The organism is Lactobacillus sp. B4007, assembly GCF_026535895.1.
In the GTDB taxonomy this organism is placed as follows: domain Bacteria; phylum Bacillota; class Bacilli; order Lactobacillales; family Lactobacillaceae; genus Lactobacillus; species Lactobacillus panisapium.
The window spans coordinates 1-57,671 of the sequence record NZ_JAFNPA010000005.1 but is presented as its reverse complement, the minus strand read 5'-3'; the positions used below and the strand labels follow the sequence as shown (position 1 = coordinate 57,671).

The window sequence follows — 57,671 nt, the reverse complement described above, 5'->3', positions numbered from 1 at the left end:
AAATCAAGGATGCGGTCGAAGAAGAAATGAGGAAAAGGGGCTACAACGTTAAAGTTGATGCCTACATGGTAAAGGATGTCAACGAAGACTTACTTTCAAATTATGATGGCTATTTGACAATTGCCAAAACCGATCTTTCATTTAAGCCAAAAGTGCCGCTTATTGAAGCTGGTGCAATCCTATATCGAATTCCTGCGATGGCTAAGCCTGTTTATGACGAAGTCGAAAAAGTTGTAAAGGAAGTTAACGCTAAGTAACTCTATTTTTGAAAGGAGAAAAAAATGAATGGGATAATTAATTTCGCTAACTCACTTTTCAAACCTTTGATTGATATGGGCGCTGCAACCATCATGTTAATTGTTTTAACACTGATTGCCGTTCTGTTTCGGGTCAAGTTTTCAAAAGCGCTTGAAGGCGGTATGAAATTAGCGATTGCGATTACGGCTATTGGTAATATTATGAATATGCTTACTACGGCATTTCAAAAACCGATGCTGCAATTTGTCAAGCATACTGGAATTCATATGGATATGCAGGATATGGGTTGGGCACCGTTAGCCACGATTACCTGGGGCTCTCCATATACACTGTTTTACCTATTAGTCTTGATAATTTTGAATGTAGTTTTGTTAGTAATGAATAAAACTAACACTCTAGATGTAGATATTTTTGATGTCTGGCACCTAGCATTTGTCGGCCTATTCTGTGTATATGTGGGTGCACCGCTTTGGCTTTCAACCTTATTGGTGCTCTTTATCGGCACTATGAAAATAATTAACTCCGATTTGATGAAACCAACCTTCAACGACTTGCTTGATGCTCCTGAAGGCAACCCAATGACCACTACGCACATGAATTATATGATGAATCCAATTATCATGGTCTTTAACAAATTCTTTGATAAGTGCTTGCCGTGGCTTGATAAGTTTGACTTTGACTCAACTAAGTTAAATGAAAAAATTGGTTTCTGGGGGAGCAGGTTTGCTATCGGCGTTTACCTAGGTGTATTTGTTTCTCTTCTGGCTGGTAATAATTTTGCTACCGAACAGGGTTGGAAAGATATGTTCACACTTTCATTTATTGGTGGTTCATGTATTGAATTATTCTCTGTAATCGGATCATGGTTTATTGCTTCTGTTGAGCCACTTTCACAGGGTATTGCTGATTTTGCTACTAAGAGATTCTCAGGACGTACCTTCAACATTGGACTTGACTGGCCATTCTTAGCTGGCCGTTCTGAAATTTGGGCAGCAGCAAACGTTTTGGCACCAATAATGATGCTGGAAGCAATGGTTTTACCAGGTAACAGATTGATGCCTCTAGGTGGTATCATTGCCATGGGTGTCACTCCTGCTTTGCTAGTAGTTACTAGAGGGAAAATTATTCGGATGATTGTTATCGGAACGATTGAATTACCAATCTTTCTTTGGGCAGGTACAATGGTAGGACCATTTGTTACCAATATGGCTCACTCAGTTGGTGCTGCTATTCCGGCGCATACCCTTGTTTCTGATACTACAATGGAAGGTCCTGTTGAAAAATTCCTGGCTTACCTTGTTGGTAATGCATGGAAGCAGCAAGGAATGTTTATCGTATATGCATTGATTGCCTTAGCAGTTTACCTACTTTTATTCATCTGGTATGCAAAGCAAATGCAGAAGAGAAATGCAGAATATGCGGCTGCAGCAAAAAAGGCCTAGTCAATTAAGTTAGTAGTTTTGATAAGGGTGATTAGATTGAAAAAGGCAAAAATTACTGAAAAAGAAAAAGCTAGAAGAAATAACATTTTTATTTGGACAGTATTTGTAATTGCAATTAATCTTTTACAGATATTATTTAAAAATTGGACCACCAGCTTAATTGCTATGGTTGGAACAATCTATGCTTTGTATCGAATAGTTGTTTATGAAAATCCCAAGAATCGCCTTAGTCAAAAATACTATGATTGGAAGGGTAATAAACTAAATAAATAAAAATATTTCATTATGCCATTAGATTATAAAAATCTAATGGCATAATTAGTTTATTTAAAAAGCTATTACTCGTTGGAAAGGATAACTAATGAAAAAACAAAATAAGATTTTAAACTTATTGGCTATACTTTTTATTCTCTGCTTTTTTAACTTGATGCCAACACATAGTTTGATAGCAGCAGAGTCTGATTTGCCACCAATAGGCCAAAAGGCTCAAGTAACCTTTGATCGCTATTCTTTAATGATAAATGGCGTGAGAACGCCGATTTATTCCGGTGAATTCGAATATTGGCGTTTACCAAATCCGTCACTTTGGCGCGATGTTTTGCAAAAAATGAAAGCCGAAGGCTTTAACGCTGTTACAATTTATTTTAATTGGGGTTATCACTCACCTAAAGAGGGAGTTTATGATTTTTCTGGAGTTAAAGATGTAGACAAGCTTTTAAAAATTGCCGAAGATGTTGGTATATATGTAATTGCCAGACCGGGTCCTTATATTAATGCAGAAACTGATGCTGGAGGTTTTCCGGATTGGCTCTTAACGCAAAAAGGACGCGCACGATCATCTGACGCAGATTACACCAAAAGCTATAATGAATGGTTAGACCATATCGATCCAATTATTGCCAAGCACCAAATTACTAATGGTGGCAGTGTGATTTTGTACCAAATCGAAAATGAATACACTGGATGGCGACGCGATTCGCAATACATGGAGGACCTGAAAAATAAGGTAAAAGCTGACGGTATAAATGTTCCGACATTTCATAATGATAAAAGTGGACCACAAGGAACTTGGGCAAATGGTAAGGGAGCACCAGATATGTATGCTTTTGATCGCTATCCCGGCATTGGCAACATTGGGGCATTGCCCAACACGTTTGAGGATCCCCACACGAAAGGTTGGGGCGCAAAATCACCAATATTTTTAGCCGAACTAGGTAATGGTTGGTTCGATCCTTGGGCCGGTCAAGGTTATGATTACTGGCGAAAGCAACGTGGCACCTCTGCTGAAAACATCATTAATAAACATATTATAGGAGAAGGAGGTACAATAATAAGTTCGTATATGACTTATGGTGGCACCTCATGGGGCTATTTACCTTTTCCTGGAGGATACACCTCGTATGATTATGGAGCTGCAATCAATGAAGAAAGACAGCTTGATGATAAAACCGCTCAACAAAAAAAGATTGGTTTGATGCTGCAAAGTGTCAAACCGATAGCAAAGACAGATAGAATAGTAGAAAATACTTCAAGTGATAATGTTTTCTATATCATAGAAAGAGAGAATCCGGATAGTAAGACCAAGTTCTATTTTGTTCGCCATAATAAAACAAATTCGACGGGTGATGATACTTATAGTTTACCGATCAAAACTGCAGAAACCGATATTACGGTACCAGTTCGTGTAAATGGTCAAACTTCAAAAGTGGTAACTGCAAATTATGATTTTGGCAGGCAACATCTTGTATATTCAACTAACGAGATTTTTACGCAGTTTTCGAATAATAATGAAGACACTTTAGTTGTTTATTCAGATAAAAATGATCCTAATCAAACGGTTTTGAAGTATGATAAAGAACCAGAAGTTAGTGTTGAAACTGGTAAAGTAGATAAAAAATGGGATGCCACTAAAAAAACCCTAACTTTGTCTAATCAATTTGATGGCTTGGCCAATGTTCAAATAAAGTCAGGAAATAGTACCCTAAGGTTAATCATGGGCTTGTATGAGCAAATGGATAAATTATGGGAACAAAAAACTTCTGCGGGAACAATTTTAGTGAATGGTCCATATTTGCTTCGTAAAGCTGAAGCTCAAGGGAAAACTTTAAGCTTAAATGGTGATACAGATTCTGAGACAAATCTAGCTGTTTATTGTCCAGCGGATATTAAAGAAGTTCAATGGAATGAACAAAAGTTAAATACTAAGAAAGATGCAGAATGGCTCAATGCGGCTATTCCTGGCGTGGATAAGGAGAAAATTAAGTTACCAGAACTAAAAAATTGGCAATATCACGATGGAAATCCTGAATCTGACCTTAAATTTGATGATTCTGCTTGGCAAGCCGCTAATAAAGAAACTTCAAACAGTATAACTAAACATACTGGCAAAATAGTCTTATTCGCTGATGATTACGGCTTCCATCATGGAAATGTTTGGTATCGTGGTCACTTTACAGCTAATGGTAATGAAAACAACATAAAATTAGACGGTATTACAGGCAATTATGGTGCATATTCAGCTTGGTTGAATGGTCACTTTTTGGGAAGCTGCGAGTTAGGAAAAGATGAAAGTAAAGAACAAACTTTTGAAATAAACTCATCCTGGTTAAGAAAAAAACAAGATAATGTAGTTTCTGTCTTGGTTGCTAATATGGGACATGATGAAGACGGAAATAATAAAGACTCTCATAAAGCTGCGCGTGGACTTATTAGTGCTGATGTGCAAAGAAAAGACGGAACAGAGGCTGAAATCACCTGGAAATTGCAGGGCAATAAAGGTGGAGAACAGATCCCAGATTCATCACGTGGTTCCTATAATCTAGGTGGATTATATGGCGAAAGACATGGCTGGTACTTACCCGGTTTTGATGATTCAAAGTGGGAAAAAGTAACTTTGCCTGATAGCCGGACAACAGCTGGTATCGGCTGGTACAATACTTCTTTTGATTTAAACATACCGGAAAATTACGATGTTCCAATTTCGCTGCAGATTTCGGATGATACCTTTGGGACTGAAGGAGCCAAATACCGAGCATATATTTATATTAATGGTTGGCTATATGGCCAATATATAAATAATGCTGGGCCACAAAAAGAATTTTACCTTCCAGCTGGTTTGTTAAACGAACACGGACATAATCTGCTTTCAATAGCTGTTTGGAGTTTAGATAATCAGAGTGCAAAATTAGGGAAAGTAAGTTTGATTACCAACGGAATTTATAATTCTGGTAATCATGTTGAAAATGTTAAAGCTGCCACATACCAAGATATTTTTGGTAAAGCTCAAGACAGCAGTTCAGATATTGATAAAGCAACTGATAACATTTCAAACGAACAACTTCCAGAAAATGAAGAGAGTAATAGTGCAACTAAGCCTAAAAAGAGGCAAAGTAAATTTAAAACAGTTATGCATAATTCATACTTATATAACCAAAAAGGCAAGAAAATTAAATCCAGTTATGTTAAAGCTGGAACTAAAGTTTTGACTCAAGGAGCTGTCTTTCTACATAAACGCAAATTTTATAAGTTAGGTAAAAGCAAATATCTTGTTGCTAGCAATATTGATGGCTCGTGCAAGCAACTAAAACATAATGCGTATACTTATAACTGGCAAGGCAATAGAGTAAGTAAAAAAATTTTGATGAGGAAAGAAAAAATTAGAATTTATGGCGGTCAAGTCTCAATTAAGCATAAGATCTATTTTGTCATTGGCATAAATAAATTGATCAAAGCGAAAAATGTAGCCTAAATAAAAATACAACATACTGAAAAAGCGTTAGCAATTTTATGCTAATGCTTTTTTGTTATAAAAAATAAACTTTATTCATGCAAAAATAAATTGTATTTAACCGCTTTCTTTGCTAAACTCAAAGTGGTATCAACCAGTTAAAAAGGAGGGGGATGTCAATGCAAAAGCCACTTTATCAGCAGGTTATTCTCGACTTAGAAGGGCTAATCAAAAAGATGAAACCTAATGAGAAGTTGCCAAGCGAACGGCAATTATTGGTTAAATATGGTGTCAGTCGTAACACTATTAGGTTAGCGTTACAAAACTTAGAAGAGCGAGGGCTAATTTACCGACTTCATGGTAAAGGGACATTTGTTTCGAGCATTTATTTAGATCGACCAAATATTGGTGGAATTTACTCATTTTCTGAAGAACTTACACGGGAAGGACAAAAAGCAACTACGCAGAATCAAAGTTTGGAATTAGTAATGCCGACAACAAAGATTGCTGAGCAGCTTAACCTAGCTGAAAATGAGCAGGCATATAAATTGGTCCGCCTGCGTCTTGCCAATGGTCAGCCACGAATGTTTAGTACGACTTATTTACCAGAAAAACTGTTTCCCAAATTAGAAATTACTGATCTAAGGAGCAAGACGTTATATGGGGTACTTAAAGAAAAATATAATCAATTATCCGTGATTGCGTTTGAGGATGTTCAGGCGGTTAGCCTAGGTAAGCCTGAAAGCGAATATTTAGACGTAAAAGAAGGCTCACCTAGTTTGAAAATTTACCGCAAAACAATTAATGATAAAAATATTCCGATTGAGTTTACCATCTCTTTAGCACGTGGTGATAAGTTTATTTATCGGTCAAGACAATATAACGATTTAATAAAATAAGGAGAAAAAATGTTTACAAAAACAGATGCAGAACTTGAAAAAATAGGTGCCAAGATTACTACCCGTGAAATTCAGCAACAGCCTGAATTATGGCAACAAACCTGGTCGATTTACCAAGATAATAAAGCCAAAATTAAGGATTTTCTTGCCAAGGTTAGCGCTGAATGTGGCAAGGTAAAGGTAATTTTTACCGGTGCAGGAACTAGTGCATACGTTGGCAACACAATTATGCCGTATTTACAAAAACATGGTGATCGTAGCAAATATGATTTTGCAGCAATCGATACTACTAAAATCGTGTCCACTCCAGAAGATTACCTTGAGCCGGGAACTCCAACCATTTTAGTTTCCTTTGCACGTAGTGGCAATTCACCAGAGTCCGTTGCGACAGTTGAATTAGCCAAAAAGTTGGTAAAAAATTTATATCAAATTGCTATTACCTGTGCCCCTGAAGGGCATTTGGCCCAGGATTTACAAGGTGATGAAACGGGATTAGTTTTATTAATGCCGGAAAAATCGCTTGATCAGGGCTTTGCGATGACAGGATCATTTTCATGTATGACTTTAGCGGCTTTATTAGTCTTTGATACCCTTGATGATCAAGAAAAAGAACAGATTATTAAGCAAATTGCCGCAATGGGTAAGAGCGTGATTGCTAGAGAAGATGAGATTGCGGCTCTTGTTAAAACAGATTTTGACAGAATTACCTATATCGGCAGTGGCTGCTTAGGAGGACTTGCTGAAGAAACCAGGTTAAAGATTTTAGAATTGACTGCAGGCGAAGTTGCGGCATTATTTGACACATCAATGGGCTTACGTCATGGGCCTAAGTCATTTTTGGATAAAAAGACGATTGTTTTCGATTTTGTTTCCAATAATTCGTATACCAGACAATATGATTTGGACATTCTCAATGAAATTAGGGATGATCAAATCGTGCCACTGGTGATGGCAGTTGGCCAAGAAAAAGATGGTCAAGACTTTGCTGGTCAAACATTTACTTTTGCGGAAAAGAAACTCTTGCCAGATGCATATTTAGCTCTACCAGATGTCATGTTTGGTCAGACCATTGCATTATTAACTTCAATTAAAGTAAATAACAAACCAGATACACCATCGCCTACCGGAACCGTTAACCGGGTCGTTAAAGGCGTCACTATTCATAAGTTTTAGCGCCATTACTTTGTTTATATAATAAAATCTTGTATAACATAACAATAAAGTTATTATCATTAATTTAAAAGTACAGGTTGACAAAAATTGGTTGGTACCTTACCATGTAATTGTGAAAGCGTTTTAAAAATGTTTTGATTTCCTTGAAGATATGGAGGAAGATATATGAATATTGTGGGTGCAAGAGTTGATGAACGCTTGGTTCATGGTCAAGTTGCTAATCTTTGGACACCGAAGCTGCAAGTGGAACGAATTATTGTTTTAGATGAAAAAGCGTCTAAGGATGATATCCAGAAAAGTGGTCTTAGAATGGCAACGCCAATGACGACGAGACTAAGTGTTCTACCAACAAAAATTGCTGCTGATCATTTATTAAAAAATCGTTATGGCAAGCAGAGACTATTTTTAGTTTCAAAAGAGCCAGAAAACTTTTTACAACTGCTTAATGCTGGTGTTAAATTTAACTCGCTCAATCTAGGGAATATGTCACGCAAAGAAAATACGACAGAACTGACTAAGCAGGTAAATGTCACGCCAGATGATGTTAAGATTTTTAACCAAATTGCCAATCAGGGTGTTGAGATAATCGCACAGGTGAATCCAAGTGTTGATGCAACCAATGTTATGAAACTGATTGACGAGAAGATAAAGTAGGAGGAAAAAAATGATAGCTTGGTGGCAAATATTACTGCTTACTTTGTATGCAGGCTTAGAAATTCTTGACGAATTGCAAATCTATTCATCTTTAAATACTCCTGTTGGTGCCGGCTTAATTGCTGGTCTGATTATGGGTGATTTACCTACTGGATTATTTATCGGTGCTTCAATGCAGTTAATGGTTTTAGGTGTTGGTACCTTTGGTGGTGCTTCAAGAATTGATGCAACTACTGGTACGGTCCTAGCAACTGCCTTTTCAACAACTGTTAAGGGCATGACTCCCCAAACAGCTATTTCTTCAATTGCTGTTCCTGTAGCAGCAATCATGGTAGAGCTGGACGTATTAGCAAGATTTGCTAATACTTACTTCTCTCACAGAATCGATCACTTAATTGATCAAGATAAGATTAACTATAAAGCCGTTGAAAGAAATGTCCTTTATGGTGCAATTCCGTGGTCATTATCTCGTGCGATTCCCGTTTTTATTGCCTTAGCCTTTGGTCAAGGATTAGTTCAAAGCATTGCCAATGCTTTAAATGGCGAGTTCTTATGGCTAGGTCAAGGTTTAACTGTTGCAGGTGCTACGCTTCCAGCAGTCGGTTTTGCGATTTTGCTTCGCTACTTACCAGTTAAGAAACATGTGGCTTACTTAATTCTTGGTTTTACTATTACTACCTTATTCTCAGTCCTATTTACTGGTCTGCAGACTTTAGGTACTGGTCTTGCTGCTGTTAATAAAGGCTTTACTTCCATCTTCAATGGGTTACCAATGTTAGCAATTGCAATGTTGGGCTTAGCTTTTGCAATCTTACATTACAAGAACATCTCGATTAGCAGACCTGCACCAGCAAAGAGCGCTGAAAGTGCAGGCAATGAAGAAGTAAGTTCAAGTGTTAATAATGATGAAGGAGAGATCACTGATGACGAACTCTAAACCTAAATATAAATTAACTGATGCGGACTTTAATCAGATTAACCGGAGATCATTATTCGGTTACCAATTAGGCTGGAACTATGAACGAATGCAGAACAGTGGTTATCTGTACACGATTTTGCCGCAATTAAGAAAAATCTATGGTGACGATACCCCAGAATTAAGAGAAATGATGAAGACTCATATGCAATTCTTCAACACTTCAAACTTCTTCAATACTATTATTACTGGTATCGACCTTGCGGTTGAGGAAAATGAGGGAATTGCCGGTAAAGATACTGTTGAGAGTATGAAAGTCGGCTTGATGGGTTCATTTGCCGCTATTGGTGACTCAATCTTTGCTTCACTAATTCCAACTATTTTTGGTGCTTTGGCCGCTTCGATGGCTCATGAAGGAAACCCAATTGGTGTTATTATATGGGTTGCAGCCTGCTTGTTAATCTGTGTTTTCCGTTGGAAACAATTACATTTTGCTTATGATAAAGGCGTTTCATTGGTAACTGATATGCGGGATCGGTTAAACGCATTAACTGATTCAGCTACGGTTATGGGTGTCTTCATGGTTGGTGCATTAGTAGCAACTATGGTTAACATTAAATTTGCTTGGACACCACAAATCGGTAAGGTTTCAATGAATATTCAAAATAATCTTGATATGATTATTCCAAAACTGCTCCCAGCTGCAGTGGTTGGCTTTGTCTACTGGTTATTAGGTAAGAAAGGTATGACTTCGACTAAGGCAATTTTAATTGTTTTAGTTCTGTGCATTATCTTAGGCGGTGCTGGAATTATTGCTAAAGTCTAGCAAGCTGCTTTAACACAGTAATGTCATAAAACGATAGTAAGAGAAAGAATTCATATGGCTGAAAAAGAATTAATACTAATTAGTCACGGAAAAATGGCAGAGGGCGTAAAAGCCAGTGCCGAATTAATAATGGGCGAACAAGAACATGTCCATACAGTTTGCCTACTTCCATCCGAAGGACCAGAGGATTTCAAGCAGAAATTTGAGAATGAAATAGCAGGAATGGATATTGCTGATATTACTGTTTTCGCTGATTTGATGGGTGGAACTCCTGCAAATGTTGTTAGTAGAATGATTATGGGTGGACAAAAAATTCATTTAATTTCAGGAATGAATCTTCCACTTGTAATTGAATGGCTAAATAGTCAAATGAACGGGGTAGAATCTGACTATATTACTGCCGGGAAGGCAGGAATGGTCGATGTTACCGAAATGTTGGCTAAAATGAATAAATAAAATTACCAAAGTAAAAAAGCCTAATTCGGTGGATCATCGGAGTTAGGCTTTTTACTATTCGATTATTAAACTATGCGTGATTAACTAAATAAAATAGGATTAGCCTAGGGGGGGCCAATCCTATTTTTATTTCGAAAAAATAAGTTGAATTAACTCAAACGGTTTAAGTTCTTCGTTAATGGTTACGGAACTTCCCGTTTGCTGAAGATTGATTTGCTTGCGCGTTACTGTCGAACCATTTTTTCTAATTAAGGTGGCCTGATTATGAAGTAGCTTTTTACCAATGTGCCAGTTAATTTCCCGGTATGAATCAGACGAAAAATTAGCTAACCAGGCAATTTTACCATCAGCTTGCAGCAATAATTTTATATTAGGCATCTGTTCTAGGTAATCAAGGGATGTGATGCTAGTAAGCATTTGTTGCAGTAACCCTTGCTTATAAGTAGAAAATTGTGCTTCCCAGCCGTGACGTGGATCTTGGTCAACTGGCAGAACAAGTAGATGATTATCGATTACGGCCATAAAATTGCCTAAGCGCTCATCAACTGAATTATAGGCAGAAGACCAAATATTAACGTTACTTTCTGGATCGTAGGTAAGTTGCAGGTAATTACCGGTATGTTGCAGCATCGTAATGCGGGGATTAATGACACCATCAACTTTCTTCCCATCTGCTTGCTCAAAGGACTGGTAGCCAGTACGGCACTTATGCCAAACCGCTTTTTGAATATGAAGTAAGTTTTCTAAGCCGCGGTCCAGCAATACTTGAATGCTTTCACCATCTAACAAGACAACATTGTCCTGCAGAAGTTGCGTAATTTGTTGATTACTAAAATTTCTAAGAAGCTGGCCGGCAATAGCGATAATTTGCTTTTGTAGTTTAGTGTCAGCACTGACTGGCAAAATTGTTGTAGCAAAACCCATGGCACCTAGTAAACTGGCCCAATTTTTTTCATGCGGCAATAATTCCGTTACATCCAAGCCATACTTAGTTTGTAAGTTATAGCAAGAATCCTGGTCGACCAGGACCTTAATGCCACGCAAGTGCTCAATAGGTAGTCTGTTTTGCAATAATTGGTTAGCAAAAGGCTTGGTTTCAGCCAGCATTTCTGCGTAATGCCAGCTTTGGTTAATCCCATTACCCATCATATCAAATAGGTTTAGTAAAATTCCCTGGCTACCGATTAAAGCAGCCGTAATTATTTGAAACTGACTGAAAGTCGTTGATTTTACCAGGGGTGAATACATGTAATTTTCAAGTTCAGGATAAAGTTCAGTTTTTTCTCCTAAAAATGCAGCCGTAATTCTCGTGTACTCTTCGAAAAAACGCCCATATTGATTTGGCGCAATTTCTTTATAGGCTGGCAAGTGGGGACGGGCAATTTGGGGATGGTCCTTTCCGGCTTGCGCTAAAAACAGGTTATTCCAATCACGTCCTTCTAGTGCATGCCAATCAGGATAAGATGTCATCTGCGCTAAATCCGTTTCTGGGCTTACTTGGTGAACAGCTTGTTCGAGTAAGTGTTCTGTTTCGATCATTTCAGTTCGTGCTTGATCAAGGTAGATTTTCCGTTCCATGGTCGGTGGACCTGGCTGCAGCATTTTTTTAACGAATTCACTTCTAGTTTCTTTTCGGCCAAGCTTTTTCTCATAAAGGTGCATGTGGTAGTCACAAAAGCACATTAACCCAAGTGGTGTGTGATTATAATGACGAAAATCATCTTCTAACCATAATCGTTTAGGATGAATACTTGCATATTGCGCGTATGTCTCTGTTAGGTATTTTCGCCATGTTGGATCAGCTGGGCAGGCCATATCGTTAGCCTTTTGGCCATTAAGATCGACAAACGTGTTAAAGCCAATTTGCGGATTAACATGATAGCCGCGATCTGAATGCATGATTGTTGTCCAAGGATTTAAGCTGGTAGTAACACCAATTGCAGCTAATTTTGCCTGCAGTGGCTTAATTGCATCAAGCCAAACCTGAGTTTCTCTTTTAGTCAAATGGCTATGATTGAGCTCTTCACCATTAATGAAAAAAGCAACATCATCAATCTGTCCTTTTTTTACAAAGTCTAATAATTGCTGGTCTTTTTCTGCTGTATTGGTACGAGGATCAAGCATATAGCGCAAAGTATAAATAAATTTCATGATAGTATCCTTAAATATAAATTTATATATAATCATATATTATATACTAAGTTTTATTTTGCTACTATAAAATATATGTAAATATTTAAGTCCTTTTTTAAATTAAAATAAAAAAGATTAGAAGCTAAATTGCTGGGTGGCCAATATTTTTTAATAAAATGTTTACAATAAAGTATAAATATTATACTATTTAAATGTAAAACGCTTTCATATAAAATATTAATGTTATTAATTATTAAAAAATGGAGTAAGTTATGACTAGTAGGAATAATAGAGAAATTAGAAGTAAAAATGCCAATCAAAGTACTAATCATTGGTCTATAAGGCATCTGAGTACTGGAACAGCTTCAATAGTAGTCGCAACTGGGTTTTTAAGTATATTTGCATGTCAGCCAAACACTGTTAGTGCCTCTAAAAATACTAACAAGGTTAGTGTTAGAAGCCAAAGGAATACTCATCAAAAAGCTAATAAGTTAAAACTAAAAAAAGCTATTGCTAATTCCTCACAAGATGAGAATAATATAATTAATTCTACAAGCCAAGACAACTTTCGAAGAAATGAGGATAGCCCAATTAATACGGTAAATCAGAATAATATTGAAAAACAAAAAGGTAATTATGAGGTCAGTAAAAATCAAGAGATTACTGAAAAAAATACAGAAATAAAAAATAGTGATCCAACTATCCAAGAATCTATTGTTAGTGTTACGAAACAAGAAAAATATTTTGAAGTTACATATTCTAATAATCAGGTTGCTCGTCTTTATGTACTAAGCCCAACGATATTCCGCTATTATATTGATCCAAAGGGAAAATATAGTGATCCAGAGCAATCAGAAAAAGACTTAAATGCTAAAATTTTTGCTAAGGATGAATATGGAACTGATGGTCTAGAGAATACTAAAATAATTGAAGACGAACATGGTTGGGTCTTATCAACTGGAGCTATTAACATTAACTTTAATAAAAAAGCCGGTACAATGAGTGTCGATAAAAGTGGTCATGTTATATTACAAGAGACAAAGCCAATAAAAGTGTCAACAAAGTCAAGCACACAAACACTTAAAGATGATTCTGGGTCCAATTATTTTGGTGGTGGTACCCAAAATGGTAGGTTTAATTTAACGGGCCAACAAATTAAAATTGAAAATACTAATAATTGGGTTGATCAAGGTGTAGCTTCACCAAATCCATTTTATTGGTCTTCAAAAGGCTATGGAACTATAAGAAATACTTTTACACCAGGAATATATGATTTTGATAGTAAAGCTGATGGAAATATAACAACAACACATGAAGAAGAAAGATTTGATGCTGTTTATTTCTTTGAAGATACCCCTTACCAGTTAATTCATGATTATCAAGAATTAACAGGATTACCTGCACTTACACCAATTTATGGTTTTTATGAAGCTCATTTAAATGCATATAATCGAGATTACTGGGTAGAAGTTTCTGCTAATACTCCGGGAGCTATTAAATACCCTGATGGGAAATATTATAAAGAATATCAACCGGGATCTTTGCCTGCAATTTACCAAGATAAAGCAATAAGAGAAACTTTGAATGGTGAAAAGGGAGGGATAGACTATCAATTTAGTGCCCGATCAATTATTGATCAGTATTTAGCTAATGATATGCCAATCGGCTGGTTTTTACCTAATGATGGTTATGGTGCTGGCTATGGTCAAACTGACACATTGGAAGGTAATTTGCAAAATCTGGAAGAATTTATTAAATACGCAAATTCTAAGGGAATTCAAGTTGGTTTGTGGACGCAACAAAATCTTTCTCCAAAAGATCCAAAAAACCCAAAACCAGATGATCGTGATTTTGAACAAGAAATTCAAAAAGGTGTTGTTGCTTTAAAGACGGATGTAGCTTGGGTAGGTAACGGATATTCATTTGGACTTAACGGTACACAAACTGCTGCTAAAATGATTAAAAAAATAAAAGGGGATCTGTTGCGACCTTTTATTATCACATTGGATGGTTGGGCTGGCACACAAAACACGGGAGCAGTTTGGACTGGAGATGAAACCGGTGGACAATGGGAGTATATTCGTTTTATGATTCCAACATACATTGGTAGTGGTCTATCAGGCCAACCAAATTCGGCTTCTGATATGGATGGTATTTTTGGTGGTGGAAATCCAATTATTAATACAAGAGACTATCAATGGAAAGCATTTACGCCAATTCAACTTAATATGGATGGTTGGGGTTCTAATCCTAAGAATCCATTTACTTTTGATAAAACTACTACATCAATTAACCGTGCTTACTTAAAGCAAAAGACTATGTTGATGCCTTATATTTATAGTGTTGCTTCTGAATCAACTTTTGAAGGAAAGCCGATGGTACGTGCAATGTTTTTGGATTATCCAAATTATCCTGAAGCATATACTGACCTAGTTAAGTATCAATATATGTGGGGAGAAAATTTCCTAATTGCACCAATTTATCAGAATACCGCAAGTGATGACAAAGGAAATGATATTCGGAATGGTATTTATTTACCTGACGAAAATCAGATTTGGATTGACTATTACACAGGTAAAGAGTATCAAGGTGGTCAAGTACTCAATAACTTTGATGCACCATTATGGAAATTACCTGTATTTATAAAAGCAGGAGCTATTATTCCAACAGCTCCTGCTACAAATACTCCTAGAGATTATCTTAAAGTTAGAAATCAGCGTCAATTTGAAATTTATCCAAGTGGGACAAGTAGTTTTACAGTATATGAAGATGATGGAATTTCAGCTCAATACAAAAATAATAAGTATGCTAAGACATTGGTTAAAAGCACTTTAAATGGCTCAAAATTAATTATAAGTATTGATCCTACAACAAATGAGTATAGCGGTATTGATACCAATCGGACGACAGAGCTTAATGTTAGAACCCAAGAAGTCCCAAGTTCAATTTCTGTAAAGGTTGGATCTAAGTCTATTGAGTTACGCAAAGCAAGTAACTTTGAGGACTATCAAAAATCATCAAATGTTTATTTCTTTGATGAAAATTACTTGACTAATCCATACTTAAAAGATATTGGCACTGACTTAGCACAGAATTTTTTGCGTATCAAACTTGAACAAACTGATGTGAGTCAAAATGGAATTGAGGTTACAATTGATGGAATAAAAGATAAAAGTAATCCATTAAATAAGATTCCACCTGAAGACAAAAATTTAGCTATACCATCTGATTTATCTCAAGACAATGAAGAAACCACTTCATCTTCAATTGCAGTTTCTTGGAAACCAGTTGCTGGTAGTATAAGCTATAATATTAAAGCTGATGGAGTAGTATATACTGGCATTAAAGAGCCAAAATTTGTTTTAAATAATCTTAAATCCGAATCAAAACATACTTTTCAAATTAGGACAGTAACTAAAACAGCTACTTCTCCGTGGAGTGAAGAAAAAACATTCCAATCTAAAGCTGATGTACTGAAAAATACAGTCAAAGTTACTTATGTTGATACTGAATCTAATATTAAAGGTACCAATATTTGGCAGACTGGTACTCCTGGAGAAAATTTATTTGACCGTGATTTAACCACCCAGTCTCACACTAATTGGTTTAGTGACGGCAATGATCAGGATGCAACACCTATGACAATTACGACACATTTAGATGGAATTACGGATCTGGACCGTTTCGTTTATGTTCCACGGAATGATGGTGGCACGAACGGAATGATTAAGAACATGGAGATTCAAACTAGTTTAGATGGTATTCATTGGCGTTCTGCCGGTAGCGGATCAGATTGGGCTTTAGATAGTACAAAAAAAGAAATAAAGTTTGCACCTGGCACCAAGGCATATTGGATAAAATTCATAATACCTAAAGGCGGGTCACAAAGGGCTTATGTTTCTGGCCAAGAATTTTTACTTTACCAAAAGGAAGGGACTAAGGTTGCTCTTCCTGGTGATATCAACGATGATGGGAAGATTGATGAAAATGATGTAATTTCCTTACATAATTATGCTGGAGAAACACGCGGCAAAGATAATGATTTTGATGGTTATGTTGAAAAAGGCGATCTTAACCAAAATGGTTTGATTGATGCATTTGATATCAATTATGTAATGACTCATTTAACCGATGCTCCTGATCAAAATGATGAAAGTGCAAAAATTGTACCTACAGGTAAATTAACTATTAATACAGATAAAAAGTCTTACCAAGAAGGTGATACGGTCACTGTGACAATTAGTAGCGATAACTTAACTAATACTAATGCATTCTCTGTTAGATTGCCATACAGCAGTGAAGAACTTAAATTTGATAGTATTCAAAACGGTGGGTTGACGGAGAATATGATAAACTTCTCTAAGAATAAGGTACATGCCGATAACACTAGTGATGTATACGTTATTTTTAGTAATAAAGGTGATGCAATACCAATAAACGGTTATGGCAAGATTGCAACTGTTAAATTTAAAGCTTTGAAGCCAGTTAATGGTAGTACAATTTCTTTAGAACTTAAGGACCAAATGTTAGTTAATAAGCTGTCTTTGGAACATGAGCCGGAAGATACTGAATCTGTTCTTATTAAAGTAAAAGCAGGAATTCCAGGTAAGAACGAGCCGGGAAGCGAAAACAGCAATTCTTCATCTAGTTCTTCAACCTCAGGTAATAGTCAAAATGATGATAAGGGAAAGCTAAACAAAGATCAAAAAGATCAACAAGAGCCAAATAAAGATCAACAAAAGTTAAAACAAAGTAAATTATTAATGCATAATTCATTTGTCTATGATAAAGATGGTCAAAGAATTGGACAAAATGTCTTAAAAGCTGGCTCGATTATAGATGTATATGGACATAAAATTATAATTAACAGAGAGTTTTATGACTTAGGCTACAACAGATATATTGCTGCTGGAAATATTGATGGTACAATTAAAAAGCTTCGTGTCAGTTCTTTTGTTTATAACAAGAAAGGTAAACGCATAGGGCATAAGTTAATCCGTAGAAATAAAAAAATAATTATATATGGTAGTGCTGTAACTATTAAGAACAAGAAGTACTTTATTATAGGTAAAAATAAATTTGTTAAAAAGGCCAATTTTTATTCTAAATAAATAATAATACTTAAAATAACTAAAGAAATTTATCTTTTTTATGTAAACTTTTTCAAAATTGATCTCAAAGCTGAAAAGTTTTTCGTAAATCCGACCGCTTCTTTAAATGCGCTCACAATGAGTATATAATAACAGTGTGCGATTAAAGAGAATGTTAAAGGAGATTTATAATGAGATCAATATCTTCCGCAGTTGCAAAACATCTAGAAAATTTGTCAACTAAAGATGGCGTAATTAGTGCGTTAGCAATCGATCAGCGTGGTTCTTTAAAGAAAATGCTGGCTGATGCTGCTAATAAACCTGCTGATGAAACAACAATTGTTGATTTTAAAAAGGCAGTTTCAAGTGAATTGACACCTTATGCTTCGTCAATTTTGACTGATCCAGAGTATGGCTTACCGGCAACCAAAGTTCGAGACAAGAATTGTGGCTTGCTTCTTTCTTACGAAAAGACTGGTTATGATACTACTGAACCCGGCAGAATGCCAGATTTAATTGCCAATCAATCTGGGTTGCGCATTAAGAATGAAGGCGGGGATGCGATTAAATTCTTGCTTTACTATGATCCGGATGAAGGCCAAGCAATCAATGATAAGAAGAAGGCCTTTGTAGAGCGGGTTGGCGCTGAAGCAAAAGCTAACGAATTACCATTTTTCCTTGAGCTATTGACTTATGACAGCAAGATTGAAGATACAAAAAGTGCAGAGTTTGCCAAAGTTAAAGCTAATAAGGTTTTACAAGCAATGAAAGAATTCTCGGCGCCGCAGTATGATGTTACTGTTTTGAAAGTGGAAATTCCGTTTAATCTCAAGTTTGTCGAAGGCTTTAATGGAAATAATGAGGTGGTTTATACACAAGAACAGGCTAAAGACTTGCTTAAACAGCAATCTGATATTACTGATCTACCATTTATTTTCCTATCCGCTGGCGTAACGAGTGAAGAATTTATTGCTGAAATCAAAATGGCCGAAGAAGCCGGAGCTGACTTTAACGGGGTCTTATGTGGACGCGCAACTTGGAAGCCTGCTATTAAGCCATTTGCCGGTGAAAGTGAAGCAGCTGGTCGCAAATGGCTATCAACTAAAGGTAAAGAAAATATTGAAAACTTAAACCAAGCGCTCAAAGGAGCAAAATCTTGGCGTGATAAATTGACGGTTCAATAACTACAAATAAGTTAATAAAATTATTACAAAAGCACGATTCTGTGATTAATAACGGAATCGTGCTTTTGCTTGTGCACTTTTTTAATTGTGATAAGAGTTTACTGATAAAATTTAACAAACTGGCTGACAAGTAGAAAAACTAGCAGCCTTTTTTAGTTAGCCTTAAAAAAGTTGGTTCTGACTGAATACGCATCGCAAAAGATCCTCGTCATAATCTGCAATGGCAAGCGTGAGCGTACTTCATATTCGGGAAAGTAATTTGTCTTTGACTTATAGCCAATGAAGGACAGCGTTGAAGAAGCTAAAATGCTGCCAGCAGGATTAGTGGTAAACGTCAAAATAGGAATATCATTTTTTCGCAATGTTTTGGCAGCTTTGACCAATTCATCTGTTTCGCCATTCAGTGTAATAAAAATAGCGAGAGCATCCCGGTTTAATTTATTAGCAATTGTCATGATGATATTGGGATCAGAATGGAACTCACAGTATTTACCAGTTAGCTGCAACTTAACCATCATTTCGTGTGCAATCGATTCTGACAGTCCCCGTGCAAACAAATAAACGATTTTAGCCTGTTTAGTCATGGAGATGCTATCTTCAATTGTACTGTAATTGAGATTGTGCAAGGTATTATTCATTTCAATCTCGTTTTTAGTAATAACGCTCCTAATCTTGTCATCTGCTTCATTTAAAACTGCGAAAGTAGAATTAGATTTACTTTTGAGTTTTAATGCTTCGCGATAAGAAGTATAGCCACTGTAACCCATCTTTTGCATGGTGCGAACAATTGTGGTAGTAGAAACATTAGCAAATTGACTTAACTTAACGATTGACATTTTAGCAATTTTATCCGGATTATTTTCGACAATATTCCAAAGATGCAATTCAGCGGAACTTAGTTCTTTTGTCGGCATGATTATACCTCTTTTGTAAATAGTTTTCTGTTATTTTTAGTAAACGCTATCATTTATGAAAATCTTTACACTTTATTCTCTTTATAATAGTACAAAAGATAATAGTACAAAAGGCAAGGAAAAGGAGAAAAAGCATTGATTTATACAATAACTTTAAATCCAGCAATCGATTTAGTAATTGTGACGAAAAAATTAGAACCAAAAGTTGTTAATCGAACGGAAAGTTTTGAATTGCAGCCTAACGGCAAGGGTGTCAATGTATCATTTATTTTAAAAAAGCTTGGCATTAAAAGTGTTGCGACCGGTATTGGTGGTGGGTTCACGCTTGACTACGTTACTAATGGATTGGCGGCAAAGGGAATCAAAACTAAATTTTTAAAGGTGAATGGTTTAACTAGAGTGAATGTTTTCACTAATGTCATTGACCAGAATACTGAATATAAAGAGGTTAATCCTGGACCAGAAATTAGCACAGAAGTGCAGCAGCAATTTTTGGCTTATTTTGAGGAAACACTTACTGAAGAAGATTTAGTGGCAATTTCTGGTAGCTTTGCCCAGGGGATCGAACCAAGTTATTTGGTGCAAATAGCCCGGATTGTCGCTGCCAAAAAAGCGAAGCTGGTAATTGATAGCAGCTATTTGGCGGTGGTTGATACCCTACCGTACCATCCGTTTTTACTTAAGCCTAACGAAACCGAACTGGCCAGTTTTTACCATTATAAAGGTGAAATGACTAGTGCCAAAACGGTTGAATTAGCGCAGAAATTGGTGCAGGCGGGCTGTCAAAATGTCCTAGTTTCGCTTGGTGCAAGAGGAGCAGCACTAATTAATGAAAAAGAAGTTTTATTTGCCAATGCTCCTAAAATCAAAGTGGTCAATTCAGCATGTGCTGGTGACACGATGTTGGGTACTTTTCTTGCCTTCATAGAAAAAGGTCAGTCAGTTAGTGAGGCACTAAAAGTAGCAGTAGCTGCCGGCAGTGATACGGCAAGCAGAACGGGCTTGACGGATTTTAATTTAGATAAATTATTGCCACAAATTACGGTTAAAGAAGGGATGAAATAAAATGGCTAAATATGATTTAGTGGGTGCGACTGGGTGTGCAACCGGCGTTGCCCATACTTTTATGGCACAAGAGGCTTTGGAAAAAGCCGCCCAAAAATTAGGCTATACAATTAAAATTGAGACTCACGGACAAACTGGGGTCGAAAATCGTTTGACTAGTGACGAAATTGAAGCAGCACAAGCAGTAATTGTCGCTTCAGATATTGATGTTGGTACAGAGAGATTTGCAGGTAAAAAACTAGTAGTTGTCCCAGTTGCCAAGGGATTAAAAGAGCCGGAAGAATTAATTAACAAGGCTCTGAATGCATCAGTTTATCGCCAAGATAAAAAACTGCAGTCAACGGAAACTGTGGCAAATAATCAAACTATTGGTAATAAGCTTTATACCTCATTAATGAATGGGGTATCCCACATGTTGCCGTTTGTAGTTGCTGGTGGGGTATTGATTGCCATCTCCTTTTTTTGGGGAATAAACTCGGCTGATCCGAAAAATAGTGAATACAACCAATTTGCTGCAATGTTAAATACAGTTGGCAGCACAACGATGAACCTAATGGCGCCAGTTTTAGGAGCTTATATTGCAGAGGCATTAGCTCAAAGGACTGGCTTTGTAGTCGGACTAGCGGCAGGCTTTATAACTTTTAACGGCGGTGGCGGCTTTTTAGGTGCAATTGTTGGTGGTTATCTGGCTGTTATCGTTGTCTGGCTTCTGCAGAAATTATTTCAGCCTTTACCAGATGATAAATTTAGGGGACTAAAATCAATTTTTCTATTTCCAGTCTTAGGCGTATTAATTACCGGTGCAATTATGTACTGGTTAAATACACCGATAAAAGCAATTAATCTGGGATTGATGTCATGGCTAAAAGGCTTTGAAAATACTAGCCCAGTATTACTTGGAATTATCGTCGGGATGATGTGTGCTGCTGACTTTGGTGGTCCGATTAATAAGGCTGCTTATGTAACGGGCACGGTTTTACTAGCCCAAGGCAATTATTACTTTATGGCTGGCGTTTCTGCTGCATGTATTGCACCACCACTAGCTACGGGATTTGCTGTTTTAATGAATCCAAAAGCATATACCAAGAGTGAAAAAACGGCGGGCTATGTCAACTTCTTATTAGGTTCAACGCATATCACAGAAGGAGCAATTCCGTTTGCTGCCAAGCACCCATTATGGAACATTCCTGCTTTTATGGTTGGTTCAGCTGTTGCATCAGTTTTAACTTACCTGACCCGGATCACAGTTCCTGCTCCCCACGGTGGTTTCATCGTTTTACCATTAGTCAATAAGCCATTTTTATGGGTATTTTGGATTGTCATTGGAGCGATAATTTCTGGTGCATTACTGGCTTTAATTGCCGGCAGATTTGCTAAAAAAGAAGCTGTAGTTTCAAGTAATGAAAGTTCAACCATTACGGAAACTGCTCAGGATAATCCAGAAGACCATGATCCAAGTAAAATTTTGGCATTAAATAATATTCAAGTTGATGTTGATGTAAAAGACCGTGATGATGCCCTTAAGTATTTAGCTGATTTTGCAGTACAAAATAATTTGGCTACCGATGCCGCTAAGGTTTTGGCCAGTTACAAGCAGCGAGAACAAGAGGGTAGCACGGGAATGACTGAAGGTTTTGCAATTCCGCATGCTCAATCAGCAGCAATTAATAAATCGGCGATGATAATCTTGAAATTAAAAAAACCAATTGATTGGCAGTCGCTAGATGGACAGAAAATCGATACTGTAATTTCATTCTTAATTCCAGAAGTAGATAGTAACTCACATTTAAAATATCTTTCCAATACGGCAAAATTATTAACTCATGAGGATTTCATTGCTAGTCTAAAAAAGGCTAATACACCGGAAGAAATCTATCACTTATTTAAAAATGAATAGCATATAAAAAAGGCAAGGCTTCGAAGAGGCCTTGCCTTTTATTTAAAACGATAGTTGGCAATATAGTTTAAGTATTTTTGGCGTTTTGACAATTTAGCAAACGTGATGCCGCCAAAATGAAGCCAATGACGCCAATGACGCCTCTTCATTCCAAGTTGCTTTAAAGTATGATTGATGAATACTCGTTTAATGGCGTTGCCACAGAAGAATTGAAGATAAAATTTGGGCGAGGTGGAAGTTGTTAGAACATAGGTATGCTTTATGTTGGTTAGTTCACCATGAATGCCAAGAGAAGAAACGGTATGTGAAAGACCAGCTCCTTCTTTCATCACCTTGTCGATAAAGCCTTTAAGCATTCCTGGTATGCTGTTCCACCAAAGAGGTGTAATAAAAATAATACTAGATGAATTTTGTAACATGGTTAAATACTTTGTTACTAATGGATCATGTGTTTTGCCTTCATGATATAACCGTAATTCTTCCTTATCGTAGACCGGATTAAAATGTTCAGCATAAAGGTCAATTATCTGGAAATGTTGCTTTTGCTTGTTTAAGTTAGTTTTTACCATGCTCAAAATGGCGTGATTAAAGCTTTTTTCATAAGGGTGACAATAGACTATTAACGTGCTCAAGTTAGTTCGCCCCTTTCATTATTTCTGTTAAAGTTTTGCGTACTAGGTCGGGTTGATAAGTAGTAACTTTATTTTTAATTAAAAAGGTATATCCCTGGATAAATGACCAAATTTGAATAAAAAAATCTTGATTATTCATATTAGAGTTAGTGTTAATTTGATCAATTAATTGTAGTAATTTATGTAAAAAAGGATAAGTAAGATCTTTTTGCTTTAGAGCGATAATAGATTGGTCATTAAAAAACAGAAATTCCATCTTATTTGGGTGTTTTTGCATTTGATTGACAAAATAATCAGCAATTTGTAACAGCTGTTCAGTAGGTGAACTGCTGTTAAAGTCAATTGCTTCAATAAACTCCTGTGATAATTCTTGGGCTACTGCTTTAAATAAATCGTCTTTATCTTTAAAGTGTTTATAAAAGGCTCCTGTCGTTAGATTAAGCGCAGCCGTAAGTTTACGCAAAGACAAATTTTGATAGCCATTCTTATCAATTACTTGTATAGCCCGCAAAATCAACTGGTCTTTAGTATGTTTCATAGTAATTTTCTCCTTGATAACGGCGTTATCTTTTAACTTATGATAACACTGTTACCTCTGATTGGAAAATTTGAAATTATTTCTGCTGTTATTTACTTTAACCCATTTGTCTTTTACAAGATGGGCGTTCTGTACCGTGATCAACTAGCATTAAAGAGAGCCCATGACACAGATTTTAAACAATATATGGGAAAAGTCGATTATTCTTATAAATCAATTTTTTCTTAAATAGCGGTAGATTAACACGGATAAATACCAAAAGTCTTTGTTTTAGCGGTCACTAAATAAAGGCTTTTTTTGGTAAAGAAAAAAGCTTCTTTATATGAGAAGCTTTACTGCATCAAATTAAGAGAACTTAATCTGCGATTTTTTTAGCATTTGCTAATGCCTTCATGATTGATGGGTTCTTTAAGTGACAATCCTTAATCATTTGAATGTCTTTTTCGTCTAATTCAACAGTATATTTACTCATAATTAGTTTCCTTTCTCCAAAATATAATTTAACTATAGCATTTTGGATCAAGGAATGAAAAGCCGGACTAGAAGTTTTTCATTTTTGTTGCAAATTACTAATTCGTCTAGACCATTTGCTTGGTACAAACGGACGTTCTTGTATTTAGCAAATTTAGTGTAATTAGTTGCTATAATAGGAACTTACTAAATGCTGTTTGCTGTAATAAATATGTTACAAATATGACAAGCAATTTTTACCAAGTAACTTTTTTTTTAAAATCGAGTGATAACTTTGTTATGATTCTGAAATTTTTACGCTGTAGTATATATACAATCAAATTGATCAGTAAGAACTTTACTTGTTAGTTTGATATAGAAAAAAGATAGGGTTTTTTATTAAGGAGAGATATTTTTTGAAGGTAAAATCTATCTTAGCTAAAACGGCGGCAGTAGCAGCTGTGTCAGTTACTGGTGTAATTGCAATGAACAGTGCAAATCAGGAAACTGTTCACGCTGCAACAGTAGAAAATGATGCTGAAGTCGTAACTGTTAACTACGTTGATGGTAACTCAATCCACGTTTGGAACAGCTACAAGACTCCTGAAGCTACTGGGCAAATTTTACCAAGTAATTCTTCATGGAAGGTTATTAAAACTGCTTATGATAAAAATGGTCACAAGTGGTATGACTTGGGTAAGAATCAATGGGTAAAAGCTGAGTATGTTAACAAAGGTTATTACCCAGAAAACGCTTCTAACCAAGAAGCAGTAGTTGCTGATAACAGTGCTGCAAATACAGCTAGCACAAATGTTTCTTACAATGCTACTACTCAAAATTATGCTGGTGGTTCTGATTCTGAATCTTCTGCTAAGGCATGGATTGCAAATCGTGAATCAGGCGGCTCATACAGTGCTCAAAACGGCCAATACATTGGTAAATACCAACTTTCAGCTTCATACCTTAACGGTGACTACTCTGCTGCCAACCAAGAACGTGTTGCCAACAGTTACGTTGCTAACCGATATGGTTCATGGTCAGCTGCTAAGGCCTTTTGGCAAGCAAATGGCTGGTACTAATCGCCTGAAATAGATAATAAAATATAAATAACAACTTAATAAGTAAAAGGGTCTAGTCAATTCGACTAGGCCCTTTTTAGGTAGTTAACTTTAATGGTCAACGGCATAAGTGAATTTGCCGTTGCATAAAGCTTGGCACAAAATGCTCAAAGGCAAGAATTACTATATGCGGGAGTTGGCTTAATTAGATAAGTAGTTTTAAGTGATTAGAAGAGAATCCTATGAAAAATAAGATTTTTTTATTACAAATTTTATTTTAACTGATATAGTAAAATGACTTTAATTTGTGGTACAACTTTTGATAATTAACTATTAAAAGTGTAAAGCTTGTTAGTTTTGCTAGAAGTAAGCTGATAAAATAAAAAATGGTTAGCCAGCTTAACAGTTGAATTAGAATATTTTATGTTATTGAGGTTAGTTTGAAAGCTGTTTAATTATAGAATTGTAACATACTTTAACTTGATATTACTTTATACTATTTATAATAAATTATAATAAAATGAACAAATATTTGATAGATAGAAAGTATTTTGGACAATTGATACAATATGGGCAAAGTATGGATTGATATATTTAGAGGTAACTTTTGAAAGAGACAGGTTCTTTATTTTCTTAGGTAAGGGATAAAATCAGGAAAAAATAATTGATGATAAATACCAAATTGCCAATTTGAATTCTCGCGACTTAATTATTAGTGTTGCACTAGCCAGTTTAAGCGAAACAAAATTTTTAAAGAAATTGATTGGTTTCCCGGTACTTCTTTTGCAAGTCTGTATTGAAGATGAGCATAATAATGTTGTTTATGCTGGGGAACAGTATATTATCTTCGACAGATATGAATTTCACGTATAATTAGCTTGTTAATCGACCAATATGGTTAAAGGGTGTATTGTAAGTAATGATTAAATTCCAACAAATACTTCTGGCACTACACCTAATTTATTTGCTTTAACGGTTGAATTGTCTAATTTTGTTATTTTGAGTGGAAAAAATAATTGGCATTAAATTCTAAATAGATTTAGAATGACATATAAAGCCATCAGAGCCAATCAGTAAATACTCTTGAGGGAAGATAAATGAAAAAAAGCAAATTAGCTATTGCCATTATTAATGTTATTTTTTTGACAACTATTCCTGCGCTTGTACTGCATGAACCTACACCAGTTTCAGCAGCTACAGTTAAAGGTTTTGTCAAAACAAAGAAAAATAAAAAAGTCCGGCTTTATAAGCTTTCTGGAAAGCATTCCAATTATTATGCCAGTCCTAAGTATCAATACCCATATAGCAGTAAAAAGAAGATTGGTAAAAAGAAGCTAACAGCTTATAAGATAGGTAATAATTCACATTGGCTTTTAGCTAAGGATGCTAAAGTTATTAAAACGATTAAGCCAAATGTCAATGTTCAAGCTACAATGAAATTGCCAGCGGGTTATACCAGAGCTGAATTGCTTCAGGCTTATCAAGGGAATCCATCTAAGGAGTTTATTGATGCCTCAATGAGCGGGATGGATACTAATGATTTTAGTCGGATTAAAAACGGTGAAACCAAGGCCGATGATCAAACTATCGTTGATTTAAGCCAGCTTACGCCGGAACAAACCGATACTTTAACGACCTTTTCTCTGCGTCTGATCAATCAGGCTCGCAATGACTTGGGGTTAGATCCTTGGCGCGATAGTATCGGTGCGCGCAAGTTGGCTCAAGATATTGCGACTGAATATGCCGTAAATAAGAAGACCATTCGCGATAGTCATTATGTCCCAGGCATCGTTCGTGCATGTAAAGCTAATGGCCTAGATTTAAATGATAATTACGTTGAAGACATGGCCGGCTTTTATAATCAAAATAATACGATGACAATGACTGAACTTAAAAAGAGCGTCTATTTTGGCTTAAAGCAAATGATGTTCGGCTATACTGGCAGTGGCGAGCAAGGACGAAAGCAGCGTAGTAATTACCAGGAATGGGAACATGCCGGCGACTTGTTTAATACGCAAGGTTCGCTTCACGATGGCGATTATAATTACTATGGTTTCAGCATCTCGCATACTGATGATATTTGTTCAATGCATTTTATTAGCGTACCGACTTATATTGCTAAGAATAAAAAGTATAATACTGGTTTTAAACCTTAAATAAATAATTTTTAGTTTTGAGACAGCTGCAAGAGGCTGTCTTTTTTGTCCTATTTTTTACTGCTAAAAAGAAATAATTGCGCTAAAATTAACCTTATTATTAAAGTGAGGATTTATGCATGGCAATTTATATTCGATTAGCGCAAGAAAGTGATTTAACGCAAATAATGGCAATTATTAATGAAGCAAAGCAATTGCTGAAAAGCGATGGTATCCCGCAATGGCAAAATGGTCGCCCGAATGAACAAATTTTACTGGATGACATTGTCAAAAAGCGGGCATATTGTTTAATGGTTGATCAAGCAGTTGCCGGTATTGCTGTTTTGCAAACTAGTATTGAGCCTAGCTATGCTGCGATAGACGGCGAGTGGCAAAATGAAATCGATCAGTATGCCACTATCCACCGGATTGCGATTTCTGCTAAATTTCGCGGACAGCATTTAGGACAAATATTTATTTCTAACTTAATTTCTCGTGGCCTGTTTTTAGGAATATCAAATTTCCGCATTGACACTCACGCAGTTAATCTCCGGATGCAGGCGCTGATTAAATCTGCCGGCTTTAAATATCGCGGCGTCATTCGCATTGATCAAACAAAAGATGGGCTCAGAAATGCCTTTGAACTAAACTTAGTTTAAAAGTTCTAGTTACCGTGCCACGTAAAAATTTGCGCTAATTAATTAGGGCAAAATAGGACTTTGTTTTAACTAATTAAGGAAATGCAATATTTGCTTATGCGACCGCATGTGAGCTCAAATCAGAAAAAATAAATTTTTCTCTTGACTTGCGCACGACATTTTTCTATACTATTAAATGTTGAGCAGTCAAGTAAAAGCTCAATTGCATTGGGTTATAGCCAAGCGGTAAGGCACTAGTTTTTGGTACTAGTATGCGCTGGTTCGAATCCAGCTAACCCAATTGTTCTTACGAACACCCAACCCAAGAAAGACAGTTCATTAAGTTGAGCTGTCTTTTTTTGCCGTAAATTATTTCTGGATGCCGGGAGTAATTGGCTTGATTAGCCTTTGTAAATAAGTACACGATTAATTAAAGTGACTAAAATGAATTAGATATTAAAAAAATATGGTAGAAAATAGTTTTTATTAAATGTATAATTAACAAAAATGAAAAGGAAAGTTTGGTGAAAAAATGGTTGATTTAATAAAGTACACGAGAAAGGGCTTAGCAGACGCACCCTCGAATCCAATTTTGAAGTTTTCGGATTATGCCAGCAAGATTCCTGATGTAGTCAAGTTTACCTTAGGTGAACCTGATTTTAATACACCGGATCATATTAAAAATGCTGCCAAGAAAGGGATTGATGAAAATCACTCCCATTATGCACCGTCAAACGGAACGATGGGCTTACGCAAAGCGGCGGCAGACTTTTTGGCGCAAAAATATGGGCAAAAGTATGACCCAGAAACTGAAGTGCTGGTTACAAATGGCGTAACGGAATCGATTTTTGACACGGTTTGCGCTTGCTTGAATCCGGGAGACATTATGGTGGTTCCGACTCCAATATTTCCGCTCTATATGTCTGATGTCAATATTTTAAATGATGGTGCTAAAATCGTTACGATTGATACTTCAAAAGATGGTTTTAAGTTAACGCCAGCTAAGTTGCAAGCAGTTCTTGATGAATACGGTGACAAAGTACGGATGTTGGTCATGAATTATCCGACAAATCCGACTGGGGTAATGTATAGCCAAGAAGAGCTTGACGCCATCGCAGATGTGATTCGGGACAAACCAATCTTTGCCTTATGTGATGAAATATATAGTGAACTGAATTATGATCAGCCTCATGCTTCAATGGAAAAATCTCTGCATGACCAGGTAGTTCTGATGAACGGTGTGTCCAAGGCTTGGGCAATGACCGGGTATCGAATCGGAATTGTTTGTGCACCGCAGGCTATTTTGGAACAAATTGCTAAGGTTCACCAAACCATCGTGACTACTGAGCCAACGCCAATGCAGGACGCTGCTGAGGAAGCCTTCAAAAATGGTATGAATGATTCTGAACCAATGAAGCGTGAATTTCAAAAACGGCGAGATGTTTTGTACCAGGGCTTAACCGATATTGGCTTTGAATGCGCAAAACCGCAAGGAGCTTTCTATATTTTTGCTAAAATTCCGGCAGGATTAGAACAAGACGATTCTAAATTTATCTATGATTTGGTTGATAAAGCACACGTTGCTGTGACTGCGGGCTCAAGCTTTGCTTTGGGCGGCCAAGGCTATATTCGTTTTTCTTATGCTGTCAGCATGGATCAGATCAATGAAGGCTTGCGCCGAATTAAAAAATACGTTGAAGAAAATAAGTAAATAATTTTGCAAATTTTTGCTTGCAATTACGCATGTTTTTAGTTAAGATAATTAACGTGCGTAACGGAGGAGTAGCGAAGTGGCTAAACGCGGCGGTCTGTAAAACCGCTCTCTCTGAGTTCGGCGGTTCGAATCCACCCTCCTCCATTATCACTGGGTTATAGCCAAGCGGTAAGGCACTAGTTTTTGGTACTAGTATGCGCTGGTTCGAATCCAGCTAACCCAATAAAAATTATCGAAAAAAGGCAGCTTTTGGGTTGTCTTTTTATTTTTCTAAAGTTTTTCCTGTGAATTGCGTCAATTAAACTTACCATTTAACTAATCAGTCTAAAAAATAGTACAATAAAGGCTAGTTTACTTTTATAAGAAGGGAATTTTATGTCGAGACTAGTTAACGTTGGTGCTGGAGGCGGCGAAATCAGTTGGCATGAAGCCCTCAAGGACTTACGTGCAGATGACGTTTTATTGCTGGAGCCAGGTTTTTATGAATTACCTGCAAAAACCTTGTTTTCCAACATTACGATTAAAGGCACTGGCAGTTTGCCAGAAGACACCACAATTCTAGGTTGTGTCAACTTAGCCACTGACAGTCAATTTGTTAATTTAGAAAATTTATGTATTAACACTAACAATGATTCTAATAGTTTATATGTACCGGCAGAAGCTAATACATATTTGACGCTGCGAAATTGCGTTATTAAGGGCTTTGGCACGGATACGGCGGCAGTAGCTATTAATGGCAAGGCCACCTTGGAGTTATATTCAACGGTAATTTTAAATGGCTCTGTTTCAATTTATGCTGATGCTGATTTTCGGTTAGAAATGAATGATTCCTCAATAGAGCATGTTTCTGAAGAATTTGGTGCGCTAGCAATTGAGGGCCACGGGACGGCAATTATCAATAACTCGCGTGTTTACGGCAGTATTGATACCTTTACTAAAACAAATGCAGAGGTCGATTTAAACAATTCAATTGCTGATTCAATGCTCTTGCAGGGGCAGGTTTGGTTAAATATGCTTAACAGCAAGCTTTTGTCTACTGATGATACCTGCATGTATATTACGGAAGAAACATGGGTTAACATTGTTGGCAGTAATTTTAATGGGGGCATTTATCTTGATCAAAAACCGCACGTAATTGTGCAAAACTGTCAGATTAATCGCTTAATTGCTGTCAATGAAGCGGTCATTACGCTTAGTAATTCAGTTATTATTAATCACGCCGATTTTCAAGACCACGTTAAATGTACTGCGCGACGCGCTACTTTTAATGGCGGTGCGGATTACCAGTATTTCTTGGCATTAGGTGATTATGCACTTCTTGAAGGGCACGATTTAATTTTAAATTCTAACGGTGCTGATCTAGCCGTTAAAGACCAAGCTCAAATGCGTGCTAGTGTGATTGCTAGCAGTGATTCTTCGATTACAGTTGAATGCGGTCAAAAAGCTAATATTCGTCTTTTAGGAATGAAGTGGACCACTAAGAAAAAATAAGCTAAAAAAATAAATTTAATAAAGCTTGTGCAAGGTAGACCAATTTGGATTATAATAAGAATTATCGTTGGAGGTGTACTAATGGAAGAGCCGATGTATATAAAAATTCATAATCAGATTAAACGTGAAATTGAAAATCACGTTTATCAAGTTGGTAGCCGGATACCGGCTGAACGACAACTTGCACTAAAGTTTGGGGTTTCACGAATGACCTTGCGCCAGGCTATTAAAACGCTGGAAGATGAGGGTATTTTAGAACAACGCCTTGGCAGCGGCACTTACGTGGCGAATCAGAAAGTCCAAGAGAAAATGTCGGGGATTATGTCTTTTACTGATATTACTCATGCTAACGGTCAGACACCTTCAAGTAAGTTGATTTCTTATCGTTTTGGTAAGCCATCTTTATCAGAAACTGAACGGTTAAATTTAAAAGATGACCAGGAGGTTTTGCGGATGGAGCGAATTCGCTATGCTGATAATGTTCCAATCTGCTATGAAGTGGTTACCATCCCACAAGAGTTGATTAGTAAAATTTCTAAGGCCGACATTTCTTCGCACTTGTATCAGGCCCTTGAAAAGAATGGTTATCAAATTGGTCGTGTTACTGAACATATTTCGGCAGCTGTAGCCAACGAAAATTCTGCGCGGCTGCTTGATGCCAAAAAGGGCGAAGCACTAATAACGCGCTTGCAGGTAACCGAGCTGTCAACAGGGCAGCCATTTGAATATACGCGTGCAAGTTATGTGGCCGACCGCTTTGAATTCACTTTTTCCAAATAAAAAACTCTGAACTGGTTAATATCAACTAGTTCAGAGTTTTTTTATTTCAGGTCCTTTTTGATTTTAGTGGTTGAAATTCCCGGAGTGCGGGGCAGGTAGACGACATTGCAAACTGATTTCAGAAAATCGAATTTACCTTGCCAGTCACTGCCCATAACAAAAGTATCAATATGATACTTAGTGATATCCGTCACCTTTTGGTCCCAATCTTCTTCGGGAATCACTTCGTCCACATAGCGAATAGCCTCAAGAATAAACTTGCGTTCAGCATAATTATTATATGATTCTTTGTGTTTTTGAAATTCATTAAATTCATCGGTTGAAAGGCCAACGATTAGGTAATCACCTAATTCACGTGCACGCTTAAGTAAACGAACATGACCATAATGCAATAAATCAAATGTGCCGTAAGTAATAACTTTTTTCATATTTGGTGCTCCTATTGCTTTGACGATTTAATATTATCATATTTGTAGAAAAGGTAAAACATATCCCGTATTAACTAATAGTCTGCTAAAATAAAGTTAATTAACCACGAGAGGAGATTATCATGGATAAAGTAGATGTTTTAGGTGTTGATTTTGATAACAAAAGTTTTCATCAATTTCAAAACGAATTTATCGGGCGAATCAATGTTCACCAGTCAACATTTGTGGTTACTGCTAATCCTGAGATTGTGCTGGCAGCCAACGAAAATCCTGAATTCATGAAAATTTTAAACTATGATGCGGACTATATTACTCCTGATGGAATAGGAATTATTAAAGCTGCTAATATACTGGGTACACCGTTAAAGGAACGAGTAACTGGCTATGATTTATTTACTTGGTTAATGAAACTAGCCAATGATCGTAGCCTTCGCGTCTACTTAATCGGAGCAAAGCCAAACGTTATCCATGCAATTCAAGATAAAATAGCCCATGAATATTCTGATATTCAACTAGTCGGAGCGGAGGATGGTTATTTCAAAGAAGATTTGGAAGTAATAGCCTATCAAATTGAACGCGCTGAGCCCGACTTAGTATTTGCTGCGTTAGGATCACCGCGCCAAGAGCAGCTATTAGCACTTTTACGCCGTAATCTGCTCCCAGCCTTAATGATGGGAGTGGGCGGTAGTTTCGATGTCTTTTCGGGTATGGTTAAACGTGCGCCACAACTATGGCAAAGAGCTCATCTTGAATGGTTTTACCGTTTGCTTAAAGAGCCATTGCGGTTTAAGCGTGTGAGCAAGTTGCCAAGATTTATGCTTGATGTTCATCAAGCTAAAAAGGAAAAGAAATAAAACATGAAAGTTCTGCATGTCAATGCTGGTCTTGAATCTGGCGGTGGGTTGACCCATATTATCAATTTGCTAAAAGAAGCCAAAAGCGAAAAAAAGGATTTTACATTGTTATGCTTAGCGGATGGACCAGTTGCTAAGGCCGCTCAAGAAGCAAAAATAAATTATCATGTTTTGGGGGTAAAGAGTCGCTATGATTTGACCAGTCTTCGCCGCTTATCCGACTTTATCAACCATGGTAATTTTGACATTGTGCATACGCATGGACCGCGAGCTAACCTCTATTTAGCCTTAATTAAGGGAAAAATCACGGCGAAGTGGTGCGTTACCGTCCATTCTGATCCCTATTTAGACTTCAAGGGGCGAGGTTTTTTAGGCAAAGTCTTTACCCGCCAAAATATTCGTGCGCTCAAAAAAGCTGATTGTATTTTTGCGATAACCAAAAGATTTGCCGACTTAATCACTACCAAAGCTGGCATTTCGGCCGCTAAAGTGCATGTGATTTATAACGGTACTTTTTTCCATGATGATTCAGCCATTCCGGCTAAATATGAGCACCCGCATTTTAACATTGTTAATGTTGCCCGCTTAGAAAAAGTAAAGGGGCAAGAATTGCTTTTGCAGGCGCTAAAGAAGCTCGACAATGGTAATGTTCACTTGTATATCGCAGGTGATGGAACCCAAAAACGGTCTTTGCAAGAATTAACGCAAGAATTGGAATTGGGCCCACAGGTGACTTTTCAGGGCTTTATGACTCATAAGCAGTTGAAACATCTCTACCGGCGAATGGATCTTGCGGTTCTAACTTCTTATTCCGAAAGTTTTCCCTTAGTCCTTTTGGAAGCAAGTGATAATCTCTTACCTATTTTATCGACTGATGTGGGTGACATTGAAATGATGATACCTGACAAACGCCATGGCTTCATCGCTAACACGGGCGATGTGGCATCGATTACGGCGGTACTGCAAGCAGCAGTTAATACTCCTAAAGAAGAACTTAAGCAAATGGCATTTCGTGAAAAAGCTTATGTTGCGGATAACTTCTCTTTGAATAAACAATTGTCTAGTATTCTTACCGTCTATCAGTCTTTAATAAAAGGTGACTAAATTGTTTAAACTTGCTTAAATGTTTATAATTAAACCAAAACTGTTATAGATAAGTTAAGAGGACATAATGTTTTACCAAGAATTAGATCAAGATGATTCCTTGACCTTACATACAGATTTGTATGAAATTAATATGATGTATACCTACTTTAAAAAAGGGATTTCCGAACGTAATGCCGTTTTTGAAGCTTATTATCGCAAAGAGCCATTTGGCAACGGCTACTCGGTTTTTGCCGGTCTTGAGCACGTGATTTTATATCTCCAAAACCTGCATTTTAAGGAAAGCGATTTGAAGTATCTTAAAGATGAAGTAGGTTATGATGATGACTTCATCGATTATTTACGTAATTTCAAATTGCAACTAACTGTTCGCTCAATGAGTGAAGGCGAAATTGTTTTTGCTAATGAACCACTTATTCAAGTGGAAGGCCCGTTAGCACAATGTCAATTGGTTGAAACAGCAATTTTAAATATTATTAATTACCAAATTCTTTTAGCAACTAAAGCAGCGCGGGTGAAGCTGGCTGTTCAGGGCGATGGCGTCATGGAATTTGGAACGAGAAGAGCCCAGGAAACAGATGCTGCATTATGGGGAACAAGAGCGGCTTATATCGGCGGTTTTGATTCAACAAGCAATGTTCGTGCCGGTAAGTTATTTGGAATCCCTGTTTCTGGAACCCATGCGCACTCGTTAGTTGAGGCTTTTGGCAGCGAATACGAAGCCTTTAAGGCTTATGCCGAAACTCATCATGATTGTGTCTTTTTGGTCGACACCTATGACACAGTCAGAAGCGGCGTTCCAAATGCAATTCGGGTAGCCGATGAAATGGGTGATAAAATCAATTTCCAAGGTGTCAGGATTGATTCGGGTGACATGGCTTATATCTCTAAGCAGGTAAGACATGAACTAGATAACGCTGGCTATCCTGATGCCAAGATTTATGCGTCTAATGACTTGGATGAAACGACAATTACTAGTTTAAAAATGCAGGGAGCTAAAATCGACGTTTGGGGAATTGGTACTAAGTATATAACAGCTTACGACCAGCCGGCTTTGGGTGCAGTTTATAAATTGGTTTCAATTGAGGATGATCAGCACCAAATGCGTGACACGTTAAAGATTTCTTCTAATGCGGTTAAGGTTTCCACTCCAGGTAAAAAACAGGTTTGGCGGATATCTGCTAATACTGAAAAGAAAAATGAGGGTGACTGGATTGCCCGTGCTGGTGTCGACCCGCGGAAATTTGATTCGCTCTATATGTTTCATCCGCAATATAACTACATTAATAAGATAGTGACAGATTACACGGCTCAGCCGCTGCTTCACGATATTTTTGCAAATGGTAAATTAGTATACGAAAAACCAAAACTAATTGATATTAAGAAGTTCTGTGCTGCTAACTTAGATGGTCTATGGGATGAATACAAGCGAAGTCTGAATCCGCAAGAATACCCAGTGGATCTTTCCCAGGATTTATATGACAGTAAGATGAATATGATTCAGGACATTCGCAGTCAAATCAATAAAGGAGAAACTACTCGATGAGACCATTACAAAAAGAAATTATTGCTTATGAACACGTCTTGCCTAAAATAGATCCACAAAAGGAAATTAGACGGTCAGTTGATTTTTTGAAAAACTATTTAAAGGCTAACCCATTTTTAAAAACCTACGTATTGGGGATTTCTGGTGGTCAAGACTCGACTTTAACCGGTAAATTGTGTCAAATGGCCATTACCGAAATGCGGAAAGAAACCGGAGATCAGTCTTATCAATTTATTGCGGTTCGCTTACCCTATGGCGTGCAAGCCGATGCTGCTGATGCCGCCGATGCGGTTGCTTTTCAACAGCCTGATCAAGATTTAATTGTCAACATTAAGCCTGCTGTTGATGCTATGGTTGCTGGTTTAACCACTGCTGGCGAAAAAATTTCGGATTTTAACAAGGGCAATATCAAGGCCCGTGAAAGAATGGTTGTACAATACGCAATCGCTGGTGCCAACAACGGTGCAGTCGTTGGCACTGACCATGCTGCAGAGAATTTTAGCGGTTTTTATACTAAGTACGGTGATGGTGCAGCTGATTTAACCCCATTGTTCCGTCTGGATAAACGGCAAGGCAAACAGATGCTGCAAGAATTAAATTGCCCTGAGCATTTGTATTTGAAGGCACCAACTGCTGATTTGGAAGAAGAACAACCTGCTCTTCCAGATGAAACGGCTCTGGGCGTTCGTTACCAAGATGTTGATGACTATCTTGAAGGGCGTGAAGTTTCAGAAGAAGCTGCAGAACGAATTGAAGACTTGTGGCGTAAAAGTGAACATAAGAGACGGCTGCCAGTAACCGTTTTTGACGATTTTTATCTTAAGTAAAGAAACAAAGAAGCTTATTAAAGCTTCTTTTCTTTTTCCTTAATGTTATTGACAGTTTGCTGATACCGGACGTAAATTGGGTGTAATGATATTGGTAATTAAAAATAAGCTTAGGAGGAAAACAAGATGATTCGATCTGCACAAGAAAGCGACGCGGAACAAATTCAAAAAATTAATCAAGAACAGCTTGGGTATGATTATCCTGTGGCCAAAACGGCTGCCAATCTCAAACGGCTACTTGCTGATCAAGAGCACCACCTTATTCTCGTTTATGTTGACGATACATCTAAGAAGGTAATTGGCTATATTCATGTCGAATTATTTGAGGAACTTTATTTTGCCCCAATGTATAATATTTTGGCGCTAGCTGTTAGCCCGCAAACGCAGCATCAAGGAATTGGTTCCAAGTTAATGACTGAGGTTGAGCACATTGCACAAAAAGCTGGTATTACTGAAATTAGGCTAAGTTCAGGGGAGGAACGAACCGGTGCGCACAAATTCTATGAGCATTTGGGTTACACCTATCTTAAAAAGCAAAAACGCTTTGGGAAAAAGTTGGGATAAATTATTTAAATAAATATGCATACAGCAGTAATCAAACTTAACTGCTTATTGACAAAGATAAGCCAAGTAGTACAATTGTTTTTGACTTAAGATATGTTTTTTAGGCCAATCAATCAAAGAGAGAATCGGTTGCTGAGAAAGATTTATTGATTACTTAAAAAATGCTCCTTACGTTTTTATATAATAAAGATTATTAAGAGGTAACAAGCACTGTTGCAATTGAGGTGGTACCGCGTTTTAGGCGTCCTTAAAGATAGCAATGGTGTTTTTTATTTTGACAAAAGGGAGAAAATTAATGAAGAAACTGACAAGTTCTGAATTTAGACAAATGTTTTTAGACTTCTTTAAACAGCATGGTCACATGGTCTTGCCTAGTCAGTCACTAATTCCACAAGATGATCCAACTCTTCTTTGGATTAACTCTGGTGTGGCGACAATGAAGAAATATTTTGACGGTTCCGTTGTGCCAAAGAATCACAGAATCACAAGTTCGCAAAAATCAATCCGGACTAATGATATTGAAAATGTCGGTAAAACGGCGCGACACCAAACTTTCTTTGAAATGCTTGGCAACTTTTCTGTAGGTGATTACTTTAAAAAAGAAGCAATTACTTGGGCTTGGGAATTTTTGACCAGTCCTGATTGGCTTGATTTTGATCCGCAAAAATTATACTGTACCGTTTATCCTAAGGATACCGAAGCCCAAAAGATTTGGCTTGAAGTCGGAATGCCGGAAGATCACATTGTCAAACTTGAAGAAAACTTTTGGGATATTGGCGAAGGTCCTTGTGGTCCCGATTCCGAAATTTTTTATGATCGTGGGCAAGAAAATAATGATGTGGCCGAAGATGATCCTGAAAACTTCCCTGGTGGGGAAAATGCGCGTTACCTTGAAATTTGGAACATTGTTTTCTCACAATACAACCACTTGGCAAATGGTCAATATGTTGATCAGCCCCATAAGAATATTGATACCGGTATGGGATTAGAGCGTGTCTTGTCAATTTTGCAAGATGCTCCAACCAATTTTGAAACAGACCTCTTCTTACCAATTATCCATGAAACAGAAAAAATGACTGCCAATAAGAAGTATGGCGAAAATAAGGCAGATACAACTGCTTTTAAAATCATTGCTGATCACGTAAGAACAGTTAGTTTCGCAATTGCCGATGGCGCTTTGCCTTCCAACACAGGACGTGGCTATGTTTTACGGCGGTTAATTAGACGGGCAGATTTAAATGGTCAACGGTTAGGAATTAAAGGCGCATTTTTGTATAAATTGGTTCCAGTAGTTGGCAAGATTATGGAAAGCCATTACCCTGAAGTCACAGACCAGAAGAGCTTTATCGCTAAGGTAATCAAGAACGAGGAAGAAAGATTCCAATTGACGCTTGATTCCGGCTTGAGCTTATTAGACGATTTAATTCAAGCTGCGAAAAAAGATCATGATAAAACAATTGCGGGTAAGGATGCGTTCAAGCTCTTTGATACTTACGGCTTTCCGTATGAATTAACCTTTGAGACCGCTCAAGATGCAGGCTTAAAAGTTGATAAAAAAGGCTTTGATGCAGAAATGAAGGCACAAAAAGAGCGTGCCCGTAAGGCTCGTGGTAATCTGCAATCCATGGGTGCACAAGATGAAACCCTGATGAACTTAAAGGATAAGTCAGAGTTTGAATATGGTGTCTATGAAGAAAAGCACGCTAAGCTAATCGACATTATTGTTGATGATAAGTTAGTTGATAAAGCCGATGGCGAGCAGGCTACGTTAATTTTTGACAAGACCCCATTTTACGCTGAACGCGGTGGCCAAGTGGCTGATCACGGTGATATCTACAACCATGATGGTGATTTGGTAGCTAAAGTAACAGACGTGCAACATGCACCAAACGACCAAAACATGCACTTTGTTGATGTTATTTTGCCACTGGAAAAAGGACAAGAATATACCTTAAAAATTGACCGCGTCCGTCGTGAAGGCCTGCGTCATTCACATACCGCAACGCACTTGCTACACGCCGCTTTACGGAGTGTGCTCGGTGAACATACCCACCAAGCAGGAAGCTTAGTTGAACCAGATTTTCTCCGCTTTGACTTTACTGCCGTCGAGCCAATGACTCCTAAAGAACTTAAGTCAGTTGAAAACATGGTTAACCAAAAGATTTGGGAAGCAATTGATGTTAAAACGACTATTACTGATCCCGAAAGTGGAAAAGAAATGGGCGCTTTGGCTTTGTTTGATGGCAAATATGGCGATCAGGTTCGGGTAGTTCAAGTTAGTGATTTCTCCATTGAATTTTGTGGGGGAACGCACTGTGCTAATACTAACCAAATCGGTATTTTTAAGATTACCTCGGAATCAGCTATCGGAGCCGGTTTAAGAAGAATTGAAGCCGTAATGTCGAAGAAGGCTTATGAATACTTAGCTAACCGTTCAGAATTACTGGATGAGATTCAAGCTGAAGTAAAATCGACTAAACCGCAAGATATTTTGGATAAGGTTGACAGTCTAGAACAAGACTTGCATGATAGTCAAAAGCAAGTAGAAGAACTTAATTCTAAGATTAATCAGATTAAAGCCGGAGCAATTTTTAATAACGTTGAACAAGCCGGTGACTTAACGGTTATCGCTCAAAAAGCCGATGTTAACGGCATGAATGACTTACGTGAACTTGCAGATACGTGGAAGAGCGGTAATACGTCAGATGTCTTAGTTTTAGCTGCTGGAAAAGATGGCAAAGCAAACATGATTATTAGCTTGAATCAAAAAGCTCTTGATCACGGGTTAAAGGCTGGCGATTTAATTAAACAAGTTGCCCCAATCTTCGGTGGTGGCGGCGGTGGTCGTCCAAACATGGCTCAAGCTGGTGGTAAAAAACCTGAGTGTCTTGACGAGGCGATTAAGCAAGTTCTCACACTAGTTTCAAATAATAAATAATTGAGTTTATCCTGCTTTTCAAGTAAAATTAAGCAAGGAGGAATAATTATGAGTTCGCTAGATAAGACAATGCATTTTGACTTTAATGAAAATAAAGGCAAAAATGTTTATGATACTCTGCAAGATGTTTACAATGCCCTTGAAGAAAAAGGGTATAATCCCGTTAATCAGATTGTTGGTTACTTATTGTCTGGTGATCCGGCTTATATTCCACGGCATAATGACGCTCGTAATTTGATTTTAAAGCACGAACGTGATGAAATTATTGAAGAGCTTGTTAAAAGTTATCTTGGAAAAAACAAATAGATGAGACTGCTTGGTTTAGATGTTGGATCAAAAACTGTTGGTGTAGCTGTTAGCGATGAGCTAGGCATAACCGCCCAAAAGGTCACAACAATTCCAATTGATGAAACACGATTTAATTTTGGCATGCGCCCACTGAAAAAAATTGTCCGTGAATACGATCCAGATGGTTTTGTCTTGGGTTTGCCCAAAAATATGGATGGCTCATCTGGAGCATCTGTTGCTCGCAGTAAGGCATACGGTAAAAGGCTGAAAGATAAATTCGGATTGCCCGTTTATTATTCTGATGAACGATTAACGACAGTTGAATCAAGTCGGGTTTTGGTCGAAGAAGCCGGAATTCATGATCGGCACAAGCGTAAGAAAGTAATCGACCAAATGGCCGCGGTTTTGATTTTGCAGAATTATTTAGACTTAAACCGAAAGGATTAATATGACACAAGAAGTTCACGGTGATGACCGTCAAATTACCTTAGTTGATGATCAAGGTAATGAGGAATTATACGAAATTTTATTCACATTTCATTCAGATGACTATGATAAGTCGTACGTTTTGCTTTATCCTGCTTCAGCTGGTGAGGATGAAGAAATTGAGGTTCTTGCTTTTAGTTATGATGCAGACGATGCAGGCGATGTAACCAGCAGTGATTTGCACGAAATTGAGGCAGACGATGAATGGAACATGGTTCAAGGAGTTCTAAATACCTTCTTGGATGATGATCGCTTAAGTGGTGAATAAACAAAAAAGACTGGCTTAGCCAGCCTTTTTTATTAATAGAAATTTTTTGAAGAAAATGAATGACAAAATATTAGAAACATTAGAATTTGCAAAGATTACGGATCGCTTGCAGGAAATGGCAATTACCGCCCCGGCAAAAAGGCAGGCGGCTAATTTGGTACCTAGTAGCAAATTTTCGTGGGTACAACAAGCTTTAAAGCAGACATTAACTGGCGCCAATATGCTGCGCATCAAGGGGCAACTACCCTTAACTGACTTTATGGATGTGAAGCCAAGTACGAAACGACTGCGGATTAATGCTAATTTAAATGCGGCTGAGCTTGGTAATTTACTGCTGGTTTTAACTTTGGCTAATGATGTCAATGGCTTTTTAGAAGACGTTGATGATGAAGAGCTTGATCTGACTGCAATTGAAACTATTCTGGAAGATTTAAACGTTCCAGAAGACTTTTTTAATCAGTTAAAAAAGTCGTTAACTTTTGATGGCGAAGTACTCGATACTGCGTCAAGCGAGTTAGCACAATTACGGCGAGAATTAAAAGCAAACGATGAAGAAATCAAAAAGCGCATGGACGGCTATCTTAAGGGAAATAGCAGTAAATATTTGTCTGAGCAAATTGTTACTATTAGGGATGAACGTTACGTTATTCCGGTTAGACAAGAATACCGCAATAAATTTGGCGGTGTAGTCCATGATCAGAGTGCCAGCGGGCAGACCCTGTTTATCGAGCCTAGCAGCGTCCTTAATTTAAATAATCGGGTGCAAAACCTGTTAGCTCAGGAACGCAGGGAAATTCAGCGAATTTTACATTCTCTTTCTTCGCAGGCACGGCAAGAAGTTGATTCGATTGAGCAGATTGCTGCTGCATTAACTTCGTTAGACTTTATTCAGGCTAAAGCAAAATTAGCACGTGAACTGAAGGCGACAGAGCCTCAACTAACTGAAGATCATTCGCTTGTTTTTTTGCAGGCGCGACATCCGTTAATTGATCCCAAAAAAGTAGTTGCTAATGATATTCGTTTGGGTGAAGATTTTGACACAATGCTGATTACTGGTCCGAATACCGGTGGTAAGACGATTACGTTAAAGACCGTGGGCATTTTGCAATTAATGGTGCAAGCAGGACTATTCATTCCTGTTGCTGAAAATAGTAAGGCTGGCGTTTTCAAGGATATTTGTGCCGATATTGGTGATGAACAGTCAATTGAACAATCGCTTAGTACTTTTTCTTCGCATATTAATGGCATCATTAAAATAATGAAAAATGTTGATGAGCAAACTTTAGTGCTAATCGATGAGATTGGAGCTGGAACTGATCCAGAGGAAGGGGCAAGTTTGGCAATTAGTATCTTGGATTTCTTGCGAAAAAAGCAAGCTAAGATAATTGTTACCACTCATTATCCTGAGTTAAAACTGTATGGCTACAACCGCCCCAAAGCAATAAATGCTTCAATGGAATTTGATTTAAAAACTTTATCACCAACTTATCGCCTGCAAATCGGTATTCCTGGGCACAGTAACGCCTTTGCAATTGCACGACGCTTAGGAATGCGTGAAGATGTTGTAAAAAATGCGGAAGGTCTAATGTCTGATGATAATGCAGATATTAACCAAATGATTGCCGAACTAGCCAAACAGACTAAAAAGGCGTCAACCGCACGCCGGCATTTAGAAACCAGCCTTGATCGGAGTAGAAAACTTGAAGTAAAATTGCAGCAAGCACTTGATTGGTATAACCAGCGTGTGCAAAAGCAGTTAGAATTTGCCCAAGAACGGGCCAATGAAGTTGTTGCCAAAAGCCGAAAGAAAGCCGAAAAAATCATCGAACAGCTGCAAAAGCAGCCGAATAATGTTAAGCAAAACGAACTGATTGATGCGAAGGGAAAGTTAACGCAGCTTGAAAAGCAAAATGAAAACCTAGCTCATAATCGCGTCCTGCAAAAAGAAAAAAGACGGCATCACGTCAAGGTGGGCGACCAGGTTAAAGTTTTATCTTACAATCAAACAGGAACAATCACTAAAAAACTATCTGAGCATCAATATGAAGTCCAGATGGGCATTATCAAAGTAAAAGTGAGTGATCGTGATGTTGAAAAGATAAATCAGCAAAAGCAGCAAACCAAGAAAACCGTCCGTGCTGTTAGTTCCAACCGGCGAAGTAACGCCCGTAGCGAACTTGATTTACGTGGACAGCGTTATGATGAGGCAATGACCAACCTTGATCGGTATATTGATTCTGTTTTGCTTGCTGGCCTTGATGTCGTCACAATCATTCACGGAATTGGAACAGGTGCAATTAGAAAAGGTGTGTGGCAATATTTGCGTTCGAGTAGTCACGTAAAAAGCTTTAATTATGCTCCTGCTAACGAGGGTGGTAACGGTGCAACTATTGTCCATTTGAAATAAAACAGCTTACTTGTAAAAAGTAAGTCGGCTTGCTATAATGAATTTTATAAGATAAGAAATATTGCATTATATATAGGGAGGTATATTCATGGTTGATGAACTAACAGATCAGAACTTTGAAGAAGAAACAAAAGATGGCGTTGTGCTAACAGATTTTTGGGCAACTTGGTGTGGTCCTTGCAAGATGCAATCACCTGTTGTCGATGAATTGGCTGAAGAACGGCAAGATGTTAAGTTTACGAAGATGGATATTGATCAAAATAAAGAAACACCAAGTTCTCTTGGCATTATGGCTATCCCAACTTTACTCATTAAGAAAAATGGGGAAATTGTTGATCGGATAACTGGCTATACCCCAAAGGCCAAGCTTGATCAAATTCTCAATCAATATACTGATTAAACGCAAAAAAAGAGGCTTTCTCAGAAGAGAGAGCCTTATTTTTTTAGTTATTTTTTGCTTGGAGCAAATCCCGAATATCTTTTAAGTAATCTTCAGCAGATGGCTGAGCTGGAGCCGGTTGCGGTTTGGTTACTTTATTGACAGCCTTCACAAGTAAGAAAACAATGAATGCAATAATTAAGAAGTTAATCACAGTGTTAATAAATGAACCATACCTAAAGGTTGCGCCGCCAACCTTGACTACTAAATTTGATAAATCAATTTTGCCAATAAATAGACCAATTAATGGGTTAATTAAGTTTGTTACTAATGAATTTACAATATTAGTAAAAGCTCCGCCGATGATAACACCAACAGCCAAGTCAATTACATTTCCACGTTCAATAAATTGTTTAAACTCTTTTAGCATCTTTATTTCCTCCATTCTCACTTTAATCATATTGCAAAAATGGGCAAAAACTCAATTAAAAAGCTTTTAAACTTAGTCAAATTTGGCTGCTATTTGAACGATTTCCCTTTTATCATCAATCTTTAGTTCGCATTCTGTAGTCCGACCAGTTTCTTTTTGGACTGCTTCTGCTAAAATTCCGGCTTCTAGAGAAAACTCATGACTATCGCTGTTCAAGCGATCGGTTACACTTTGGCCGCTTAATTCAAAAACGGTCTCAGTTCGCCGCTGCTTTACTCTTGTTAAATCGCCAAATTCAGTGGTAGCAAAAAAACTGACCACGTCGTCAAAAGACGACAAATCATATTTGCGGGCAATTTTTTTGCCACCCCAATATAAGATTGCCTCATTGTCTTCACCTAAAATGGTGGGTAAAAGAAAGTCGCGGTATAACTGATTAACAAAATACACGTGTTCGCTTTGTTGCTTGTTGTCTTGCATAAAGAATTTCATCCCTTTTATTTTCTTTTATTTTACCGTAAAATTGAGAGAAATAGAAAAAATTGAGGGGATTTATATTATGGATAATCGGCCAATCGGCCTGTTAGATTCTGGCGTTGGTGGTTTAACTGTTGTCAAAAAAATCATTCAAAAGATGCCAGGCGAATCAACTGTTTTTATCGGTGATAATGCCCATATCCCATATGGTGATAAGACGAAAGAAGAAATAGTCGAACTGACTAGAAACAGTGTCAATTTTTTATTAAGTAAAAATGTTAAGTTGATTATTTTTGCTTGCAATACTGCCACGGCAGTCGCGATGGATATCATCCAAAAAGAAATAACCGTTCCAATTATCGGCGTGATTCAATCTGGAAGCAGTGCGGCAATTCGCGCAACTCAAACTAATCGGGTTGCAGTAGTTGCCACGCAAATGACAGTGGCACTCCATGCTTACCAAACAGAAATTAATGCGCGCGATCCTAAAGTTCAGGTGACAGAGCTTGCGGCACCACAATTAGTGCCTTTGATTGAAAAAAATGCTGGTAGATCAAACTATTTGTCAGCCTTGCAGCAAACCCTAAAGCCACTAGAAAATAGCACATTTGATACCTTGATTTTAGGGTGCACGCATTATCCAATTATTCGTGATGAGTTCGTTCAGTGTCTGCCGACTGGGGTTCAGGTAGTCGATCCTGCAGATCAGGTAGCGGAAAGTACCTTTGAATTGATGAAGCAAAAAGGGCTGTTAGGTGCCAGTACCCAATCTGCTCAACATGAATATTACACAACTGGTGAGGTTGAGTTAGTAGAAAAATTGGGCAAAATAGTGCTTAATGACGCTAATTTTACCGCTCATCATTTATAAAAAAGAAAAGGCAAGTTATGAAAGAAATTTTGTTTGCTACGACCAATTATGGCAAGGTTAAGGAATTAAAAGAGGCTTTTAAAAAAGCCAAAATAGATGTTGCTATCAAAACTAACAAAGATTTGGCTCATGCGCCAATTGTTGAGGAATATGGAACAACCTTTGAGCAAAATGCTAAATTAAAGGCGCATGCTCTGGCTGATTACAGTCAAATGGTGACCATTGCTGATGACTCAGGATTAATGGTGGATGCTCTTGATGGGGCGCCCGGAGTTCGGTCCGCTCGGTTTGCCGGAGAGGAGCATAATGACAGCAAAAATAATGCTAAATTGTTGGTAGAACTTGGTGGGGTAAAACCTGAAAAAAGGACAGCACGTTTTAATACCACGATTGTGGCTTCGATGCCGGGCAATTTTGCTCAGGATCTAGTCGTTTCGGGTCAGTGTAGTGGCCTTATTCTGGCGGCTCCTCGAGGAGAAGATGGCTTTGGCTATGATCCTTTGTTTTATGTTCCAGAAAAAGGCAAAACCTTTGCTGAAATGACGGTTGAAGAAAAAAATAGTTTGTCACACCGTGGCAGGGCAATCCAAAAATTATTGGCTGCTTTTCCTGCCTGGCTAGCGCAATTTTAAAAAAAGGTTAATCCTAACTATGGGATTAACCTTTTTCATTATTGTGCTAATAAAATGCCATTTGCTTGCAGCGTTTTTAAGTAATGCGTTAAATATTGATCTTGAACAGCTTTTTCATGCCCTGGTTCGACTTGAAAATGAATGACATATGTAGCTGTTTGAGCTGTCTGTGCGGTAATCCCGATAATATTGGGACCTTGGACAAGGACATTTTTACCTAGGTCTATGTCATTATTTACTTGCTCAATGAGTTGATGAACCTTGTTAAAGTCGTTGGAAACTTTTAACTGCAATTCAATATCAAGACCAATACCGCCGTGGGCGAGATTTTGGACGATTGAGATATTACGGTTAGGGATGTAGATAATCGAACCATCTGTTCCTTTTAGTCTGGTTGTCCGTAATCCTAGCTGAACAACCACCCCAGTTTGATTATTAATCTGGACAATGTCACCAACATCAAATTGATCTTCACTCAAAATGAAAAAGCCGTTGACTAAATCACTGACAAAGCCCTGAGCTCCCATGCCTAAAGCAAGAGAAAAGATACCAGCACTAGCTAGCAAAGTCCCAATTGGAATACCCAATATTGATAAAACAGCAAATAAATAAAAGAAGATAACTGTATAAGAAAAAATACTATTAATTAAAGCCGCAACTGTTTTCGATCGCTTGGTTTGTGGGCGCTTACTATGGTTTAAATAATGATTAATAATTTTTTTGCCAAATTGAATAATTAAATAGAATATCAAAGATGATATTGCTAATTGCCACACAACTGAGATTAATTGCTCGCCAATTTGATCCCAATTGATTTTTAAAACTTTTTGGTTGATTTGAAACGCTTGTTTCATGGTTCCCGCCTTTCTTATATGCATATTAACTATAGCAAAATATTACATATAGATTGAGATTGAAGCATTTTCATGCTAGACTTTTTTTAGGTATAGAATTGGAGGTTGAAGATGATAATGTCTTATGGTGCATTAGCAGGTATAATTGCTGCGGTTGCATTATTAATTTTAGTACTTTTCACAATTCCTGTGCTTATTCGTGCCACAAAGGCGACAAAACAAGCAGAAGAAATGATCAAGAGTGCCAATGAATCAATACAGCAGATTTCGAAAGAAGCTGATGTCTTGCTTCAGCAAACAGGTGATTTACTTGATAAAACCAATGTGTTATTGGCGGACGTGAACGTTAAAATGGAAACCCTAGATCCAGTGGTTCAAGCAGCCGCAGATTTAGGAGTTAGCGTTTCGGATGTTAACGCGTCCTCCCGTAAGATGGCAAAACGCGTCAGCAACTTCCGTCTGAAAGGCAATAACGGAATAATGTCTTCTGCTTTATCGTCGATGTTTGCACGTCGTAGGCGTCGTAAAGGTAAGGATTAGTAAAAAGGAGTTACTACGATGAGAAAATTTACTGATTTTGTATTAGGTGCTATTGTAGGTGGAGCAGCAGGTTTTTTAGCTGGTTCATTGCTTGTTAGCGATAATCAAATTGATGAATTAAAGAGAAAAGTTAAGAATAATGATACCGTTCAAGATTTGAAGAAAAAATATGATAACGGTACAGAAGTAGTTAAAAATCAATTGGCATCATTCCCTAAGAATGTCGAGGATGATTCTGAATTAAAAGATTTTGATGATATTGTCATTGATAATTCAAAAGATGATGACCCAATTCAAAAGGACAATGCAGAAAAATCAGTTGATGATCTGCATAATGCTGAAGGCCCAGAGGATCCAGGCGTTTTGCCAAAGGATGACACTTTACCAAGACCTTAACAATTAAGTTAACAAAAAAATGCACTAGCAGGAACAATCTCCCGCCAGTGCATTTTTATTATAGAGAAATTAGTCGTTGAGCGGAATGTACTTGAGCTCTTTGTCAGTATGTGTAAATGGTTGGTAACCGTCTTTAGTGACAACGCCGCAGTCTTCGATTCTTACACCTGCAACACCAGGGATGTATATGCCAGGCTCAATCGAAAAGCACATGCCTTCCTCAATAATTAAGTCATTGCCTTGAACAATTGAAGGATATTCGTGCACATCCTTGCCAATTCCGTGACCTAAGCGGTGAATGAAATATTCGCCGTAGCCGGCCTTAGTAATCACGTCACGGGCAACACTATCAAGTTCAGAAGCTGTCATCCCTGGTTTAACAGCATCAATTGCGGCTTGTTGTGCTTCACGGTCGATCTCGTAGATTTCTTTTTCCTTTGCGCTTGGTTCACCATAAGCAACTGTTCGACTAGAATCGGATGCATAGCCGTTGTGCATAGTTCCAAGATCAAATAGCACTAATTCATTAGGTGCTATTTTGTTCATTGTTGGGCCTAAATGAGGATTAGCAGCATTTGCACCGGCTTGCACGATAGTTTCAAAACTTTCGTGCATAACACCCTTTTGCAGTTTTAACTGGTAATCAATTTGACCAGCAATATATCTTTCGGTTACGCCAGTCTTAATGGCGTTAAAACCGATTTGGAAAGCAAAGTCAGCTTCTTTACCGGCAGCTTGTAATTGCTTAATTTCTTCAGGCGTCTTATACAAACGAATTTTAGCGATAAAGTTAGACACATCGGCATCAAAGTTTGCATCAGGGAATTGTTGATGGAGCAATTGGTAGTGAGAAACAGACAAATTATTTTTCTCAAGCGCCCATTTTTGGTATGCTGTAGTTCTGTGCTTAACTTTGTCAGCAATTACAGCCCAAGGATCTTCTGAATCAAGGTAGCCATAAACATCGCCATTCCAAGCAGAATTTTTGGCTTCTTCTACATTTAGGGCAGGAACAAAGACGAATGGGTCTTGGTCCTTGAAAGCTAGAAGAGCGAAAATTCGTTCATGCGGCTCCATATCATAACCTGTAAAATAGGCTATTGTGGTTGGATTTGAAATATAAGCTACGTCGTTATTAGAACTCTGTAGCCATTCTTGCAATTTGGTTAAATTCATAAACTTTTCCTTTCGTATCAAGCGGTAATTAAGAAAAGTATATCATGTTCTTGAGTTGAAAAAATGAAAGAATAGCTGTAAACGTTTGCACTTTTTGCAAAAGAATGATAAATTTTATACTAGTACATAAGATAGGGGAAATAAGATGCGTAAACAAGATATTACAATTTATGATGTTGCTCGCGAGGCCAAGGTATCGATGGCCACAGTTTCACGGGTTGTTAATGGTAACACCAACGTGCGTAAAGATACACGTGATCGGGTAATGAAAGTGATTAATCGTTTGCACTACCAACCAAATGCTGTAGCGCAGGGACTAGCCTCTAAGAGAACAACAACTGTCGGGTTGATTGTGCCGGATTTAACCAACCTTTATTTTGCTGAACTTTCAAAAGGAATCGACGATATTGCCCTTTTGTATAAGTATAATATTATTATTACGAGCATTGAGAATCGTTTGATGCGTGAAGACCAAGCAATCCAGGGCTTGTTGAATAAGCAGGTTGATGGGGTTATTTACATGTCTGATAGTTTGCCAGAAGAAGCTGTCGAGGCTTTTAAACGGACTGATACACCCGTTGTTTTGGCCGGAACCAAGGATAACCACCAAGAATTTCCTTCCGTTGCAATTGACTACAAGAAAGCCGATACTGAGGCTTTGAACTTGCTTTATAACGATGGTAAAAAGAACTTAGCACTTGTTTTGGATAATCCTGATACGGTTGTTAACGCTGAGAACCGCATTCCAGCCTACAAGAAATTCTTAGAAGAACATAATTTAGGTGAAGGTCATTTTTATAGTCACATTAAGGATCATTCCGACGGATATAACCTCTTCTCGCAACTAAGTCAAGATGGTATTGATGGTGTAATCGTAACTAGCGATGTTACTGCTGTCGGTATTTTGAATTCAGCAATTGATGCTGGAAAGAAAGTTCCAGATGACTTGGAAATTATTACGGCTAGCGCAACTCAAATCGCTTCTGTCGTTCGTCCGGCTCTAACAGCTATTCGTCAACCCCTTTATGATATTGGTGCTGTAGCAATGAGAATGCTGACCAAATTGATGAATAATGAAAAAGTAGACAATATGCAAATTGAATTGCCATATGAATTACTGAAAAAGCAGAGTACTTCAAATAACTAAATGATTTAACTAAAAACCCGTTACACAAATGTGTAACGGGTTTTTGCTACGCTAATTTAATTGCGCTGCTAATTTAATTTTTTGGGTAAAAGTAAGTTCTCTTGGCGCTTGTAGCGGCTGATATTGCGTCAAGGCAATATTAGGATAACGGCTCATTCGTGGCAAATTATGATAGTTTTTCCAACTGGTTTCGTCGAAAAAGCCGTAAAAGAGAATATCACGGGCCTTAACCCAGCCTAGAGATGTTTTGAGCCACATGCTCTTAGGACTACCGTTGAAATTATAGATGCGATAAAGCTGGTTAAGGGGCATTTTCTTCTTAGTTTTTGCCTGATTTTCTGGATAACGGTAAAGCGCAACTTCTTTTTGCGGCCGTGCGATAACTTGCTTATCTTGGTACGGGGCAACATCTTGCGGCTTTAAATCCAGGGTAACAAATTCAGCGGAAATAAAGGTTTGGTTGTCTATTTGATAATAAAGCTGGTTATGTGCCCGCACACCATACGATACCTCTAATTTTTGTCCAGGATAAACAAACTTTTTGCGTTTAATTCGAACATATGGGTTCATCATTGTGGCAGCTTTTTTATTGCCGAAGTATAACCCCTTGCGGTGGATATCGTATTTATGCGTTCCTTCTTTTGCCAATTTGTACTTGAAACCGGTACTGGGAAAGTTGGTCACGACACCATCAATGTTTTTGTTAATTAGCCAATGCCACAATTCAGGCGATTCGTCCATTTCTGTCCAAACAAAAACCTGTTTGTTTAGCTGGTGCAACCAGTGAATTAGCCAAGAGTGATTTAAAATTAGATCAGATGATACGTTGACTGCATTAACTTGCGGAAGATTGCTGAAGTTCATTCGTTTTAAACTGCCGACAATTAAGATTAAATATGCATCAGGCATAATTTCTCGAAAATGAAATAAACTGGCAGCAGAAAATGAGTGAATCATGACCCGTTTTTCCATGTGATATTTTTTAATTGTTGCCGCAATTTTATCTTCAAGTTCATAAGAAGAATCAATTGAGTGATCTATTTTTGTTTCTAAAATAAATTTTGTATCTGGCATTTTTTGATAATGTTCAAATAGTTCCGCTAAACTCAGCACATGTTCACCATTATCATATGTTAATTGACTAAGTGCTTGCCAAGTATTTTGTGATACAATTGCATGTGTATGGGTAACTCGAAACAAATCATCATCATGCGAAACGACCAGTTCTCCGTCTGATGACAGATGAAGGTCGAGTTCAACGTAATCGGCGCCGGAGTTGAAAGCAGAATCATCACTCTGAATAGTTTCTTCAGGGTATTTAGTGGGATCCCCGCGGTGCCCGACAACAGTGAAACCAGTTGTTGTCAAAAAGATTAAGCTAAAAAAGAGAGCCGTAATTAGATGGCTTTTACGTTTCATGTGTACACCTCTATCGTTTATTACAATAGCATGGTTGCACATTTTTTGCTATATGTAACAGTTTTAATTTCATAGGTATAATTAATGAATCAACAATATGAAGAATTAGATTTAATTGAAGAAATCACTCGTAATGATAACAGCAAGTATTTTGAAATTTCAAATATCGATCAAAATGGGATTGCTGAACTAGCAGTTGACCGGGGCAAAATTAAGAATGTGCGCATTTTGCAGTTGAACATCCCGCGAACGACGGCATTAGTTACTTATGAAAAGTACATCAATAAAACTTACCAGCTTGAAACGTTGACTAATGAGGAAGATTGGAAAAATCCTGACTGGGTAGAATGGGAAAAGCCTAAGGGTAAAATCTTGGACGCTTATAAGATGATTTTAAAATCCAATCAGATTGGATAGAAAGTGGGAGAAATGGAAAAACTACGCATTTTACATACTAATGATTTGCATTCACACTTTGAACACTTTCCCAAAATTGGCCGGTATCTTCATGAGGCACAAAAAGATCAATCAGTTGATCAAGTTTTCACGTTTGATGCCGGTGATTTTATGGACCGTTCCCACCCTTTAACGGATGCAACATACGGGCAAGCTAACATTAAATTAATGAATTCTTTTCATTATGATGCAATTACGATTGGTAATAATGAAGGAATTTCCAACTCACATGAGGTGGTTGAGCATTTATTTGATCATGCTAAATTTCCCGTCATTTTGGCCAACCTCCGTGAGGAAGATGAGTCAATGCCGCATTGGGCCGTTCAAAATAAGATTATCACTACCAAAAAGGGTACCCGAATTGCCTTAATCGGTCTAACTGCCGCATATCCGCTTTCTTATGAGCCTAACCACTGGCACGTTAAAATGCTAAAAGAAACAATGGATGATGTGTTACCTAAAATTGCTGGACAGTATGATGTGCTCATTTTATTAACACATGTTGGTCTAAACATGGATGAGTTTTTGGCAAATAATTATCCCCAGATTGATTTAATTGTTGGCGGTCATACGCACGATTTATTGAAGCATGGCAAAAGGGTAAATGGTGTTTGGATTACGCAAACCGGTAAGTGGGGTAATTACGTTGGTAATACTTACGTGGAGATTGATGATCAGCACCATGTAAAGAAAATAACGCCGCATGTCGAGCCAACAAGCTTGATGAAAGAGCATAATGGCGATATTGAAACAATTCTAGGTTATTGTGAATGCGGTAAGGAAATTCTAAGTCGTGAACAAGTAGCGAATTTACCGGAAAAATATGATGACGATTATGAGGCAACAATTAATGTTTCAATGGATGCCATTGCTGATTTTGCTAAAACCGACTTGGCAATGCTGAGTACTGGGCTCTTTCTGCAACCTTTTAAACGCGGCATCTTAACCAAATATGATTTACAAGTGGCTTTACCGCACTCCATGCACGTTGTTAGATCAAAATTAAAGGGCAATGATTTGTGGCGCTTGGTCATGGAGATTGAGAAGAATCGTCATTACCTCGATCATTTTCACTTGCAGGGGATGAGTTTTCGCGGCAAAATTTTTGGTCAAATGCATTACCGTGGAATCAAATTTGACCCGATAAGCAGAATAGTTTACGTTAAAGGCAAAGAAATTGATCCTGCTAAGGAATATGAAATTGCGGTGTTAGATCACTATGTTCTGGTGCCGTTTTTCCCTACTTTAGCTATAGTTGGTGATAATAAGTTTTTATTCCCACAATTTTTACGTGAAGTAATTGGGGATTATTTGGCCAAAAAATATCCTATTAACAGGAAGTGAACCTAATGACGGAAAAAGCCGTTGAAGTAGTTAAGATAAAAACTGACAAGGAAAATAAGTTTGAGAAAAAGCAGCCTCTTCGGCATCCATTGGCTGCTGTTTCGTTAGAAAACGACCGTTTAAAGATTAATAAACAGTTATACCAGGTCATGGTGAATAAGGAAGATGCCCTTGATCTTGAGGTATTAAGCCAGAAATATGACCCATATCTTGATCAATATGATTTTTTGGTTGGGGATGTTTCCAGCGAACATTTACGTCTCAAAGGCTTTTATAAAGATAACGTACAGACAGCAATTGATCGAAAAGAACAGACGATTGCTGACTACTTAATGGAATATTGCAATCCTGGTGGTCCCTATTTTATCTTGCAATTGCTGAGCCCAGTGCACCATTATCGTAATAATAACCGGAAAAAATGGGGTAGTTCATATCGTAAGCGTAAGAAGGGGCAACCTAATAAAAAGAATGGTGTTGCTTTCAAGCGTTACAAGGTTCGACCTGCACATTATAAAAAGCCGGAAACGGTAGCGGTTAAAAAAGAACAGAAAAATAATCATACTTTTGTAATTAAAAAAAGAAAGGGCAGCAAGTAAGTGAAAGATTACCATTTATTTTTAGTGGACCTCGATGGCACTATTTATCGTGGAAAAGACACTATTGCGTCCGGAGTGCGTTTTATTCACCGAATTAAAGAAGCAGGTAAAGAGTGTCTTTTTTTAACCAATAACACTACCAGAACACCTCAAATGGTTGTTGACAAATTGGCTCATCATGGCGTTAAAACGGACGTTTCTCATATTTATACGCCGAATATGGCAACAGTTAGTTATATTTTGGAGCAAGAAGATTGGCAAGCCAAGAAAATTGGCGTTTATTTAATTGGGCAAATTGGTTTATTACAAGAATTTTTAAAGCATCCAGAATTCGAGTTAAATGAGTCCAATCCGGATTATGTTGTTGTGGGGCTTGATACTGATTTTACTTATCATAAAGTTCAGGTTGCATCTACTGCAATTCAAAATGGGGCTAAGTTTATTGGTACTAATGCTGATGTTAACTTGCCTAGTGATCAGGGGCTAATGCCAGGAAACGGCTCTTTGTGTGCAATGGTTGCTGTTGCCAGTGGTCAAGAACCGCTATATATTGGTAAACCATCTGCAATCATTATTGAAAAAGTGTTGGCTAAATTTCATTATTCTAAAAAAGACGCTCTTTTAGTGGGCGATAATTATGAAACCGACATAAAAGCTGGCTTTAACAGTGGGGTTGACCAATTATTGGTAACCACAGGAATTACCCAAGCTGCTGATCTAATTGGCAAAAAGCAGCCAACGATTTTGGTCGATAGCTTGGATAAGGTAAAATTATGAGCAAAAAAAGTAACATTTTGACAATCATTTATCACTTTATTTTTGGCGTTACTAGTAGTGTTGTGGGCGCTATTATTGCCAGCTGGCCATTATTGCTAGTTTTTGTAATTGTGCAAAAAACTAATAAGACTGTTAATTTGTCAATCGGGCAGGTTATGCACAACTACAATCAGTTAATGTGGTACTTAATCTGGCCGTTTAAGCACAAACTGAAGATGAGTAATTTACCAACTTCGTCATTAGCTGCACAGCATTTTTCGGATGTAAAGAAACTGCTTGTTCTGGCTGTTTTTGCCTTTTTATGTTGTCTGCTTATTTTTTTGTGGAACAGGAGTCAAAAAAATAAAGCACTGAAACTAAATAAAGTTTGGGCGCTTTTATTTTTACTATTGCCAATTGCTGTTTTACCATTTGCACTAACAAATTTTGATAACTTTTTTGTTGTATTTCATCATTTGCTATTTGCTGGTAGCAGTACTTGGCTGTTTAATCCGGCTACTGATCCAATTATTAATGTGCTGACTGAAGGCTTTTTTGCCTCATGTTTTGCAGTCGCAGGAATTATTTACGAATTATATTTTGCTAATCAGCTTTTAGAGCGCTAAAAAAGGAGTTCCTTAGTGGAGCTCCTTTTTTTGTGTTAGCCGTTTTTTGAGGGCAACAATTAAAATCGGTAATACTGAAATTAGAATAATTGCAAGAATTAACATGGAAAAATGCTCTTTGACGAATGGAATATTACCAAATAAGGCACCGATTATTGTAAAAAGACCACTCCAGATAATTCCGCCAATTACGTTGTAAATTGCAAATTTACCATAATGCATTTTGCTTCCGCCAGAAATAAAAGGAACAAAGGTCCGAATGAATGGAATGAAACGACCAATAACAATTGTGATCGGACCATGGCGCTCAAAGAATTTTTCGGCTGCCATTCGATTTTTCTGATTAATCAGTTTATTAAACCAAGAATGTTTTTCTCCTGCATTAACTGAGCGTGCCCCAATTTCATAGTTACATGCATCACCTAAAATGGCGGCTAATAAAACTGCTAAATAAACTAACCAGATATTAATGTGATATTTGGGGTTTACTGCCATCGAACTTGCTGCAAAAATCAGCGAATCTCCTGGTAAAAAGGGAAAAATTACAAGTCCGGTTTCGATAAAAATAATGCCAAAAATAATCAAGTAGGTCCAGTTGCCAAACTGGTTGACTATTTCAATCAGATGGTGATCAATGTGAAGAATAAAATTGATTATTGTCATAAATCGCTCCTAAATACTGGTTGAATGAATTGTTAAGGTTTTTTCTGGGAAAAGCGAGCGCATAATTGCGGTAATTGCAATTTGAGCTTCGCCAAAGCCTAGTCCGATTACAGGAACGCGACCAGGGTAAGTGGCACTATCACCAATCGCATAAATACCTGGTATATTAGTTGCCATTTCCCGCGTGACATCAATTTGGCCGTTGGTCAGATTAATGCCCCACTTACGGGCAATACTATTATCTGCTCTAAAGCCATAGGCAACAATGATTTGATCAAAGTGGCGCTTAATAATGTCAGTTTCTCCCATTTGCTTGAGACCAACCTCAAGTTGATTATTCCTTAATATAATTGTTTTAGGAAGATAAGGTGTTAGAATTTCAACATTTTTTAAACTTTTCAGTTGCTGTATTGAAGATTCTAAACCGCGAAATTCATTTCGGCGATGAATTAATTTGACTTGCGTGTTGCCTTGCTCCGCAAGTTCAAGTGCCCAATCAAGAGCTGAATCACCACCACCAAAAACAGCAACTGTTTGACCGGCGTATTTAGCTAAATCTTGAACAAAATAATGCACGCGTTTTTCAATTGCCTCATCCATTTTTAGAGGTAATTTCTTTGGTTTAAATGAACCAGTTCCGGTAGCAATAATGACGCTTTTTACCTCAAAATCACCATCAATAAGAAATTTGTCTTCTTCTTGCTCAATAGAAGTAACGCGATGGTTTAATGAAAAAGTGGTCTTGCCAGTAGCAGATTTCTTTAAGCGACTAATTAAATCAAAGCCAGTAATTTGATCAAAAACAGGAATATCAGAAATTTTTTTATTCGGATATAAAAATTGTGGTTGTCCACCAACCTCCTTTAAAGAATCAAATGTAATTGATGTTAAACCATGTAGGTGGGCAAAATTTGCACAAAATAGACCGACTGGGCCTGCACCGATGATTGCTATATCAAATTTTTTTATTTTTAAAACTCCCCTCTAAACGTTGATATAACAACTTTAGCATGAAAAAATTTCTAAGTCACTTTAATAAATCGTAAAAAAGACTTGCAAAAGTAAAAAAGAGTTGCTAATATTAATAACTGTCGTCGGGCGCAAGGCAAGAGCCAAGCGGAAGGCGGCG

General features: G+C 37.5%; 53 protein-coding genes, 3 tRNA genes and 2 pseudogenes (1 of these 58 running past the window's edge). 46 read left to right on the top strand and 12 right to left on the bottom strand.

All coding sequences use genetic code 11. From position 1 onward, the window contains the following. The 10 genes from J3U54_RS08460 to J3U54_RS08415 form a co-directional block, all read left to right on the top strand. Positions 1–257 carry the 3' portion of a PTS fructose transporter subunit IIB gene (locus J3U54_RS08460; protein WP_103753104.1) on the top strand. The gene continues 58 nt to the left of window position 1, outside the view, so the window shows 257 of its 315 coding nt (coding positions 59–315); its start codon lies beyond the left edge, outside the window; the stop codon is at positions 255–257. 24 nt (positions 258–281) lie between these two features. Beyond that, entirely contained in the window at positions 282–1,700 is a 1,419-nt protein-coding gene (locus J3U54_RS08455) for a PTS transporter subunit IIC (protein ID WP_103753103.1), read from the top strand. A 27-nt stretch (positions 1,701–1,727) separates the two neighbouring features. Further along, positions 1,728–1,973, top strand: a complete 246-nt coding sequence (locus J3U54_RS08450; RefSeq protein ID WP_267385728.1) for a hypothetical protein — start codon at positions 1,728–1,730, stop codon at positions 1,971–1,973. Positions 1,974–2,061: 88 nt separating this feature from the next. Beyond that, a complete protein-coding gene (locus J3U54_RS08445) occupies positions 2,062–5,448 on the top strand; it encodes a beta-galactosidase (protein WP_267385727.1) in 3,387 nt (1,128 codons plus the stop codon). Positions 5,449–5,606: 158 nt separating this feature from the next. Then, positions 5,607–6,326: a GntR family transcriptional regulator gene (locus J3U54_RS08440; RefSeq protein WP_267385756.1), complete on the top strand. Its 720-nt coding sequence runs from the start codon at positions 5,607–5,609 to the stop codon at positions 6,324–6,326. Positions 6,327–6,335: 9 nt separating this feature from the next. Beyond that, positions 6,336–7,499: an SIS domain-containing protein gene (locus tag J3U54_RS08435; protein WP_267385726.1), complete on the top strand. Its 1,164-nt coding sequence runs from the start codon at positions 6,336–6,338 to the stop codon at positions 7,497–7,499. A 165-nt stretch (positions 7,500–7,664) separates the two neighbouring features. Beyond that, complete coding sequence (locus J3U54_RS08430) at positions 7,665–8,153, top strand: PTS system mannose/fructose/N-acetylgalactosamine-transporter subunit IIB (RefSeq protein ID WP_267385725.1); 489 nt, start codon at positions 7,665–7,667, stop codon at positions 8,151–8,153. A 10-nt stretch (positions 8,154–8,163) separates the two neighbouring features. Then, a complete protein-coding gene (locus tag J3U54_RS08425) occupies positions 8,164–9,090 on the top strand; it encodes a PTS mannose/fructose/sorbose/N-acetylgalactosamine transporter subunit IIC (protein ID WP_164715416.1) in 927 nt (308 codons plus the stop codon). After that, positions 9,077–9,895 carry a PTS system mannose/fructose/sorbose family transporter subunit IID gene (locus J3U54_RS08420; RefSeq protein WP_103753097.1) on the top strand — a complete coding sequence of 273 codons (819 nt, stop codon included), beginning with the start codon at positions 9,077–9,079 and terminating at the stop codon, positions 9,893–9,895. The genes J3U54_RS08425 and J3U54_RS08420 overlap by 14 nt, the downstream gene beginning before the upstream one ends. Positions 9,896–9,949: 54 nt before the next feature. Then, positions 9,950–10,351, top strand: coding sequence for a PTS sugar transporter subunit IIA (locus J3U54_RS08415; protein WP_103753096.1), 402 nt, complete (start codon positions 9,950–9,952; stop codon positions 10,349–10,351). Between the two features lie 126 nt (positions 10,352–10,477). On the opposite strand, the gene J3U54_RS08410 is transcribed toward J3U54_RS08415, so the two are convergent. Beyond that, complete coding sequence (locus J3U54_RS08410) at positions 10,478–12,502, bottom strand: hypothetical protein (RefSeq protein WP_103753095.1); 2,025 nt, start codon at positions 12,500–12,502, stop codon at positions 10,478–10,480. A gap of 254 nt (positions 12,503–12,756) precedes the next feature. On the opposite strand from J3U54_RS08410, the gene J3U54_RS08405 reads away from it, so the two are divergent. Continuing rightward, positions 12,757–17,595: an SLAP domain-containing protein gene (locus J3U54_RS08405; protein ID WP_267385724.1), complete on the top strand. Its 4,839-nt coding sequence runs from the start codon at positions 12,757–12,759 to the stop codon at positions 17,593–17,595. A gap of 170 nt (positions 17,596–17,765) precedes the next feature. Continuing rightward, entirely contained in the window at positions 17,766–18,758 is a 993-nt protein-coding gene (locus J3U54_RS08400) for a tagatose 1,6-diphosphate aldolase (protein WP_103753093.1), read from the top strand. Between the two features lie 152 nt (positions 18,759–18,910). Here J3U54_RS08400 and J3U54_RS08395 read toward each other — a convergent pair whose 3' ends face one another. Beyond that, complete coding sequence (locus tag J3U54_RS08395; RefSeq protein ID WP_267385722.1) at positions 18,911–19,672, bottom strand: MurR/RpiR family transcriptional regulator; 762 nt, start codon at positions 19,670–19,672, stop codon at positions 18,911–18,913. 135 nt (positions 19,673–19,807) lie between these two features. Here J3U54_RS08395 and pfkB point away from each other — a divergent pair, with 135 nt between their 5' ends. The 3 genes and pseudogenes from pfkB to J3U54_RS08385 all read left to right on the top strand — a co-directional run. Continuing rightward, positions 19,808–20,737 (top strand): 1-phosphofructokinase, encoded by a 930-nt coding sequence (gene pfkB / locus J3U54_RS08390; protein WP_267385721.1) that lies wholly within the window; start codon positions 19,808–19,810, stop codon positions 20,735–20,737. Position 20,738: 1 nt separating this feature from the next. Then, positions 20,739–21,039: pseudogene (locus tag J3U54_RS09160) on the top strand (PTS fructose transporter subunit IIB); the annotation flags it as partial. A 65-nt stretch (positions 21,040–21,104) separates the two neighbouring features. Then, positions 21,105–22,634, top strand: a pseudogene (locus tag J3U54_RS08385) (fructose-specific PTS transporter subunit EIIC); the annotation flags it as partial. A gap of 38 nt (positions 22,635–22,672) precedes the next feature. On the opposite strand, the gene J3U54_RS08380 reads toward J3U54_RS08385, so the two are convergent. Then, on the bottom strand, positions 22,673–23,266 hold the full coding sequence (locus tag J3U54_RS08380) for an NAD(P)H-dependent oxidoreductase (RefSeq protein WP_267385719.1): 594 nt from the start codon (positions 23,264–23,266) through the stop codon (positions 22,673–22,675). Position 23,267: 1 nt separating this feature from the next. Continuing rightward, positions 23,268–23,804, bottom strand: a complete 537-nt coding sequence (locus tag J3U54_RS08375; protein ID WP_103753088.1) for a TetR/AcrR family transcriptional regulator — start codon at positions 23,802–23,804, stop codon at positions 23,268–23,270. Between the two features lie 39 nt (positions 23,805–23,843). On the opposite strand from J3U54_RS08375, the gene J3U54_RS08370 reads away from it, so the two are divergent. The 10 genes from J3U54_RS08370 to J3U54_RS08325 all read left to right on the top strand — a co-directional run bounded on the left by J3U54_RS08370 (position 23,844) and on the right by J3U54_RS08325 (position 32,070). Further along, entirely contained in the window at positions 23,844–24,032 is a 189-nt protein-coding gene (locus J3U54_RS08370; RefSeq protein ID WP_267385718.1) for a hypothetical protein, read from the top strand. Between the two features lie 638 nt (positions 24,033–24,670). Next, on the top strand, positions 24,671–25,333 hold the full coding sequence (locus J3U54_RS08365) for an SLAP domain-containing protein (protein WP_220235173.1): 663 nt from the start codon (positions 24,671–24,673) through the stop codon (positions 25,331–25,333). Between the two features lie 1,076 nt (positions 25,334–26,409). Further along, the gene (locus tag J3U54_RS08360) at positions 26,410–27,468 is read left to right on the top strand and encodes an SEC10/PgrA surface exclusion domain-containing protein (protein ID WP_103753078.1); all 1,059 of its coding nucleotides are present in this window, start codon (positions 26,410–26,412) and stop codon (positions 27,466–27,468) included. A 119-nt stretch (positions 27,469–27,587) separates the two neighbouring features. Beyond that, a complete protein-coding gene (locus tag J3U54_RS08355) occupies positions 27,588–28,106 on the top strand; it encodes a GNAT family N-acetyltransferase (protein ID WP_103753077.1) in 519 nt (172 codons plus the stop codon). Between the two features lie 208 nt (positions 28,107–28,314). Next, a tRNA-Gln gene (locus J3U54_RS08350) sits at positions 28,315–28,386 on the top strand. Between the two features lie 231 nt (positions 28,387–28,617). Then, a complete protein-coding gene (locus J3U54_RS08345) occupies positions 28,618–29,796 on the top strand; it encodes an aminotransferase class I/II-fold pyridoxal phosphate-dependent enzyme (RefSeq protein ID WP_103753076.1) in 1,179 nt (392 codons plus the stop codon). A gap of 65 nt (positions 29,797–29,861) precedes the next feature. Continuing rightward, positions 29,862–29,943, top strand: a tRNA-Tyr gene (locus tag J3U54_RS08340). Positions 29,944–29,950: 7 nt separating this feature from the next. Continuing rightward, positions 29,951–30,022 (top strand) — tRNA-Gln (locus J3U54_RS08335). 152 nt (positions 30,023–30,174) lie between these two features. Then, entirely contained in the window at positions 30,175–31,290 is a 1,116-nt protein-coding gene (locus tag J3U54_RS08330) for a hypothetical protein (RefSeq protein ID WP_267385717.1), read from the top strand. A gap of 81 nt (positions 31,291–31,371) precedes the next feature. Next, positions 31,372–32,070: a GntR family transcriptional regulator gene (locus J3U54_RS08325; RefSeq protein ID WP_103753074.1), complete on the top strand. Its 699-nt coding sequence runs from the start codon at positions 31,372–31,374 to the stop codon at positions 32,068–32,070. A 41-nt stretch (positions 32,071–32,111) separates the two neighbouring features. On the opposite strand, the gene tagD is transcribed toward J3U54_RS08325, so the two are convergent. Next, entirely contained in the window at positions 32,112–32,498 is a 387-nt protein-coding gene (tagD, locus tag J3U54_RS08320; protein WP_267385716.1) for a glycerol-3-phosphate cytidylyltransferase, read from the bottom strand. A gap of 122 nt (positions 32,499–32,620) precedes the next feature. On the opposite strand from tagD, the gene J3U54_RS08315 reads away from it, so the two are divergent. The 11 genes from J3U54_RS08315 to trxA all read left to right on the top strand — a co-directional run bounded on the left by J3U54_RS08315 (position 32,621) and on the right by trxA (position 44,180). Next, positions 32,621–33,352: a WecB/TagA/CpsF family glycosyltransferase gene (locus tag J3U54_RS08315; RefSeq protein WP_267385714.1), complete on the top strand. Its 732-nt coding sequence runs from the start codon at positions 32,621–32,623 to the stop codon at positions 33,350–33,352. A 3-nt stretch (positions 33,353–33,355) separates the two neighbouring features. Further along, complete coding sequence (locus J3U54_RS08310; RefSeq protein WP_267385713.1) at positions 33,356–34,456, top strand: glycosyltransferase; 1,101 nt, start codon at positions 33,356–33,358, stop codon at positions 34,454–34,456. A gap of 67 nt (positions 34,457–34,523) precedes the next feature. Next, positions 34,524–36,002 (top strand): nicotinate phosphoribosyltransferase, encoded by a 1,479-nt coding sequence (locus J3U54_RS08305; protein WP_267385711.1) that lies wholly within the window; start codon positions 34,524–34,526, stop codon positions 36,000–36,002. Further along, entirely contained in the window at positions 35,999–36,829 is an 831-nt protein-coding gene (nadE, locus tag J3U54_RS08300; RefSeq protein ID WP_267385710.1) for an ammonia-dependent NAD(+) synthetase, read from the top strand. The genes J3U54_RS08305 and nadE overlap by 4 nt, the downstream gene beginning before the upstream one ends. A 126-nt stretch (positions 36,830–36,955) precedes the next feature. Beyond that, a complete protein-coding gene (locus J3U54_RS08295) occupies positions 36,956–37,393 on the top strand; it encodes a GNAT family N-acetyltransferase (protein WP_220220794.1) in 438 nt (145 codons plus the stop codon). 295 nt (positions 37,394–37,688) lie between these two features. After that, positions 37,689–40,331 carry an alanine--tRNA ligase gene (gene alaS, locus J3U54_RS08290; RefSeq protein ID WP_267385709.1) on the top strand — a complete coding sequence of 881 codons (2,643 nt, stop codon included), beginning with the start codon at positions 37,689–37,691 and terminating at the stop codon, positions 40,329–40,331. Positions 40,332–40,379: 48 nt separating this feature from the next. Beyond that, a complete protein-coding gene (locus J3U54_RS08285; protein WP_103753066.1) occupies positions 40,380–40,637 on the top strand; it encodes an IreB family regulatory phosphoprotein in 258 nt (85 codons plus the stop codon). After that, positions 40,638–41,066: a Holliday junction resolvase RuvX gene (gene ruvX / locus J3U54_RS08280; RefSeq protein ID WP_103753065.1), complete on the top strand. Its 429-nt coding sequence runs from the start codon at positions 40,638–40,640 to the stop codon at positions 41,064–41,066. Between the two features lies 1 nt (position 41,067). Further along, the gene (locus J3U54_RS08275) at positions 41,068–41,373 is read left to right on the top strand and encodes a DUF1292 domain-containing protein (RefSeq protein ID WP_103753064.1); all 306 of its coding nucleotides are present in this window, start codon (positions 41,068–41,070) and stop codon (positions 41,371–41,373) included. Positions 41,374–41,428: 55 nt separating this feature from the next. Beyond that, positions 41,429–43,780, top strand: coding sequence for an endonuclease MutS2 (locus J3U54_RS08270; RefSeq protein WP_267385706.1), 2,352 nt, complete (start codon positions 41,429–41,431; stop codon positions 43,778–43,780). 88 nt (positions 43,781–43,868) lie between these two features. Next, positions 43,869–44,180: a thioredoxin gene (trxA, locus tag J3U54_RS08265; RefSeq protein WP_220220797.1), complete on the top strand. Its 312-nt coding sequence runs from the start codon at positions 43,869–43,871 to the stop codon at positions 44,178–44,180. A gap of 43 nt (positions 44,181–44,223) precedes the next feature. Here trxA and mscL read toward each other — a convergent pair whose 3' ends face one another. Together mscL and J3U54_RS08255 are read right to left on the bottom strand one after the other, a co-directional pair. Beyond that, positions 44,224–44,589: a large-conductance mechanosensitive channel protein MscL gene (gene mscL, locus J3U54_RS08260; protein ID WP_103753061.1), complete on the bottom strand. Its 366-nt coding sequence runs from the start codon at positions 44,587–44,589 to the stop codon at positions 44,224–44,226. Positions 44,590–44,661: 72 nt separating this feature from the next. Next, positions 44,662–45,081: a YslB family protein gene (locus J3U54_RS08255; RefSeq protein WP_267385705.1), complete on the bottom strand. Its 420-nt coding sequence runs from the start codon at positions 45,079–45,081 to the stop codon at positions 44,662–44,664. A 67-nt stretch (positions 45,082–45,148) separates the two neighbouring features. Here J3U54_RS08255 and murI point away from each other — a divergent pair, with 67 nt between their 5' ends. Then, positions 45,149–45,937, top strand: a complete 789-nt coding sequence (murI, locus tag J3U54_RS08250) for a glutamate racemase (protein ID WP_220220798.1) — start codon at positions 45,149–45,151, stop codon at positions 45,935–45,937. A 17-nt stretch (positions 45,938–45,954) separates the two neighbouring features. Further along, positions 45,955–46,569 carry an XTP/dITP diphosphatase gene (locus J3U54_RS08245; protein WP_220220799.1) on the top strand — a complete coding sequence of 205 codons (615 nt, stop codon included), beginning with the start codon at positions 45,955–45,957 and terminating at the stop codon, positions 46,567–46,569. A gap of 38 nt (positions 46,570–46,607) precedes the next feature. On the opposite strand, the gene J3U54_RS08240 is transcribed toward J3U54_RS08245, so the two are convergent. Beyond that, the gene (locus tag J3U54_RS08240) at positions 46,608–47,423 is read right to left on the bottom strand and encodes a mechanosensitive ion channel family protein (RefSeq protein ID WP_267385704.1); all 816 of its coding nucleotides are present in this window, start codon (positions 47,421–47,423) and stop codon (positions 46,608–46,610) included. Positions 47,424–47,534: 111 nt separating this feature from the next. Here J3U54_RS08240 and J3U54_RS08235 point away from each other — a divergent pair, with 111 nt between their 5' ends. Together J3U54_RS08235 and J3U54_RS08230 are read left to right on the top strand one after the other, a co-directional pair. Continuing rightward, a complete protein-coding gene (locus J3U54_RS08235) occupies positions 47,535–47,963 on the top strand; it encodes a DUF948 domain-containing protein (protein WP_103753056.1) in 429 nt (142 codons plus the stop codon). Positions 47,964–47,981: 18 nt separating this feature from the next. Then, positions 47,982–48,359 carry a DUF1269 domain-containing family protein gene (locus J3U54_RS08230; RefSeq protein ID WP_103753055.1) on the top strand — a complete coding sequence of 126 codons (378 nt, stop codon included), beginning with the start codon at positions 47,982–47,984 and terminating at the stop codon, positions 48,357–48,359. 69 nt (positions 48,360–48,428) lie between these two features. On the opposite strand, the gene J3U54_RS08225 is transcribed toward J3U54_RS08230, so the two are convergent. Further along, a complete protein-coding gene (locus J3U54_RS08225; protein WP_267385703.1) occupies positions 48,429–49,535 on the bottom strand; it encodes an aminopeptidase P family protein in 1,107 nt (368 codons plus the stop codon). Positions 49,536–49,680: 145 nt separating this feature from the next. On the opposite strand from J3U54_RS08225, the gene J3U54_RS08220 reads away from it, so the two are divergent. Continuing rightward, positions 49,681–50,682: a substrate-binding domain-containing protein gene (locus J3U54_RS08220; RefSeq protein WP_267385701.1), complete on the top strand. Its 1,002-nt coding sequence runs from the start codon at positions 49,681–49,683 to the stop codon at positions 50,680–50,682. Between the two features lie 51 nt (positions 50,683–50,733). On the opposite strand, the gene J3U54_RS08215 is transcribed toward J3U54_RS08220, so the two are convergent. Continuing rightward, a complete protein-coding gene (locus J3U54_RS08215) occupies positions 50,734–52,101 on the bottom strand; it encodes a glycerophosphodiester phosphodiesterase (protein WP_267385700.1) in 1,368 nt (455 codons plus the stop codon). An 84-nt stretch (positions 52,102–52,185) separates the two neighbouring features. Between J3U54_RS08215 and J3U54_RS08210 the strand changes: the two genes are divergently transcribed. The 5 genes from J3U54_RS08210 to J3U54_RS08190 are packed head-to-tail and all read left to right on the top strand — an operon-like array spanning position 52,186 to position 55,879. Next, positions 52,186–52,518 (top strand): hypothetical protein, encoded by a 333-nt coding sequence (locus tag J3U54_RS08210; protein ID WP_103753051.1) that lies wholly within the window; start codon positions 52,186–52,188, stop codon positions 52,516–52,518. 12 nt (positions 52,519–52,530) lie between these two features. Next, on the top strand, positions 52,531–53,901 hold the full coding sequence (locus J3U54_RS08205; protein WP_267385699.1) for a bifunctional metallophosphatase/5'-nucleotidase: 1,371 nt from the start codon (positions 52,531–52,533) through the stop codon (positions 53,899–53,901). 5 nt (positions 53,902–53,906) lie between these two features. Then, positions 53,907–54,497: a YutD family protein gene (locus tag J3U54_RS08200; protein ID WP_220235185.1), complete on the top strand. Its 591-nt coding sequence runs from the start codon at positions 53,907–53,909 to the stop codon at positions 54,495–54,497. After that, the gene (locus J3U54_RS08195; RefSeq protein ID WP_103753048.1) at positions 54,498–55,274 is read left to right on the top strand and encodes a TIGR01457 family HAD-type hydrolase; all 777 of its coding nucleotides are present in this window, start codon (positions 54,498–54,500) and stop codon (positions 55,272–55,274) included. Further along, positions 55,271–55,879 carry a TIGR01906 family membrane protein gene (locus J3U54_RS08190; protein WP_267385696.1) on the top strand — a complete coding sequence of 203 codons (609 nt, stop codon included), beginning with the start codon at positions 55,271–55,273 and terminating at the stop codon, positions 55,877–55,879. The genes J3U54_RS08195 and J3U54_RS08190 overlap by 4 nt, the downstream gene beginning before the upstream one ends. A 12-nt stretch (positions 55,880–55,891) precedes the next feature. Here the strand turns inward: J3U54_RS08190 and J3U54_RS08185 are convergent, their stop codons facing one another. Beyond that, complete coding sequence (locus J3U54_RS08185; RefSeq protein ID WP_103753046.1) at positions 55,892–56,542, bottom strand: VTT domain-containing protein; 651 nt, start codon at positions 56,540–56,542, stop codon at positions 55,892–55,894. Positions 56,543–56,551: 9 nt separating this feature from the next. Next, positions 56,552–57,487 carry an NAD(P)/FAD-dependent oxidoreductase gene (locus J3U54_RS08180; protein ID WP_323848312.1) on the bottom strand — a complete coding sequence of 312 codons (936 nt, stop codon included), beginning with the start codon at positions 57,485–57,487 and terminating at the stop codon, positions 56,552–56,554. Positions 57,488–57,671: the final 184 nt, after the last annotated feature.

Coding starts and splice junctions, on each gene's coding strand:
- J3U54_RS08455 (WP_103753103.1), top strand. CDS start 282: ATGAATGGGATAATTAATTTCGCTAACTCACTTTTCAAACCTTTGATT.
- J3U54_RS08445 (WP_267385727.1), top strand. CDS start 2,062: ATGAAAAAACAAAATAAGATTTTAAACTTATTGGCTATACTTTTTATT.
- J3U54_RS08440 (WP_267385756.1), top strand. CDS start 5,607: ATGCAAAAGCCACTTTATCAGCAGGTTATTCTCGACTTAGAAGGGCTA.
- J3U54_RS08435 (WP_267385726.1), top strand. CDS start 6,336: ATGTTTACAAAAACAGATGCAGAACTTGAAAAAATAGGTGCCAAGATT.
- J3U54_RS08430 (WP_267385725.1), top strand. CDS start 7,665: ATGAATATTGTGGGTGCAAGAGTTGATGAACGCTTGGTTCATGGTCAA.
- J3U54_RS08425 (WP_164715416.1), top strand. CDS start 8,164: ATGATAGCTTGGTGGCAAATATTACTGCTTACTTTGTATGCAGGCTTA.
- J3U54_RS08420 (WP_103753097.1), top strand. CDS start 9,077: ATGACGAACTCTAAACCTAAATATAAATTAACTGATGCGGACTTTAAT.
- J3U54_RS08415 (WP_103753096.1), top strand. CDS start 9,950: ATGGCTGAAAAAGAATTAATACTAATTAGTCACGGAAAAATGGCAGAG.
- J3U54_RS08410 (WP_103753095.1), bottom strand. CDS start 12,502: ATGAAATTTATTTATACTTTGCGCTATATGCTTGATCCTCGTACCAAT.
- J3U54_RS08405 (WP_267385724.1), top strand. CDS start 12,757: ATGACTAGTAGGAATAATAGAGAAATTAGAAGTAAAAATGCCAATCAA.
- J3U54_RS08400 (WP_103753093.1), top strand. CDS start 17,766: ATGAGATCAATATCTTCCGCAGTTGCAAAACATCTAGAAAATTTGTCA.
- J3U54_RS08395 (WP_267385722.1), bottom strand. CDS start 19,672: ATGCCGACAAAAGAACTAAGTTCCGCTGAATTGCATCTTTGGAATATT.
- J3U54_RS08375 (WP_103753088.1), bottom strand. CDS start 23,804: ATGAAACATACTAAAGACCAGTTGATTTTGCGGGCTATACAAGTAATT.
- J3U54_RS08370 (WP_267385718.1), top strand. CDS start 23,844: ATGATAACACTGTTACCTCTGATTGGAAAATTTGAAATTATTTCTGCT.
- J3U54_RS08360 (WP_103753078.1), top strand. CDS start 26,410: ATGAAAAAAAGCAAATTAGCTATTGCCATTATTAATGTTATTTTTTTG.
- J3U54_RS08355 (WP_103753077.1), top strand. CDS start 27,588: ATGGCAATTTATATTCGATTAGCGCAAGAAAGTGATTTAACGCAAATA.
- J3U54_RS08345 (WP_103753076.1), top strand. CDS start 28,618: ATGGTTGATTTAATAAAGTACACGAGAAAGGGCTTAGCAGACGCACCC.
- J3U54_RS08330 (WP_267385717.1), top strand. CDS start 30,175: ATGTCGAGACTAGTTAACGTTGGTGCTGGAGGCGGCGAAATCAGTTGG.
- J3U54_RS08325 (WP_103753074.1), top strand. CDS start 31,372: ATGGAAGAGCCGATGTATATAAAAATTCATAATCAGATTAAACGTGAA.
- tagD (WP_267385716.1), bottom strand. CDS start 32,498: ATGAAAAAAGTTATTACTTACGGCACATTTGATTTATTGCATTATGGT.
- J3U54_RS08315 (WP_267385714.1), top strand. CDS start 32,621: ATGGATAAAGTAGATGTTTTAGGTGTTGATTTTGATAACAAAAGTTTT.
- J3U54_RS08310 (WP_267385713.1), top strand. CDS start 33,356: ATGAAAGTTCTGCATGTCAATGCTGGTCTTGAATCTGGCGGTGGGTTG.
- J3U54_RS08305 (WP_267385711.1), top strand. CDS start 34,524: ATGTTTTACCAAGAATTAGATCAAGATGATTCCTTGACCTTACATACA.
- nadE (WP_267385710.1), top strand. CDS start 35,999: ATGAGACCATTACAAAAAGAAATTATTGCTTATGAACACGTCTTGCCT.
- J3U54_RS08295 (WP_220220794.1), top strand. CDS start 36,956: ATGATTCGATCTGCACAAGAAAGCGACGCGGAACAAATTCAAAAAATT.
- alaS (WP_267385709.1), top strand. CDS start 37,689: ATGAAGAAACTGACAAGTTCTGAATTTAGACAAATGTTTTTAGACTTC.
- J3U54_RS08285 (WP_103753066.1), top strand. CDS start 40,380: ATGAGTTCGCTAGATAAGACAATGCATTTTGACTTTAATGAAAATAAA.
- ruvX (WP_103753065.1), top strand. CDS start 40,638: ATGAGACTGCTTGGTTTAGATGTTGGATCAAAAACTGTTGGTGTAGCT.
- J3U54_RS08275 (WP_103753064.1), top strand. CDS start 41,068: ATGACACAAGAAGTTCACGGTGATGACCGTCAAATTACCTTAGTTGAT.
- J3U54_RS08270 (WP_267385706.1), top strand. CDS start 41,429: ATGAATGACAAAATATTAGAAACATTAGAATTTGCAAAGATTACGGAT.
- trxA (WP_220220797.1), top strand. CDS start 43,869: ATGGTTGATGAACTAACAGATCAGAACTTTGAAGAAGAAACAAAAGAT.
- mscL (WP_103753061.1), bottom strand. CDS start 44,589: ATGCTAAAAGAGTTTAAACAATTTATTGAACGTGGAAATGTAATTGAC.
- J3U54_RS08255 (WP_267385705.1), bottom strand. CDS start 45,081: ATGAAATTCTTTATGCAAGACAACAAGCAACAAAGCGAACACGTGTAT.
- murI (WP_220220798.1), top strand. CDS start 45,149: ATGGATAATCGGCCAATCGGCCTGTTAGATTCTGGCGTTGGTGGTTTA.
- J3U54_RS08245 (WP_220220799.1), top strand. CDS start 45,955: ATGAAAGAAATTTTGTTTGCTACGACCAATTATGGCAAGGTTAAGGAA.
- J3U54_RS08240 (WP_267385704.1), bottom strand. CDS start 47,423: ATGAAACAAGCGTTTCAAATCAACCAAAAAGTTTTAAAAATCAATTGG.
- J3U54_RS08235 (WP_103753056.1), top strand. CDS start 47,535: ATGATAATGTCTTATGGTGCATTAGCAGGTATAATTGCTGCGGTTGCA.
- J3U54_RS08230 (WP_103753055.1), top strand. CDS start 47,982: ATGAGAAAATTTACTGATTTTGTATTAGGTGCTATTGTAGGTGGAGCA.
- J3U54_RS08225 (WP_267385703.1), bottom strand. CDS start 49,535: ATGAATTTAACCAAATTGCAAGAATGGCTACAGAGTTCTAATAACGAC.
- J3U54_RS08220 (WP_267385701.1), top strand. CDS start 49,681: ATGCGTAAACAAGATATTACAATTTATGATGTTGCTCGCGAGGCCAAG.
- J3U54_RS08215 (WP_267385700.1), bottom strand. CDS start 52,101: ATGAAACGTAAAAGCCATCTAATTACGGCTCTCTTTTTTAGCTTAATC.
- J3U54_RS08210 (WP_103753051.1), top strand. CDS start 52,186: ATGAATCAACAATATGAAGAATTAGATTTAATTGAAGAAATCACTCGT.
- J3U54_RS08205 (WP_267385699.1), top strand. CDS start 52,531: ATGGAAAAACTACGCATTTTACATACTAATGATTTGCATTCACACTTT.
- J3U54_RS08200 (WP_220235185.1), top strand. CDS start 53,907: ATGACGGAAAAAGCCGTTGAAGTAGTTAAGATAAAAACTGACAAGGAA.
- J3U54_RS08190 (WP_267385696.1), top strand. CDS start 55,271: ATGAGCAAAAAAAGTAACATTTTGACAATCATTTATCACTTTATTTTT.
- J3U54_RS08185 (WP_103753046.1), bottom strand. CDS start 56,542: ATGACAATAATCAATTTTATTCTTCACATTGATCACCATCTGATTGAA.